General features: G+C 52.5%; 35 protein-coding genes (1 of these 35 running past the window's edge). 9 read left to right on the top strand and 26 right to left on the bottom strand.

Going from position 1 to position 43808, the window contains the following annotated elements:
* Positions 1 to 13 precede the first annotated feature (13 nt).
* A complete protein-coding gene (locus tag CCY32_RS10930) occupies positions 14 to 859 on the top strand; it encodes a LysR family transcriptional regulator (RefSeq protein ID WP_088330661.1) in 846 nt (281 codons plus the stop codon).
* Between the two features lie 418 nt (positions 860 to 1277).
* Positions 1278 to 3995 carry a TonB-dependent receptor gene (locus CCY32_RS10925; RefSeq protein ID WP_088330660.1) on the top strand — a complete coding sequence of 906 codons (2718 nt, stop codon included), beginning with the start codon at positions 1278 to 1280 and terminating at the stop codon, positions 3993 to 3995.
* Between the two features lie 91 nt (positions 3996 to 4086).
* On the opposite strand, the gene CCY32_RS10920 is transcribed toward CCY32_RS10925, so the two are convergent.
* From CCY32_RS10920 to CCY32_RS10890, 7 genes are all read right to left on the bottom strand, one after another.
* Positions 4087 to 7371, bottom strand: a complete 3285-nt coding sequence (locus CCY32_RS10920; protein ID WP_088330659.1) for a sensor histidine kinase — start codon at positions 7369 to 7371, stop codon at positions 4087 to 4089.
* A gap of 131 nt (positions 7372 to 7502) precedes the next feature.
* The gene (locus CCY32_RS10915) at positions 7503 to 9146 is read right to left on the bottom strand and encodes an amidohydrolase (RefSeq protein WP_088330658.1); all 1644 of its coding nucleotides are present in this window, start codon (positions 9144 to 9146) and stop codon (positions 7503 to 7505) included.
* A gap of 76 nt (positions 9147 to 9222) precedes the next feature.
* Positions 9223 to 10869, bottom strand: coding sequence for a methyl-accepting chemotaxis protein (locus CCY32_RS17455; protein WP_141096222.1), 1647 nt, complete (start codon positions 10867 to 10869; stop codon positions 9223 to 9225).
* Between the two features lie 82 nt (positions 10870 to 10951).
* Complete coding sequence (locus CCY32_RS10905) at positions 10952 to 11941, bottom strand: serine/threonine dehydratase (RefSeq protein ID WP_088330657.1); 990 nt, start codon at positions 11939 to 11941, stop codon at positions 10952 to 10954.
* A gap of 253 nt (positions 11942 to 12194) precedes the next feature.
* The gene (locus tag CCY32_RS10900) at positions 12195 to 13043 is read right to left on the bottom strand and encodes an MBL fold metallo-hydrolase (RefSeq protein ID WP_246840592.1); all 849 of its coding nucleotides are present in this window, start codon (positions 13041 to 13043) and stop codon (positions 12195 to 12197) included.
* 100 nt (positions 13044 to 13143) lie between these two features.
* Positions 13144 to 13899, bottom strand: coding sequence for a LytTR family DNA-binding domain-containing protein (locus CCY32_RS10895; RefSeq protein WP_088330655.1), 756 nt, complete (start codon positions 13897 to 13899; stop codon positions 13144 to 13146).
* Positions 13892 to 14992: a histidine kinase gene (locus CCY32_RS10890; RefSeq protein ID WP_088330654.1), complete on the bottom strand. Its 1101-nt coding sequence runs from the start codon at positions 14990 to 14992 to the stop codon at positions 13892 to 13894. The genes CCY32_RS10895 and CCY32_RS10890 overlap by 8 nt, the downstream gene beginning before the upstream one ends.
* Before the next feature lie 311 nt (positions 14993 to 15303).
* Between CCY32_RS10890 and CCY32_RS10885 the strand changes: the two genes are divergently transcribed.
* Together CCY32_RS10885 and CCY32_RS10880 are read left to right on the top strand one after the other, a co-directional pair.
* Positions 15304 to 18192, top strand: coding sequence for a TonB-dependent receptor (locus CCY32_RS10885; protein ID WP_088330653.1), 2889 nt, complete (start codon positions 15304 to 15306; stop codon positions 18190 to 18192).
* A 166-nt stretch (positions 18193 to 18358) separates the two neighbouring features.
* On the top strand, positions 18359 to 19342 hold the full coding sequence (locus tag CCY32_RS10880; RefSeq protein WP_088330652.1) for a class I SAM-dependent methyltransferase: 984 nt from the start codon (positions 18359 to 18361) through the stop codon (positions 19340 to 19342).
* A 12-nt stretch (positions 19343 to 19354) separates the two neighbouring features.
* Here the strand turns inward: CCY32_RS10880 and CCY32_RS10875 are convergent, their stop codons facing one another.
* From CCY32_RS10875 to rppH, 10 genes are all read right to left on the bottom strand, one after another.
* A complete protein-coding gene (locus tag CCY32_RS10875; RefSeq protein ID WP_088330651.1) occupies positions 19355 to 19570 on the bottom strand; it encodes a DUF1653 domain-containing protein in 216 nt (71 codons plus the stop codon).
* Between the two features lie 140 nt (positions 19571 to 19710).
* On the bottom strand, positions 19711 to 21267 hold the full coding sequence (locus CCY32_RS10870; protein ID WP_088330650.1) for a leucyl aminopeptidase family protein: 1557 nt from the start codon (positions 21265 to 21267) through the stop codon (positions 19711 to 19713).
* A gap of 77 nt (positions 21268 to 21344) precedes the next feature.
* Entirely contained in the window at positions 21345 to 22421 is a 1077-nt protein-coding gene (dinB, locus tag CCY32_RS10865; protein ID WP_088330677.1) for a DNA polymerase IV, read from the bottom strand.
* Between the two features lie 86 nt (positions 22422 to 22507).
* The gene (locus tag CCY32_RS10860) at positions 22508 to 23473 is read right to left on the bottom strand and encodes a sensor domain-containing diguanylate cyclase (RefSeq protein ID WP_088330649.1); all 966 of its coding nucleotides are present in this window, start codon (positions 23471 to 23473) and stop codon (positions 22508 to 22510) included.
* On the bottom strand, positions 23466 to 24482 hold the full coding sequence (locus tag CCY32_RS10855; RefSeq protein ID WP_088330648.1) for a response regulator: 1017 nt from the start codon (positions 24480 to 24482) through the stop codon (positions 23466 to 23468). The genes CCY32_RS10860 and CCY32_RS10855 overlap by 8 nt, the downstream gene beginning before the upstream one ends.
* A gap of 2 nt (positions 24483 to 24484) precedes the next feature.
* Positions 24485 to 25318 carry a thymidylate synthase gene (locus CCY32_RS10850; RefSeq protein ID WP_088330647.1) on the bottom strand — a complete coding sequence of 278 codons (834 nt, stop codon included), beginning with the start codon at positions 25316 to 25318 and terminating at the stop codon, positions 24485 to 24487.
* 2 nt (positions 25319 to 25320) lie between these two features.
* Positions 25321 to 26130 carry a prolipoprotein diacylglyceryl transferase gene (lgt, locus tag CCY32_RS10845; protein WP_088330646.1) on the bottom strand — a complete coding sequence of 270 codons (810 nt, stop codon included), beginning with the start codon at positions 26128 to 26130 and terminating at the stop codon, positions 25321 to 25323.
* 67 nt (positions 26131 to 26197) lie between these two features.
* A complete protein-coding gene (locus tag CCY32_RS10840) occupies positions 26198 to 26998 on the bottom strand; it encodes a sulfite exporter TauE/SafE family protein (protein WP_088330645.1) in 801 nt (266 codons plus the stop codon).
* A 41-nt stretch (positions 26999 to 27039) separates the two neighbouring features.
* A complete protein-coding gene (gene ptsP, locus CCY32_RS10835; RefSeq protein ID WP_088330644.1) occupies positions 27040 to 29319 on the bottom strand; it encodes a phosphoenolpyruvate--protein phosphotransferase in 2280 nt (759 codons plus the stop codon).
* Positions 29320 to 29328: 9 nt separating this feature from the next.
* Positions 29329 to 29850: an RNA pyrophosphohydrolase gene (gene rppH, locus CCY32_RS10830; RefSeq protein WP_088330643.1), complete on the bottom strand. Its 522-nt coding sequence runs from the start codon at positions 29848 to 29850 to the stop codon at positions 29329 to 29331.
* Between the two features lie 137 nt (positions 29851 to 29987).
* Between rppH and CCY32_RS10825 the strand changes: the two genes are divergently transcribed.
* From CCY32_RS10825 to CCY32_RS10815, 3 genes are read left to right on the top strand one after another with little or no spacing between them, the layout of a single operon-like run.
* Positions 29988 to 30626 carry a lysoplasmalogenase gene (locus CCY32_RS10825; RefSeq protein ID WP_088330642.1) on the top strand — a complete coding sequence of 213 codons (639 nt, stop codon included), beginning with the start codon at positions 29988 to 29990 and terminating at the stop codon, positions 30624 to 30626.
* A 1-nt stretch (position 30627) separates the two neighbouring features.
* Entirely contained in the window at positions 30628 to 31308 is a 681-nt protein-coding gene (mutH, locus tag CCY32_RS10820; RefSeq protein WP_088330641.1) for a DNA mismatch repair endonuclease MutH, read from the top strand.
* On the top strand, positions 31298 to 31522 hold the full coding sequence (locus CCY32_RS10815) for a DUF2798 domain-containing protein (RefSeq protein ID WP_210401730.1): 225 nt from the start codon (positions 31298 to 31300) through the stop codon (positions 31520 to 31522). The genes mutH and CCY32_RS10815 overlap by 11 nt, the downstream gene beginning before the upstream one ends.
* A gap of 100 nt (positions 31523 to 31622) precedes the next feature.
* On the opposite strand, the gene CCY32_RS10810 is transcribed toward CCY32_RS10815, so the two are convergent.
* Entirely contained in the window at positions 31623 to 34733 is a 3111-nt protein-coding gene (locus tag CCY32_RS10810) for an efflux RND transporter permease subunit (RefSeq protein ID WP_088330639.1), read from the bottom strand.
* 2 nt (positions 34734 to 34735) lie between these two features.
* Positions 34736 to 35788, bottom strand: coding sequence for an efflux RND transporter periplasmic adaptor subunit (locus CCY32_RS10805; RefSeq protein ID WP_088330638.1), 1053 nt, complete (start codon positions 35786 to 35788; stop codon positions 34736 to 34738).
* 150 nt (positions 35789 to 35938) lie between these two features.
* Here CCY32_RS10805 and CCY32_RS10800 point away from each other — a divergent pair, with 150 nt between their 5' ends.
* A complete protein-coding gene (locus CCY32_RS10800) occupies positions 35939 to 36436 on the top strand; it encodes an NUDIX hydrolase (protein ID WP_141096221.1) in 498 nt (165 codons plus the stop codon).
* A gap of 387 nt (positions 36437 to 36823) precedes the next feature.
* Here CCY32_RS10800 and CCY32_RS10795 read toward each other — a convergent pair whose 3' ends face one another.
* The 7 genes from CCY32_RS10795 to nudF form a co-directional block, all read right to left on the bottom strand.
* Positions 36824 to 37678, bottom strand: coding sequence for a mechanosensitive ion channel family protein (locus CCY32_RS10795; RefSeq protein ID WP_246840591.1), 855 nt, complete (start codon positions 37676 to 37678; stop codon positions 36824 to 36826).
* Between the two features lie 107 nt (positions 37679 to 37785).
* Complete coding sequence (locus CCY32_RS10790) at positions 37786 to 39060, bottom strand: hypothetical protein (protein WP_088330636.1); 1275 nt, start codon at positions 39058 to 39060, stop codon at positions 37786 to 37788.
* Positions 39061 to 39074: 14 nt separating this feature from the next.
* Complete coding sequence (gene parE, locus CCY32_RS10785) at positions 39075 to 40967, bottom strand: DNA topoisomerase IV subunit B (protein ID WP_088330635.1); 1893 nt, start codon at positions 40965 to 40967, stop codon at positions 39075 to 39077.
* Positions 40968 to 41134: 167 nt separating this feature from the next.
* Positions 41135 to 41719, bottom strand: coding sequence for a YqiA/YcfP family alpha/beta fold hydrolase (locus CCY32_RS10780; protein ID WP_088330634.1), 585 nt, complete (start codon positions 41717 to 41719; stop codon positions 41135 to 41137).
* Positions 41707 to 42450, bottom strand: coding sequence for a metallophosphoesterase (locus CCY32_RS10775; protein ID WP_088330633.1), 744 nt, complete (start codon positions 42448 to 42450; stop codon positions 41707 to 41709). The genes CCY32_RS10780 and CCY32_RS10775 overlap by 13 nt, the downstream gene beginning before the upstream one ends.
* 34 nt (positions 42451 to 42484) lie before the next feature.
* The gene (locus CCY32_RS10770; RefSeq protein ID WP_088330632.1) at positions 42485 to 42934 is read right to left on the bottom strand and encodes a DUF1249 domain-containing protein; all 450 of its coding nucleotides are present in this window, start codon (positions 42932 to 42934) and stop codon (positions 42485 to 42487) included.
* On the bottom strand, positions 42931 to 43557 hold the full coding sequence (gene nudF, locus CCY32_RS10765) for an ADP-ribose diphosphatase (RefSeq protein WP_088330631.1): 627 nt from the start codon (positions 43555 to 43557) through the stop codon (positions 42931 to 42933). The genes CCY32_RS10770 and nudF overlap by 4 nt, the downstream gene beginning before the upstream one ends.
* A gap of 221 nt (positions 43558 to 43778) precedes the next feature.
* Here nudF and tolC point away from each other — a divergent pair, with 221 nt between their 5' ends.
* Positions 43779 to 43808 carry the 5' portion of an outer membrane channel protein TolC gene (tolC, locus tag CCY32_RS10760; RefSeq protein ID WP_088330630.1) on the top strand. The gene runs 1320 nt beyond the window's last position, so 30 of the gene's 1350 nt are visible here — the first part of the coding sequence; the start codon lies at positions 43779 to 43781; the stop codon falls past the right edge of the window.

Genomic DNA, 43808 nt, shown 5'->3' with positions numbered 1-43808 from the left:
TGAGTATCAAAGCATGAAACAACTTTCTCTGGATAACCTGCGCGCCCTGGTGGCCGTGGTGGACATGGGCGGTTATGCCAAGGCAGGGGAATACCTGGGCCGCTCGCAACCGGCCATCAGCCTGCAAATTAAACGGCTGGAAGAACAAATAGGACGACGCCTGTTTCATCGTCAGGGTCAGAAAAAACAGATCAACGCCGACGGTCTGTTGTTGTATCGCCGTGCCAGGCAAATGCTCAATCTCAACGATGATATTCTGCGCGAGTTTGAACAATCACAGCTTACCGGTCAATTGCGTCTTGGGTTGCCCAGTGAATTTGCCACCCGCGTATTACCGAGCATTATTGGCGATTTCTCCAAAGCCTATCCCGATGTCACGCTGGAAGTGAGCTGTGATTTGAGTAAGTCATTGCTGCGTAAAGATCAGCGTAAGGAATACGATCTGATTCTGGCCCTGGATGATGAACCCGGCGATCCCCGCCCGGAAACCCTGCTTCAGGATGAGCTGATATGGGTGGCGCGGGCCGGTTATCAGCTCAACGCCGACAACATTGCACTGGTAGCTGCGCCACAAGGTTGTATTTATCGCCAGCGCGCCCGCCATAGTTTGCAACAGGCTGGCCTGCGCTGGCGGGTCAGCTATACCAATGCCGATATCGGCGGCATTACCGCCGCCCTGAAAGAAGGGCTGGGTATTACGGTACTGGCCAAAAGCACCCTGCCCGATGAACTGATTGAATTGCGCCACCCTGCCCTGCCGAATCTGGGTAAGGTGGGGATTAACCTGTTTATTCAGTCTGAACAACATCCCCAGGCCAGCAGCAAGCTGGCGGAATTTATCCGCGCCAGACTCGCCTGACCGCAGCAGGATTTAGCCGCTCTAATCAGAGGCGCCCGGATATCAAATCAGGCGCCTGGAGCGGTATGGGTTCAGCATTATCTTCTGCCATACCCAAACCCACCACATTATTCCTTAAATAACCCCATTTATGAATACTTCAACCGAAAATGAACGGAGGTGCGGGAAGACTAAAGATCGCTATCTTCATCGAGAAACCAGAATTACAGCCTGCCAAAGCGCCCTCCACACCAAGATAAAAACCCTTTAAAGCAATGCGTTATACTCGAGAGATAGCATAATTTATATTTCGTTAACAAATTCTAAAATGAAATATATTAATAAATTATTTATTCTAAATTCATATTGTTGCAATATTGTATTCTATTTTGTAAATTACTATCGAATAATTTGACATGCGTTAACACAGGAGCCTCGCATGATAGCTAAGCAGAAAACGAAGATTACCCGAGCGGTTCAACTGGCACTGTTGATGGGCTACGGCATACACGCCGCGGCGCTGGGTCAGGAAACAGAGAAGGATACTGAGCAGAAAGAGAAAGCCGATGTTGAAGTCGTTCAGATCAAAGGTTATCGCGCCTCAGTGCAAAAAAGCCTTAACATCAAACGTTTCTCTGACACCATTGTGGACGCCGTTTCTGCTGAAGATATTGGCAAGTTCCCGGACCAGACGGTCGCCGATGCCCTGCAACGCATCGCCGGTGTGCAGGTTCAGCGCTCTGAAGGGGAAAGTGACAGGGTCAGCATCCGTGGCACTGCCCCACACCTCAACCTGACGCTGCTCAACGGTCAGAATGTGGCCTCTGCCACCGCATCAGCCTCTATCGTGACGGCCTCTCGCGGCTTCAATTATTCCTTATTGCCCACTGAGCTGATTGACACGCTTGAAGTGCACAAGTCAGCCAAGGCCAAAGTGCAGGAAGGCTCACTGGGTGGTACGGTGATCGTAAAGACCCGCCGCCCCTTTGATGACGACGCCCATTCCTCGGCGTTCTCACTGCGCAGCGCCTATCAGGAAACAACCGGCGACCACAGCCCGATTCTGTCTGGTTTTTACAGCTGGAAAAACGCCAGTGAAGACTTCGGCTTTAATATTGGCGGCGTGCTCAAAGAGACCACGACCCAGCGGGATGGCCTGCGTGCAGGCGGGTTTAATTATCTCGACAGTGTTGACGGCATGACCTATTACAGCCCCAGAAGCATCGATGCTTCACGCTTTGAAGCGGACAAAGAGCTGACCACATTTAGCAGTAGCATCCAATATGCCTTCGATGACAATAAGATGCTGACCTTTAACAACCTCTACTCCGAAGCCGACAAAGAAAACCGTTCATTCGCCAACGGCGTTTGGGTGGGCGAAAACAGCTTTGGCGATCTGTCTGGTGACATCGAAAACGGTATTCTAACCCGTGGTACGCTGGTCTCTAATGACGCCGACCTCAATCCCGATGCCCGCTGGCACCATTATGGTAACTACCTGGAGTCACGTTACACCTCGACCCGCGAAGAAGGCGCCTATAAAACCCGCGTCCATGATCTTAAATTCGAATGGAATGCTAACGCCTTTACCTTTACCGCTCAGGCCGGGGTCACCAAAGCCGAGGGGGCGATTTCTATCCGCGCACTGGATTTTGAGGCACAAACCAATGCCACCTTCGATCTCAGTGGTAAACACATAGACTTCACACTGGACTCGCAAACCACGCCAGAGGACTATGTCGGTGTCTACATTGCCGATAAAAACTACGTCAACGATCAGGAAGAAGTCTATGCACAGGCTGATCTGAACTATGTGCTGGATGGCGACTTCATCACCTCAATTGATATTGGTCTGCGCTACAGTGACCATGAGAAAACCTCGTTAGTGCAGCTCAATGAGCACTACCCCTGGTTCTCCTACAACGAAGAATACAGCGGCTCCGCCTATCTTGAGAGCCTCTACCCCGGCTTTGGTGTGCAGTCAATTAATCTGGGCGGCTGGTCAAATGGCACCGTAGACGACTTTATGGGCGGGGGCACGCAGCCCTACCTGTATAACTTTGACTTTGGCAACCTCGATGCCGCGTTCGAAGAGGTAGGATTACTAAGAAGCTACTGGCACCCTGCCTATGCACTGGATCTCCAGGAAGAGGTGAGCAGTGCGTATATACAGGCCAACTTCAACCGCGGTAAGTGGAAAGGCAATGTCGGTGTCCGTATTGCCAAAACCGACCAGACCAGTGTCGGCTTTGACATTCTCAAGCCGGACGGCTGGTTCCCCGGCGACAGACTCGCCGATGCCCAGTCGCCGGTCACGGTTGAGCGCGACTACACCGATGTACTGCCAAGCCTGAATGTCACCTACGACTTTGCCGACGACATCATTTTACGTTTTGCCGCGGCCAGTGTTATTTCGCGCCCGGATTATGATCTGCTCGCTCAGCGCAAAATCTATTCTCGCACCGGTGGCGTACAGGGCAATCCGTGGCTCAACCCCACCGAAGCGGATCAGTACGACATCTCCGCAGAGTATTATTTCACCGATGCGTCTATTTTATCTGTGGCCTATTTCTTCAAAGACATTAAATCTTATGTCACCGAAGAGATGGTAGAGACCAACGTCCTGCTGCCCGAAGATGACAGCGTAAACGTTCTGGATGAGGAAGACGTTGGCTATTACATTACTCAAATGGACCTGCGTACGCCGGTCAATGGCGGCGGCGGCACCAATCAGGGCATTGAAGTAAATCTTCAGCATGATTTTGGTAACGGCTATGGCGCCCTGGCTAACTACACCTATCAGGATGCCGATATGGATGAAGAAGGTGAAGTACTGCCCAATAACTCTCAGGACACCTTTAATGTCAGCGGCTTCTACGAAGCTAACGGCTTACTGGCACGTCTGTCTTATACCTATCGCAGCGAATACTTTGCCGGTCTGGCAAGGGATATCGATCGATACACTGACAGCTATGGTCAGTGGGATGCGAACTTCAGCTATGACATTAACGACAACTTCACGGTAATGCTGCAGGTTCTCAATCTGACTGACGAAAACCAGAAAGCCTTCGTGAAAACCGAATCCGGTGAAAAGGCACTGTTGTCTGAGTACAACTATGGCAGACGGGCTTTCTTTGGCGTTGCCGCCAAATTCTGATGGCCTAAGCAATGAAAAACGCCGCCGGCTCTATGCCCGCGGCGTTTTTTGTGTCAGTAACTGGCCGGTAACCCTGAGCGTTATTTACTTCTTATTTGAGCGGCGCCACCCCGGGAATACGGATAACACAGCGAATACCCTGCCCCGGCTTACTGTGCAGGTTGATAACACCACCCAGAAGCTGTGTGACAAAGTTATATACCAGGTGCAGGCCCAGCCCTGATCCCCCGTGTCCCCGCCTGGTGGTAAAGAAAGGATCAAACGCCTTTTTCAGTACCTCATTGTCCATGCCTTTACCGTTATCGGTATACACCAGCACCACGTCATTCTCTTCCTGAGTGGCCTCGATACGCATCTCACCGTTTTCTCCCTCACGGAAGCCGTGTACCACAGAATTGTTGATCAGGTTGCTCAGCACCTGAAACAGGGCACCAGGGTAGGTATCCAGTTCAATGCCCGAGGGGCAGTCTAGGTGAAGCTGATGATGCTGTTTGTAGACCGGGTGCATGGAATGCTGCAGATCCTCAAGAAAGTCTTTCAGATCAAAGGTTCGCCGCTGCTCACTGGTCTGATCCACCGCCACCTGTTTAAAACTGGAAACCAGCACCCGAGCCCTTTCCAGACTGGTCAGGATCAGCCTGTTGGACTCCTTGACCTGTTCAGCATACTGACTGAGATCTTTGCGACTGAGTTGGTTGGCATCCAGTTTATGCATGAGCTTGTGGGTAAATTCATTCAGCCCTGAGGCCGCCGTTAAGGCGATGCCCATGGGCGTATTGATCTCATGGGCGACACCGGCCACCAGCCCACCCAATGACGCCATTTTTTCTTGTTCAATCATGTCTTTTTGGGTCTGCTGCAGTTCCTTCGTACGCTCATCCACCAATGCCTCCAGTGCCCGGGCCCGTGCGGTGATCATACGCGTCCGCAGCCCGATAATCGCAAACACGGCCAGCAACACGGCCAGTCCCACCAACGCCATAAACCAGGGTGTTTGCCAGTAGGCGGGTTTAATCCGCACCGGAATACTCAGTTGCTTGTCACTCCATTGACCATTGCGATTGGTGCCCTCCACCAGCAGCGTATAATGGCCGGGCCAGAGGTTGCTGTAACTGGCCTGGCGGCGGGTGGCATCAGTTTCTATCCAGTTTTTATCAAAACCCTGCAACTTATAGCGGTACAGATTGCGTTCGGGCGCCGACAGATCCAGTGCCGCAAACTCGATACTGAAACTCTGCTTTTGCGATGTCAGGGTAAGACCCGATTGTTCAAGATCACCGGCGTTCGCGGCGCGGCCATTTATTCTCAGATCGGAGGCCACCAGGGGAGGCTGGTATTGCCATGGGCTAAAGGCTGCAGGGTCGATGAACAGCAGCCCCTTGCTGCCCCCATACATGAGGATGCCATCATGAGTCTGGCCATGGGCGCGGAACCAGCTTGTGCCAATATCAATGCCATCTGCCCGGTGAAGGGGCTGCATTTTGCCGGTATCCGGATGATAGATAAATGACGGCGTCCAGATACGTCCCTGATGATCTTCCTGCAAATTGGCACCCATGGGCCGGTCACCAAAGCCAGCCCGACGACTGACATTGGTCAGAGTAACCTGTGCGCCCTGCCAGTTGTGCACCTGATACAGCCCCGCAGGCGTATCTATCCATAAACGTTGCTGACTGTCCTTTAGCATGCCAACAATGCTCACCGTGCGCAGATCGCGGCCCTGTTCTGTTTGCCCCTCAATGGTCCTGAGACCTGTATCTGATGGCGTCAGGCTGTATAACCCTGTGGCCCCCGTGGCAACCAGCAGACGGCCAGACTCATCCTCGTAGAGGGCATTAATGCCATCGAGCATCGGCTCACCATTGGCCATGGTAAGGGTGTGTATTCGATCCGTCTGGCTATCCCAGTAGCGCAGACCACGATTCGTGCCAATCCACACGTCGCCGCGGGATGATATGTGCAGCGCCCGCACGTTGGCGTTATCAAAGCCGGATGCTTCATCGTAACGCTGAAACTGGCCGGTATGGTTGTCATAGCGATACAGCAGACCGGGATTAACCCCCAGCCAGACATCTTCATTCGGGGTTTCTGCCATCGTGGCTATCCAGCCTGCCTGCAATTTTCCCGAAACATCCGGCTGAGGGTAATGTCCGTCCACGACCCCCTTGTGACGCTCATATATATCAACGCCTTCACCGCGGGTGCCGATCCAGATTTGACCGTTTCGCCGCTCCAGCACACTGCTGACGTTAGGCGCGCTCAGCGCATTGTCATCCTGCATACTGAAACGCAGGGTGCCCAGCCCATGGAGCTTTCCTAACGAATGCTGCAGACCACTGCCATAACCACCTGCCCACATCTGGCCCGCACGATCCTTGAGTAAGGTGCGAATGTCGTTGTTGGACAAACTGAAGCTATTGGAAGGATCATGGTAGATGCGTGACAGCCATGCACCACTATGGGCATCGACCCGGTCGATACCACCAAAGCGCGCCAGCCAAAGTTCATCCTCATTGGGCTGCGCAATTTCGTAGACCGGGCCGCTCATCAGTTTTTTGGGTATGCCGCTAAGAGCCGGGGTCAGCTGTTGTGTCTGCACATCCAGGATCCACACCCCGTCATTGTCGGTGCCGATCCACAAACGCCCATCCTGTGACTCAAACAGACTACGGACCAGCTGATTGGATAAAGGCTCGGATGAAGAGGAATGTATAGCCACAAAACGATCCTCAGCCCAGTCATATCGGTTTAGTCCGCCGCGGCTGCCCACCCACAGATTACCCTTGCTGTCGCTGAAAATGGCACGGATGCTGTTATGTGATAAGCCATGGTCTTTTTGGTAGTGCTTTTCAATCTCGCGGTCCGGATTGACCCTGAACACCCCGCCAGGCGTAGCCAGCCAGATGTCACCCCGGGGCCCGATGTGAACCACGGAAACGCTCGACAAGGGTGAATTCTCCAATAAGGTCTGATGGTCAAACAGTTGCTCAAAGCGCTCCTGCCGGGGGTCGTAAAATGATACGCCGCCAGGCTCACCGGACACCCACAGTTGCCCATTATCGAGGGTATGAATCGACTGCACGAAATTGCCCGCTAAGCTGTAGGGGTCCTGATCATCGTGAGAAAACAGCTTAAAGCGGTAACCATCATAACGGACCAGTCCCGCTGCGGTGCCGATCCATAAGTAGCCGGTGCTGTCCTGCGCCAGAGCCGTGACCACATTGTCGGGAATTTGCTGTGGATTACCGACATTTTCAAACTGGATGTTAACGGGAGGAAATGCCGCACGGGACGCGGCACTGAATAACCACAACAGGGGTAACGCGGCTTTGCATAATCCGGTGAACTGCCTTACCAACCCCACTGAAACAGGCATTGAACGTCAACTTCTCAAATAAGACACACCTGTTCAGAGTATAGGCTGTTTAATATTCCGTCAATTTAGTAATGAACTGATTAACTTCGCGATTTGTCCATAAACGTCAGGTCATACGCTATGCTGTCATCTCAGTGGACCCGTTCGCCCGCCACCCAGGTCTGCACGGCGCTGGCTTGCCAAATTTCATTCTCCGGAATAGTGAAAATATCCCGATCCACCAGAATAAAGTCCGCCCATTTTCCCGTTTGCAGATTACCCAGTTCGTCTTCCTGATGGGCGGCATACGCTGCATCCAGTGTAAATGCACGCAATGCCTGAGCTTTGCTCATGCGCTGGTCAGGCAGCCACCCATCCAGAGGCTCTCCCTTGTGATTCTGCCGGGTAATGGCAGCATGTAATCCGTGAAAGGGATTGGCCAGCTCTACCGGAAAGTCAGAGCCTGCCGCTAACACGGTTCCCTGAGCTAAGAAGCGTTGCCAGGCATACGCGCCTTTGAGCCGCTGCGCACCGATTCTGTCTTCAGCCATATTCATATCACTGGTGGCATGCACCGGTTGCATAGAGGCGATGATACCGAGATCTTTAAAACGGGGGATGTCGGCCAGACTGACCACCTGCGCGTGCTCAATACGATGTCGCAGGGTCTCTCCGCCCACCTTGTCATAGGCGCGCGCGAAGTTATCCAGAGCCAGACGGTTGGCTTTATCGCCAATGGCATGAAAATTTAACTGAAAGCCATGACCGAGCACCCGCTCAAACAGGTCGGGCAGTTGTGCCTTTGGAGTCACCATCAGCCCGTGATGATCGGGCTGGTCATGATATGGCTCCAGTAGCGCCGCACCGCGACTGCCCAGCGCGCCATCGCCAAAACCTTTTACCGAGCGGATCACCAGCATGTCCTGTTCATCATAATAGGGCCCTTGCCTGAGCATCTCCTCCAGCGCCGGGTCGGATGCCGCAAGCATGGCATAAATGCGCAGCGACAAGGCGTTATCTTCGGCTTTTGCGCGATAAAAGGCCGCCTGTTGCTGTGAGATACCGGCATCATGCACACTGGTGATCCCCAGCGACAGCAGATGCTGTGACGCGGTGGTCAGTGCAAGGTCGAGACTCTGCTCGGTTTGTTTGGGTAAGTGCTGACTCACCAGTTGCATGGCGTTATCAATCAGCACCCCGGTGGGATTCCCCTGCGCATCACGCAGAATCTGCCCGCCATCGGGATCTGGGGTTGTTTTGTCAATCCCCGCCATTTCCAGGGCTTTACTGTTTACCCAGGCGGCATGCACATCAACCCGGGTCAGGTAGACCGGCTTGTCACGGATACTGGCATCCAGTATTGCTGCCTGAGGATAGGCTTTTCCTGGCCACAGTACCTGATTCCAACCATGCCCGGTGATCCATTGCTGATGCGGATGGGCTGATGCAAACGCGGCGACTTGCTCGGCGGCCTGCTGCGGGCTGTTACTGTCACGTACATCTACCCGCAGCAGAGCCTCTCCCAGTTCCAGTATATGACCATGAGCATCAATCAGACCGGGCAACAATGTGCGGCCCTGGCCATCGAGTTGTGTTGCCTGGGGATAGCGCGCCACCAGCGACTGATCACCGGTGGCCACTACTTTGCCCTGCTCAAATACCAATACTGAAAAGGCTTGCACCCCTTGTTCGGGTAGAACATGGTACCCCTTCACATTGTGAATTACCGTAGGTGCCGCCAGTCCCGGAAAACCGATCATCGCCAGCAGTATCAGTAAAAAGCCTTTATATCCCATAGAGCAGATTCCTGGTTCTTGTGCTTCTTTGGTTAGATGCGCTGCGCGCCACCAGGCGCACCTTGATTTTTGTCCCTTAGCTAAGGAACGTCGAGAGCTCGTCAACATGTGACTTGGTCTCAATGATAAGCTCACCAATTTCAGAGGCGGCTTTGTTGGAACTTTGTGCCAGTGTGCGGACTTCATCGGCTACCACTGCAAAACCGCGACCGGCTTCACCGGCCCGGGCCGCTTCGATGGCCGCGTTCAGCGCCAGCAAATTGGTCTGATCAGACACCGCATTGATACTGGTGACAATACTCTGAATACGGTCGAGCACCTGTGACATGGCGCTGTGGGTATCTTCTATAACCCGGTTACGCTGCGAAACATTGTTGCCGAACATCACCAGCTTTTCCGGTTTACCGTTAAGATCGTTGACCGGCTTAACGATACATTCCAGGGTTACCAGTTGATTGGCGGCATTTTCCAGTTTCAGGGTGACGCTGGCAGAGGCACCATTTTTCACCTCTGTGGCTTCTTTATCACTCAGATGGCCATAGATATTACCCACAATACCGGCAAATTCCTCAGCGCTGATCTTACCCATTTGCTCCAGTGTGTAGTCATTGCACAGGATCAGCCGGCCCTGCAGATCAAATTCCATCACCGCAGACTGGCTGCTGATGGCTTCTTTCTGGCTGAGCTGCTCAAGCACCTGTTTCTTGATGTCACGAATATCAGAGCTGACGCCGACAAATCCGGTGTGATGTCCCTGCTCATCAAAAGTGGGGTTAACTGCCAGTACAATCCAGTAGGGCTCGCCACTTTTATCGTAGTTAAGCAATTCCTCGTAGAAAGGCTCTTTTTGTTTCAGCTTACGGGAAATACGCGCCACGGTTTCTTTATTGGTTTGCTTACCCTGTAGTATCGCACCGGGTTTCTTGCCTTTGACTTCAGCCAGGGTGTAACCGGTCAGGGCCTCAAAGCCCGGGTTGACGTATTCCACCAGCCCTTCCGGGTTCGTAATCAGTACCGAGGTGCTGGTATTGGCTACCACCCGCCCGAGCATTTTCACTTCATGCAGCTGATTAGTAAAAGCGGAGATATCCTGCACCCGGATCGCCTTATAGACCTGGCCTTCCAGATCAATCCACTGCACATGAACCTGCACGGTCGCGCCGATATCAGCGTCGGGCTTAAAGGTTTGCGTGTCTTTCACTTTGCTGATCCGATCCACCAGTGAGGAACCTGCCAGCTTGTCGCCGGTTTTTATTTTGTTCAGATTCAACAGCCGACGCGCAGTGTCATTGATTAACACCACCTTGTCAGATTCATTGACCACAATCAGGGCCTCATCTGTGCCGTTAAACACCTGCTCTTTTAAGCGGGTCAGCGTATCAGGCTCGGCCACAGGATCGATTTGCACCAGTCGATAACGCTTGTCAGCCTGTTGAAGATTGGAAAAACGCACCTCCAACAATGTGCCGGATGACGATGTATATAAGCTGCTGCGGGCGTGAGCACTGCGTCTTCCCTGTGCGTCACCGGCACTGGCTGCACTGAGCAACCGGTCCAGTTGCTGGCCTTTGAGACTCGCCACTGCCTGACCGAGTAACTCGGCACAACTGGCATTGGCATGCTGTATTTTGTCCTGAGCGTCCAGCACCAGCGCTGCATCACTCAGACTGTTAACCAGATTGCAGAGCATGGACCAATTTTTTCGTTCTGTGTTAAACCACATAGATCACCTGATAATGATAAAAAAGTTGGCCAGACTACGTCAGCTGACCCTGATTAGATCGATCCATGATCTGGCTACGTTATTACAGTACCGGAGGCTGGTCCAGATAATCCGTTGACCAGATTTGCTGCATTTTTGCCGCATCAATATTGCCACCAGAGATGATCACCAGCGCTTTACTTGGCTGGGGTCGCTCTTGTAGCCATCCGACCACTGCCGCCATGGTCATGGCGCAGGTGGGCTCAACATGAATCTTGAGCAGGTGCTGCAACCATTGAGTCCAGTATGCAATCTGCACTTCGTCCACCTCATAAAAACCATCCAGTTGTTGCAATAGCGGGAAAGTCAGGTCTCCCACCGACGGAGTCGCTGCACCATCTGCCAGTGTTTGTGCGGGCCCCTCCAGACTGACAATTTCACCGGTCCGTAATGAGTTGGCGGCGTCATTGGCCGCCAGCGGTTCTGCACCTATGACTTCGGCCTCGGGGCATAATGCTTTAGTGGCCAGTAGCGTACCACTGAGTAAACCGCCGCCACCGCAAGGCGCAAACACACCATCAACCTGCTTCAGATCCTGTAATGCTTCCAGTGCGGCGGTGCCCTGCCCGGCTATGATTTGGGCGTGATTAAAGGGTGGGATCCACAGCGTACCGGGTTCCTCGGCTGCCATTTTTACCGCCTCATCGGCCTCTGGCCGGGTGGTAAAAAGCTTTAGCTGAGCGCCATAATATTCGGTCGCTGCCGCCTTCACCCGCGAGACATTCTGAGTACTGAAAATGGTCGCCGGAATATCAAACAAGGCCGCCGCATAAGCAATAGCCTGCGCGTGATTACCCGAACTATTGGCGACGATGCGCTCGGGGAGTTGATCCTGCTCTTTCAGCCACGCCAGTACGTTCGTCGCCCCACGCAGTTTAAACGCCCCGGTGCGTTGCAAACACTCGAGTTTAAAAAACACCTGATGTCCCAGCCAGGCATCTAAAAGACTCGAATTTACAATAGGTGTGCGATGCACAAAGGGCTGGATTCGCTCACTGGCAGCGTGCACATCGTCAAAAGTGGGTAGAGACATAGGAATTCCAGCAACAACAATAAACAGCTCTCACTGTAGCATGCTGTTTATTGCCGATCATTCTGCACGCCGTTTGGCGGGGGTGTGGCCCCCGGCATACACACATAAAAAGTGTGGGACAGAACCTGCACATTGATGCAGTTTTCAGTTTACAGTCATCAGCGCTCAGACACGCAAGACACGCCTGTTCATCTATACTCAGCGTTGCGATTTGTCTGATAACTGAGGACGGATTGCTGAAAGCTTAAAAAACTTACTGGCCTTTATACAGAGTGGTGAGCCATTTTTCTTCGGTAATAAAGCCCCACGACCAGTCCTGCCACTTGTCGTCCAGTCCCTGTTCGATCAAGTCCTCCAGGGTCATACCGGCACGCTTCTGTGTCAGCACGTAAGCGGCCGTTTCTTTCATCATATCCAGAGATTTCTGGTAATCCGCCTTGGTGGCCAGTTTGCCATGCCCGGAGATAATCTTCATGTCGTCGTCGAGCATGCTGATCAAGCGCTCAACATTGGCAATATAACCGGACACCGTGCCACCAGCACCTAAGTCAATGTAAGGAAAACGCCCTTCGAAGAACAAGTCACCAGTATGCAGCACTCGGGCCTTTTCAAACCAAACCACCGAGTCACCGTCAGTATGACCTGCAGGTAAATGCATCACGCGGATGGTGTCACCGTTGAAATGAAATTTTACCCCCTCTTCATAGGTGACCACGGGTAATGCATCCTGATGATGATCCTTATCACTGGCCAGGCGAGTACGCACATTGTCATGGGCAAACACGGTGGCATGATGGTGCTGTTTGAACCAGCTATTGCTGCCGGTGTGATCGCCATGATAGTGAGTGTTCACAATATACTTCACATCGGTCTTCGCCACGTCAGCGACACTGGCGGCAATCTTTTCTGCCAGTGGGGCGTACTGGTCATCAATAATCAGCACACCGTCGGGCCCTGCCGAGACCCCGATGTTGCCACCGGCACCGGTTAACATATAAACAGAATCGGCCAGTTGGGTGCGTTCGATCTCGACATCGGCAAAGCGGTTATCGCTGGCCAGTAAGCTAAAAGGTAGGAGGAGCAAAAGACTGAGTCTGCGCATAGTGACTTCCTTCATTCATTATTATTGCCGGTAACTACTATAGCCCGTTGACAAAAATTTAGATCACTATTGCTGGTTTGAACAGCCCGTCTTATTGCAGCTAGCCAAGCAGTTCTTCCAGCTTATGCTTATTGCGCCGGGAAAGGGTTAACTGCTGACCACTTTTCAGGATCACGGTGTAATCCCCTTTTTCATTAGGTCGCAGTTCACAGATACTGCTGCGCCGCACAATCGAAGAGCGATGAATACGCACGAATACACTCGGATCCAACTGCTGCTCCAGGCTGGTCATGGTTTCCCGGTGTAGCACCGTTTTACCGTCAAACAGGTGAACTTCAGCGTAATTGCCGGCACCGAGAATATAATCAATCTGTTCTACCTCAACCAGACGGATCCGGCCGGGATCTTTGATCACCAGACGGCTTTTATAATGCCGATGCTGCTCGTCCATCATATGCCGGATTAACTGGCCAACCTGACGATAATCACCAAATTCATGTTCACGTAACCTCGCCCTCGCTTTTTCCAGCGCTTTATAGAAGCGCTCGTCATCATAGGGCTTTAACAGGTAATCGATGGCGTTTAGCTCAAAGGCGGTTATGGCATATTGATCGTAGGCGGTTACAAACACGATGACACATTCCGGAGCGACCTTCTCCGCCAGCTGAATACCGGTCAATCCCGGCATCTGAATATCCAGAAAAATCAGCTCCGGCTTTTCGGCCTCATACAAACTCAACGCCTCATTCCCGTCACTGGCCTGCAATACCTCACCGATATCTGGCTGATCCTTTAACAGCAGGGCGATGGTTTTGCGCGCAAGCGTTTCATCATCGGCAATCAGTACCTTAATCATCCTCTCCTCCGCTGGGCAGTATCAGGTAGGTTTCAAAATAGCCATTGTCCAGTTCCCGCAGACGCAGCTGGTAATTATCATCATAGAGCTTATTCAGACGATCACGACAATTTTTCAGTCCGATGCCAAAGCCCTGATGCTCATCATGCTGCGGTACTTTGTTGGTCAGTTTGACATGTAATTCGTTGGGCTGGCACCAGACCTTGAGTGACAGCTGATTTTTATCTGACTCCAGCTGCGAGCCATGCTGTACGGCATTTTCCACCAGAGGTTGCAACAACATAAACGGCACATCCATCTGCAAGCAATCCGGGCTCACCTCTACCTGGGTTTCCAGTTTGGTTTCAAAGCGCATTTGCTGAATACTCAGATAGCTTTGAATAAACTCCATTTCCTGCTCCAGACTGATCAGCTGATGGCTCTGATTTTCCAGTACCTTACGTAACATCAGACTAAGCTCGCTGAGTGCCTTCACCGCTTTGTCTTTTTCATCCAGGCGGATCAGACTGGCAATCGTATTCAGGGTATTAAACAAAAAATGTGGATTGAGCTGAGACTTTAACGACTGCAGTTCCATTTGCACCAACTGGCGCAATAAACTCTCGCTGCGGGCCTCCTCCCGTCGGGCCTTGTCGTAATATTGGGTAATGTAGCCGATGGAGACAACCGCAATGTAGACAAGCAAATCAAAGTGCCAGGCACTGCGTTCAAATAACATCCTGGCCGCATCAATGAGTTTGGCAAAGGCGACAGACCCCGTTTCAAACCAGGCTATCATGGGCACCGCTAAGAGCACGAAAACGGCAAGGGCGAATAGCGTCATCAGAGTGAGCTGTAGCAGAGTGCGTGGCCATTTTTGCCAATTAAGCGGGACAATACATGTCGCCGATACCACCAGAGGCGCCACGATTGCCCAGGGCATCCACCACCCCAGATAATAAAACCACATGTCCAGCCACTCCACGTCTCGCTCGGCGCGCAGCATATTCCGATAGCTTAAATCGGCGGAATAGGTATTCATCAACACCCAGAACAGAGTATTACCCAGCCAGAAACGCCAGTCGGGCATGTGCTTTATCAATAATTGGAACATCGGATACGGCTAAAAAGGTCAAAGGTGGATTATTCACCAGAGCAGCAGGTAAAGGCAAATGCTCACCAAATAAAGTGAAATTCGGCGCCCACTTAAAAAACACTTTGTCACTACAAATCAAAGCCTTATGCAATCAAAAGCAGGCCAACTTCAGAAGTTCCATCCGCTTATCACACACTTCCTGCCGCTTATCACCCCATCAAGACCATTAGCGTATTATCGGTATGTCCGGGCGCGCGCAAGGTCTAGCTTAATCCCCGATAACAGCGGTTATCTCACTATAACCATTACAAAGATAACGGGAGAAACACATGACTAAAGGCACAAGAGTCGCCTTAGCGGTGCAAATGGGATTATTTGGCAGCACCCTGATGTTGCCGGTATCCGGTGCGCAGGCACAGGATGAAACGCAAACTCAGGAAGTAGAGAAAATTTCTGTCACCGGTTCACGTATCCAACGGGTAAATATGGTCAGCGCCAGCCCGATTACGGAAATCAGCGCCGCTGACATTGCTATCACGGGTTTAACCCGTGTCGAAGATATCCTTAACGATATGCCTGCGTTATTTGCTGCGCAGACGGGCATGGCAGCCAATGGTGCCACAGGTACTGCTACCCTGAACTTAAGAAATCTTGGCAGCACCCGCACACTGGTGTTGGTAAATGGCCGTCGACTGCCAGCAGGTTCCCCCATTGCCGGCGGCATCGCTCCGGATGTGAACCAGATTCCGGCGGCATTGATTGAACGGATCGAAGTTCTTACCGGCGGGGCGTCCGCCACCTATGGCTCAGATGCCGTGGCCGGGGTGGTGAACTTTATTCTTAAAGATGATTTCGAGGGCTTTACCTTCGATTATCAGCACAGTTTTTATCAACATCAAAATGATAACCAGGCGATACAGGAAAAAGTGGAAGCCCTGAATTTTGAGCTGCCGACCAGCCATGTTCGCGACGGCCATTCCAACGACTTCTCCTTTATGCTGGGTGCCAATACTGCCGATGGTGCCGGCAACGTCACCTTATATGGTACCTTCAGAGACATCAAAGCCCTGCGTCAGTCAGAGCGTGACTTCAGCGCCTGTGCTCTGTTCTTTGATGCCAATAACGAGTTTATTTGTGGCGGTTCGGGCACCATCCCTGAGGGACGGGTTACCGACTTCAATACCTTTGACTATCAGGTGTCAGGCCACGAATTTGTGCCCAGAACGGCACTGTATAACTATGGTCCGCTGAACTACTACCAGCGTCCCGACAAACGTAAAACCCTCGGTGCAATCGGCAACTATGAAATCAACGAACATGCCGATGTGTATGCCGAGCTGAGCTTTATGGATGATCGCAGCGTGGCACAAATTGCACCATCAGGCGCTTTCTTTGTCACCAATACCCTGTTTTGTGGCAACCCACTGATGTCTGAGCAGCAATTTCAGACCGTGTGCGGCTCACAGGGGCTGACCCGCGACGATACCTTGCAGGGTGTCTACATCGGTCGACGCAATGTGGAGGGAGCGCCACGTCGTAACGATTTGCGTCATACCTCACACCGCGGTGTATTGGGCGTCCGGGGCATCATCGACGACAACTGGTCTTATGATCTTTTTGCCAACTACTCCAACGTCAGCATGGTACAAACCTACCAGAATGATTTGTCTACGACTCGCATTATCCGTGCATTGAATGTGGTGGAGGATGCGCAAGGTAATCCGGTATGCCAATCGGTTGTCGATGGTTCTGATCCGAACTGTGTCCCTTGGAATATCTTTGAAGAGGGAGCCGTTACCCAGGCGCAACTGAATTATCTGGTTCTGCCACTGTACTCTCGTGGTGACACCACCACCACCCAGGTCAGCGGTTATGTTACCGGTGATCTGACCGAAGCGGGCATTATGGTGCCCGGCACCTCTACCGGTGTTGGTGTTGTGGCAGGTCTTGAATACCGTCGCGAGTCACTGGTATTTGCTCCGGATCAGGGATTTACCTCGGGTGATGGTGCCGGTCAGGGCGGTCCGACTGGTGGGGTTACTGGTGCGTTCAATGTGAAGGAGTTCTTTGGTGAGCTGGATATTCCGTTGCTGGAGGCGCGCTCTTTTGCTGAAGAATTAACATTGGAGCTGGCCTACCGCTACTCTGACTATTCAACCAATAAGACTACCAATACCTTCAAAGTCGCCCTGGACTGGGGAATTAACGAAGACATCCGTTTCCGTAGCAGTTTTCAGCGCGCAGTGCGGGCCGGTAACGTGAGAGATCTGTTCCGGCCTCAGACGCTGGGCCTGTTTAATATGAACGACGACCCTTGTGGTGCGACCGGCAACATGTCGCTGGAAGACTGTGTGCGCACAGGTCTGGATCCGTCACAATACCAATCGCCAGCGTTGACCAGCCCTGCCGGTCAGTACAATACCATCACCGGCGGTAACCCTAATCTGGATCCGGAAGAGTCGGATACCTTTTCCTTTGGCTTTGCGTTGTCGCCATCGGCCCTGCCCGGCTTTAATATGAATATCGATTACTTTGATATTGAAGTCGAAAAAGCCATTACTAATATTCCGCAAACCACCATTATTCAGAACTGCGGCGCCACCGGCGACCCCACCTTCTGTAATCTGGTTAACCGTGGACCCAATGGCAACTTGTGGGTCGGTCAGGCAAGCGTGACGGCAACGGATATTAATATCGGTTTCCTCGCCACCAGTGGGGTGGATATCGAAGCCACCTATGACTTCAGCCTCGATGATATGGGTACCCTGAAGCTCGGACTGGTGGGTACTTGGCTGGAGAAACTGGACAATGAGCCGGTTCCCGGCGGTACAGTTATCGAGTGCGCTGGCTATTGGGATCGTACATCCTGTCTGCAGCCTTCGCCAGAATGGCGGCATAACCTGCGTGCCACCTGGACCACACCATGGGATGCCAGCATAACCGCAACCTGGCGTTATCTGGGTGAGGCAGAAGAGTATGTGGGTGCCAACGTGCCTTCGGGCCCGACCACATTCAGCAGTCAGAACTATCTGGATCTGGCCGCTACCTGGCAGGCCCATGAGCATGTCTCACTGAGACTGGGTATCAACAATGTGCTCGATAGAGAGCCACCGCTGTTACCCAACGCACCAACAGGTTCGGGCAATGGTAATACCTTCCCCGGTTTCTACGATGCCCTGGGTCGCTATGTCTTTGCGGGGGTGACCCTGACCTACTAATCGGTCTTGTGACGGGTTAAATAAGTAGATAACAAGGTTAAAGCCAGTCAGTATCACTGACTGGCTTTTTTGTGACATCGGGCCACAGAGCCCCGGTGGTTTACCTTGATCTGCCCGCACAGGCTCTATAAGGTGTCGGCTTCTATCAATACACACCGACGAACTGATGACAGACCAACAGAACAAGGCCTGGGACGATTACTGGCAAAAAGCCACGGCGGCGGGATTTCAGCACAAAGAAGCCGAGCACGCTGTTATTGAGCAGTTCTGGCATCAGTTTTTTACCGTGCAATTCAAACAACACCCAGCCAGGGTTATCCTGGAGCTTGCCTGTGGAAAAGGCGCGGTCAGCGGCCTCGCACGCCAGTGTCTGAACACACTTTCAGAGCCAGAGAAGACGGGACAAGATGCAACACCGCACGTTGAACACTACTGTCTGGACTATTCCTTTGCAGCGGCTAAAGCGACAGCATCAACACTCAACCTGCGTGGCGCCATCGTCGCCGATGGTGCCAGACTGCCGCTCAGGGATGCGTCGGTGGATATGTTATTCAGTCAGTTCGGCATGGAGTATGCCGGCCCACATGCTCTGATACAGGCCACCCAGGCCTTGCGCAAAGGTGGCGTCCTGGTGGCAGTGATTCACCACCGCGATGGTCTGATTTACCAGCATTCAGAGCGCAGCGTCAGTGCCCTTTATGAGGTTTTACAAAGCGATATCTTTGAGCTGGCCGCACAGGCCTTTGACGCAGGCTTTGCTCTGATTAAGGGGCAAGGCTCAGAACAGGCCTTTCAGCAGGCTGATCGCGCCATGTCCACGCCGGTGCAACAGATCACCGCATTGCTCAAAACCCGAGGGCCGCAGGTAGCGGATGGGATTGTGATGCAGTTCTACCGCGACTTAGGGGAAATGTTTAATCAGATGCATCACTATGAAGCCAATGACGTCCGTCAGTGGCTTCACAACATGAAGCAGGAGATGCTGACCCATCGCCAGCGCATGCAATCGATGCTCGATGCCGCGTATGATCAACAGGCCATACAATACCTGGTTGAAACCCTCAGCAACACGGGTCTGAATATTGAACAGTGTGACACCATTTCCAGCGCTGAGGGCTTACTGGCCTGGCGTCTTGTTGCACGAGCCTGAGGCAGCTGAGTGTCAGGCTGACTCGAGCAACGCGAATCGGGGCACCCACTCACCTTGCACCTCAACCGATTCAATAAACATGGATAAGGGACGGATCCATAAACCGCCCTCACCATAGAGAGGCCGGTAGACCACATATTCGCTCTCATCTTCACTGTGCCGGGCCACCCCAATCACTTCGTAGTCATAACCTTTATAATGCCGGTAACGGCCGGGTATCACTGCCAAAACATGTCTCCTGATACAAATCACTGCAAACCCGGACGTGCAAATGTGCCACCCCAGGGTGTTAAAGACCGGGAGTGGACAATGCCGTTACATCAGACGGCTCACACACAGCGGGTCAGGTCAAAATCCGATGCGCCGGTTCAGGACATTCCCATGTAGCGGGCTGCCAGCGCCACCACCGGAGCACCCGTTGGACTGTCGTGCTGCCAGTCTCCGGCTTCAACACCACTGCCGGCAATATCCACATGCACATAAGGCAAAGGTTGATCTGTGTTGCGATCATGGTGCAACAAGCCGGAGGCTATGCTCAAAAACGCCATTGGAAACTGATGCCCACGTGCGGTTGTGGCAGACGGACCATTGTTAGACGACAACACATCATCGGCTTTAGTACGTGGGCGCACAAAGTCAAAATCTTCTCGTCGTGAGCGCGAGACTTCACCGGGATCGCCCCAGATATCCCCGATTTTGCTGAGTTTATCTGAGCATTGATGAGCACTGGCGGCCCCATTTTCTACGTACGCGGTATAGGGGCCATAGGTGCGTGCCGCGTGGCCGGTCAGGGTTGCCACCGAAAACAGGGTGGGGTCCAGTGCATCTTTAGCCTCTTCGCGCAGGTGAGAGAGCAAATCGGCCAGCACCAATCGGCCTTCTGCATCGGTGTTACCTATTCGAACCCGCACGCCAGCATGACTGGTAATGATTTCATCTGCCACAAAGGCATCGGAGCCAATACTGTTACGCACCGCACCGATTTCTGCCACCACACGAAGGCCTTTTGGCTGATAACGAGCCAGGCATTGCATAAAGCCAGCAACCGCTGCCGCACCGCCTTTATCCCGGCTCATCCCTGCCATGTGCCCGTCGGTTTTAAGATCGGCGCCGCCCGTATCATAGGTAATGCCCTTACCGGCAAAAAACAAATTCTGCTGAATCTCACCCTCACCGGTATATTCAAGGCGAATCACTCTGGGCTGATGACGCGGCACATGCACAGAACACCGCCCCACCGCATGCAATAACGGATAATCCCGGCGCAGCTGTGCATCGTCGCTGATCACTTCAACCTTGACCTTACTGCCGCTAAACGCCTGTTCACAATAATCAGCAAAACGAGGTGGCGCCATACGCTCCGGCTCTGTGCCGCATAAGTCACGGGCCAGTCGGCGCCCGGCTTCCACCGACTCCAGCCAGCGCATATCCAGTTGACCTTTGGCGTACAGACCGATACTTTGCAGCGGCTCAATCTCGTCTTCGCCCAGTGCTTCACGCGCTTCTAAGGGCTGCCACAATGCCTGGCAGGCGCCCAGATAGGCCACTTCCAGGGCATGGGCATAATCCTCGTTTTGCGGCAGTCCGGATACCAGCATCAAGGGGTTACGGGCACCAGCATCGCGGGCCATGACGATGGCCTTTTTGGCAGCATCACTAATGCGGCGGACATCATCAAAGCCCCTTTCCAGCTCACCTGTGGGGGCGTATACCAGTCGTCCACCGGCAATCCCACTGGCAATCAGCAACATACACTGATTACCTACACGAGCATCAATACGCTCATGGGCATCGATGGTTTCTTTTAAACTCAGGTTATTCAGGTGCTGGTGATCAGGCGCAATCAGGATGACCGCATCCCAGTCGCTACCTGTGGCGATGGCTTTATCAAGATTAGATTCATTTTTTGCCTGGGGAAATGCCATAGAGAGCCTCTTGTTGAAGGCCGCCGGATAACAGATACTCACATCCGCGGCGATGTCGATAGGCCCCTATTCTGCCCCTAAGCACTCCGGCACTCAAGGGAGGGCAGCGCCAGGTTCAATTGCTGGCTGTCAGCTTCTGTTGGCAGCGCCACACTCACGCCCACCAGCCGGATGCCTCTGCCTTGCTGGCGACTCAGGGCCTGATGCAACAAAGGAACAAACGCCTCTTTGTCCAGCCGGTGCTGACGATGCTCGGCGGTGGTCTGTACAAAATCAGCAAACTTAATCTTTATGCCCTGGCTCTGAATCGCCAGATTTTCCTGACAGCTTTGAAGACGTTGGTGCAATTTTCCGTACAGGGTTTCCACCACCTCCCAGCACTGCTCGAAACTATGCACATCCTCCGGCAAGGTCACCTCTGCTCCGACCGATTTGCGCTGACGTGTTGCATTAACCCGGCGCTCATCCTGGCCATGAGCACGCTGCCACAGTGCCAGCCCAAATTTTCCAAAGCGCCTGACCAGCTTATCAAATGGATAAGCTCGCACATCCGCACAGGTAAACAGTCCCATCCCCTGCAATTTCTCCCAGGTGACTTTACCGACACCGGGAATCGCCCTGAGCTCCAGAGCACTGACAAACCCATCCAGTTGCTCAGGTGTCACCGTAAACAGGCCATCGGGTTTGTTCATGTCGCTGGCAATTTTTGCCACAAACTTACACGGCGCTACACCCGCCGAGGCGGTAAGACCGGTCTCCTCAACAATGGCGCGACGAATATCCTCAGCAATGAGTGTTGCGCTGCCATGAAACAAGTCGCTATCGGTCACATCCAGATAGGCCTCGTCCAGAGACAACGGTTCAATCTGATCTGTGTAGCGGGAAAAGATCTCGCGAATGCGCCGGGACTCCTCCACATAGCGCGCCATACGCCCTTTTACCAACTTAAGATGCGGGCAGCGTTTAAGAGCCTGGGCGGTGGACATGGCGGAGTGAATGCCGTATTTACGGGCGGGATAATTGCAAGTGGCGATAACACCGCGTCGCTCTGCGCTGCCACCAATAGCCAGGGGAATGTCGCGCCACTGAGGGTGATCACGCATCTCCACCGCGGCGAAAAAACAGTCCATATCGATGTGGATAAGCTTGGCCATAACAGGCAGGGACACCAAAAACTGTATTAATATACAGTTATTTTGCGCCAAGCACAGGAAATGTCAAGACACTGGACCTAGGCAGCTTAATCCGAGCTGTTCACTTTATTGCGGCCCGACTCTTTGGCCTGATAAAGAGCCTGGTCAGCCTTACTGATCCAAGCCATATGTTCCTGATAGTCTGGTCTCAGCTGTGCGATACCAAGACTGACCGTCACGTTTAGCTCAAGTCCTTCGTGCCGGATGACTGTCGCCTCGGTGATCTTCCTGATGCGCTCTGCCACCTGTCGGGCAGAATTAGCATCGGTGTCAGGCAACACAATGGCAAACTCTTCGCCCCCGTAGCGGCCGGGAATATCCGTCTCACGTACAGAGTCTTTGATGATAGCCGCCAGTGTTTTGATCACTTCGTCACCGGCAGGATGACCGTAATTGTCATTAACTGACTTGAAATGATCGATATCCAGCATTAACAAAGAGGCTTGTCCCTGACTACGCTGGTAACGTTTGAATTCCAGCTGACAGCTTTCTTCCCAGAATCGACGGTTATACAGACCGGTCAGCCCGTCTACACGACTGATTTGCTGTAGCTTGTCATTCGCCAGATTCAGCTGCTGTTTACTGATCACCTCATCGGTAACGTCGTACACCATAATGCACAGGTGCTTAACCTTGCCATCGGGCGCCATTAGCGGGAACAGGGTGATGTTCTGATACATCACCTCACTGGCACTGGTGACGGGCCGGTGGCTGGCAAATTTGAACAGGTAGGGACGCTGCTCCCAGATCAAAAAAGCGGGGCTGTTGAGCTCAAAAACGGGACGGGTCTTCCGCTGGAACCACTGTTTGTCAATTTCAGGGAAAAAGTCGAACAAGGGTTGATTGCGGATCTTACTGGGCAGGATACCGCTGTGATTATGCATAAACTCGTTCCAGGTTTTCACCCGGTAGTCAGTATCCAACACCACGATCCCCACCTCAATGGAGCCGAGCAGATTCAATTGCCAGTGCATCGCCTCCAGTTCGGCCTGCTCTGAGGTTTCTCTAACCATGGCTCACCTCGCTGTGGGCTACCAGCTTATCAAACATCATATCCATGGACGCCTGAGGCAACAGCAGCAACAAATCAAAGTGAATATCATGTTGTTCGATGGAGTAACCAATTTCCACCGCGACAATGCGACTCCAGCGAGAGACGTTGGTTTCCAGCAATTTTTCCAGGTCACAATGACGCCCAAGAATCATCGGATGACTGCGACTAAAACTCAAATCCAGTTGCTGGGAGAGGGCGTTAACACAGGCACCAATAAGGATATTCGACACATCCATCAGCGCTTCCACTTCGAGTCTCTCGGCATCTTCGCGGGAAGGGTATTTGAGCAGTTTCACCATGCTGGCAAAATCCGTGTCGTTAAAGATCACCAATGCTTCGCCATTGATGCCGGTACTGACAAACCCCTGCGACACAGCAGAAACGTGGGCCTTTTGCTGGATCTCAGCAATGGCCATACGTAATTCATTGGTTTCTATCTCATTGACATTAGGAATGGGCAGGTTGATAAACACATCGAGCAATTGCGCCAGCTTTTCACCGGCCTGCCCCATGGCCACATTCGCCATCTCCCGATAGACATCCAGTCGATCAATTTTCTCGCCCTGCGCGGCCTCGCGCAGCTCACCGCCCCCACTTTTACCACTATACAGCCCGTACTGACGTAACAGCTCAATTAACTTGTCACTGTCAATGGGTTTGGCGATGAAATCCAACGCCCCCATGGCCAGCATACGTTCCCGGGCCTGAGGCTGTACATCGCCAGACACCACAATCACCAGGGTGGGCAGATCCCGTGAACGGATCTGCTCCATGGTCTCGTAGCCGTCCATGACCGGCATGTTGAGATCCAGAAACATTACATCCGCCAGACCTTGCTGAATAAACTCCAGGGCCTGCTTGCCGTGCTCAGCAAAATGGATTTCCACATCCCAGCCTTTGGGAATCGAACGCGCCATCTGCCTTCTGGCAAACCCAGAATCATCGCAGATCAGCACGTTCATCGTCATCGCTAAATCGCCACCGGCGCTTTGATATGAGGATGGGCCTGGTAGTTAACCAGTTCGAAGTCATCAATAGTGAAGTCAAAAATGTCTTTCACCTGAGGATTCAGTTTCATCTGCGGGGAGGCGAAGGGCGTGCGTTGTAATTGCGTTTTTGCCTGCTCCAGATGATTGACATACAGATGCGCATCACCAAAGGTGTGCACGAAGTCACCAGGCTGCAAATCGCAGACCTGTGCCACCATCAGCGTCAACAGAGCATAACTGGCAATATTAAATGGCACACCCAAAAAGATGTCGCCGCTGCGCTGATACAGCTGGCAAGACAATTTGCCGTCCAGTACATAGAACTGAAACAGGGTATGACAGGGAGGCAATGCCTGACGCCCCATGGCGGCATTTTCCTTCGGAGAATACTGCGTATCCGGCAACACGGAAGGGTTCCAAGCACTCACGATCAGGCGCCGAGAATCGGGATTGGTCTTTATCTGTTCAACCACTTGCGCTATTTGGTCCACTACTTCACCATCACCGCTTTGCCAGCTGCGCCATTGCTTACCATATACAGGGCCCAGCTCACCGTCATCGGTCGCCCACTCGTCCCAGATACTGACCTTGTTTTCCTTGAGGTAGGCGATATTCGTCTCTCCCTTTAGAAACCATAGCAGCTCATGGATGATAGAGCGAAGATGACATTTTTTCGTGGTCACCAACGGAAAGCCCTCAGACAGGTCAAAACGCATCTGATAACCAAACACACTGAGGGTGCCGGTTCCGGTTCTGTCCTCTTTTTTAACACCATTTTCCAGCACATGGCGCATCAATTTAAGGTATTGCTGCATGGTTATTTCTTACTCTTGCTTGGTTGCCCTGCCTGCGGCTTGCGATAGGCCATGATCATCATCACTAACCCTATCAGAATCATTGGCAAGGACAACAGTTGTCCTTGTGACATCAGACCATTGTATAGCCCGATATGCGCATCAGGTTCACGATAAAATTCGACAATAAAGCGGAAGCTGCCATAGCCTATGAGGAACAAACCTGACACGGCCCCCAGCGGTCGACGTTGGGCAGAGAACCACCACAACAATACAAACAGCACCACACCTTCGAGGAAAAACTCATAAAGCTGGGAGGGATGGCGGGGCAAAGGTCCGGCTCCGGGAAACAGCACCGCCCAGGGCACGTCAGTGGTACGTCCCCACAATTCGGCATTGATAAAGTTTCCGATACGACCAGCGCCGAGCCCTACTGGCACCAGCGGTGCAATGAAATCGCCCACTTCCAGCAGACGGTTACCCTGCTTTCTGGCGAACCACCATAAACCGACGATGACACCCAGTAACCCGCCATGGAAGGACATTCCCCCGGTCCAGATTTTAAACAGATACAGGGGATCCTCGACAAAGTGTTCAAACTGATAGAAAAACACATACCCCAGACGGCCGCCAATAATGACCCCAAGGAAGCCCAGAAACATCAAATCACTAAGCTGTTCTTTACTCCATGAGGTGTGAGACAAACGCCGGTTTGCCAGCCACCAGGCGGCAACAAACCCCACCAGATACATGACCCCATACCAGTGCACCGATACCGGTCCGATGCTAAAGATAACCGGATCAATGGCCGGGAACTGCAAATACTCTGTCATTCAATCATCCACCTAGTCGATATTCAAAGTGCCGCCAAGAGCCTGTATCGGCCTTGTTTGAAGGATCTCAGCTAAAAAACATGCGCAAGCTTACTAGAATCAGAAAGCCAGCGAAAATTTTCTTTAAGGTCTGCGTCGGCAAACGGTGACTGAGCCGGGCCCCCCAGTTAGCACTGAGCATTGAGGCACTGACGATCGCCAGTAACGCCGGCACAAACACATATCCCAGACTTCCCTTAGGCAAGTCGGGGTTATTCCAGCCAGCAAGCATAAAACTGGCTGTTCCGAAGAGCGCGATGATCATGCCACAGGCGGCAGCACAGCCAATAGCAACCTTCATCGAGACTCGGAACCACACCAGTGCCGGCACCAGCAAGGCGCCGCCGCCAATACCCAGCAACGCAGAAATACTGCCTGTCACCGCCCCGATACCCAGCAGTCGCGGGCGATTGAGTGTCGATTGAGACGTGCGGTTTTTGCCAAATGCCATACGCAGTGCCAGCACCATCACCAGCGTAGCAAAGGTATTTTTCAGCATCTGTGCCGGCATAAAAGCGGCTAACTGTGCCCCGCCGATGGCGCCCAGAGCAATACCGATAGAACATAAGGCAAAGATACGCATGTCCACGTTGCCCAGTCGCCAGTGAGTCAACGATGACGAAAATCCGGTAAAGATAATGGTGGACAATGACGTGGCCACTGCCATGGGCATAACAATGTCTATGCTCATGGCCATTTTTGCCTGTAATAAATACATCAGTGCAGGAACAATGATCAGTCCTCCACCAATTCCTAAAAGGCCCGCCATCAAACCGGCGATTAAGCCGAGAAATACACAGCTGATAACCAGAAACAACAAAGGTTCCAATTGCTTTACTCTTGTTCGTCGTTAGATTTGGCGCGGTATCGTTACTTACCGGCCCTGACCAGACCACCCAGACCCAGTGCTTCCAGATGGCGGTTTACCCGCTCCCGAACCTGACTGGGATGTTCCATTTCCAGTACTTCGTCGAGCAACACTTTGGCATCTTCCAGAGACACCTTGCGAATCACCCATTTGATTTTACTGAGGTTGAAGCCACTCATACTCAGTTTGCGATAGCCCATGGCCAACAACAGAATGGCTCCTCCGGGCTCGCCGGCCATCTCTCCGCACAGGGTTACCGGCGTTTTTAATTCGGCGGAGGCTTCAACAATCTGTTTAAGCGCCTTGAGCACGGCCGGATGATAGCTGTCATATAAATCGGCAACCCTCGGGTTATTGCGATCCACCGCCAGCAAATACTGCGTCAGATCATTACTGCCAATGGAGAAAAAATCGACCTTGCTGGCCAATTGTGGAAGCTGATAAATCACCGCCGGAACTTCCAGCATGACCCCCACCTCAGGCATTTTTAAGGCTTGTCCTTCAGCCTGGGCCTCCTCGGCCACTTCGTAATACGCCTGCCGAATAAGTCGCCGCGCTTCACTTACCTCATTAATGGTGGTGATCATGGGCAACATAATTTTAAGGTTGTCCAGCCCAAGACTGGCCCGCAGCATGGCCCGTAACTGCACCAGAAAAATCTCGGGGTGGTCCAGTGTCAGGCGGATACCACGCCATCCCAAAAAGGGGTTCTCCTCAGCGACGGGGAAATAGGGTAAGGGTTTGTCGCCACCGACATCCAGCGTACGCATGGTAATGGTTTTACCCGGCGTCGCTGCCAGCATAGCTCGGTACATCTGACACTGTTCATGCTCAGAGGGGAAGCGTTCACGCATCATAAAGGGGATCTCTGTGCGGTACAGCCCGACACCGTCGCCCACCTCACCGTATATAGACTCTAATTCCGCCGATAGCCCGGCATTGATGTACAGTTTAATTCGACAGCCATCACGGGTTTCCGCGGGTTTATCAGCCTCTTCGCGCACTGCATCATAAAGTTCATTTTCTTCATCCACCAGGTTCTGGAATTCCTGACGGATATTCATACTGGGTGACACGATCACTTCACCCGAATAGCCATCCAGAAGAATGTCCTTACCACTGAGCAGCGACACTGGTACATCTGACAGGCCCATAACAGCCGGAACACCCATTGCCCTGGCCAGTATCGCGGCATGAGAGTTGTTCGACCCCCTGACCGAAATAATGGCCTGAAGTTTTTCGCGGGGGAACTCGGCAAGCATTGAGGCGGTGACTTCCTCGGCAACCAGAACCGCCTGATCCGGCACCAGAGTCTGTAATTTGGTGGTGCTTAGCAAATGCCCCAGTACCCTGTTACCAAGGTCTTCCACATCAACGGCACGTTCCTGCATGTAGGGGTCATCCATGCCACGGAACTTATTGACGTAATGCTCAACCACCATCTTCAGGGATGAGGCTGCATCCCAGCCACTCTTAATTTTCGCTTCCACCTCATGACCAAGGCTGTTGGCGTCGAGCAGGCTGTGATACAGCTGAAAAATCGCCAGCACATCCTCTGGCACCGCATCCGCCATGCTCTCGGATAGCCTGCTGACTTCCTTGCGGGTTCTGATCACCGCATGACGATAGCGCTCAATCTGCTTTTGCGGCTTGTCAGAGCGTCGCAACATATGACTGCGCAGGCTGTGTTTGATGTTAGGAACATGGCCGACACCAATGGCCAGACCGGCTGAGCCCGGAATGCCTTTAAGCGACTTTTGCCAGCGAGACTTATCTGCACCATCAGTGAGACTCAGTGCGCCGCGCGCCTCGGCATGGGCAATTTCCAGCGCCATCTGCGCTGCCAGGGTAACCAGAAAGGCTTCTTCGTCTTCGCTGAAACGCCGTTTCTTTTGTTGTTGGATGGTCATCACACCGAGGACTTTGCGTTGGTGAATAATGGGTGTCCCCATAAACGCATGATAGGTTTCTTCTTTAACCTCGGGATAGTGTTTAAAGCGTGGGTGAGACTGAGCGTCTTCGATATTAATCGGCTCTTCACGCTGGCCGATAAGACCAATCAGCCCCTCGGAAAAACCAATAGACACCTTGCCAATGGCTTCTTTGGAGAGGCCTTCAGTGGCCATCAGCAAGAAATGCTGGTGTTCATAGCTGGCCAGGTAAATAGAACAGCAATCCACCTGCATGGCGCTCTTTACCCGACTCGCCAGACAGGTCAGCGCCTCATCCAGATCCTGGATCTGATTGACTTCCTGAACGATGCGCTTGAGTTGGGTGAGCATGGTGTAGTCCTAATTCCTGCGTCGACGTTTTGGTCGCTGTCCCGCGGGCCTGGTTTGCACCGGCATGGCAATGGAGACAAATTCCTTCATCACGCGGCGATATACATCGCGTTTGAAAGACACCACGTTACGTACAGGATACCAGTAGCTTACCCAGCGCCAGCCATCAAATTCAGGGTGACCGGACTGTAAGACATCTACGTCTTCTTCTTTACAGGTAAGCCTGAGCAGAAACCATTTTTGTTTCTGCCCGATACACACAGGATCCGTCCCCTGGCGTATCAGCCTCTTCGGCAATTTGTATCTGACCCAGTTTTTGGTTACCCCGAGTATTTCCACATCCTGTGGCTTGAGCCCCACTTCCTCATGAAGCTCCCGATACATTGCCTGCTCTGCAGTTTCACCTTGATCTATTCCGCCTTGTGGAAACTGCCATGAATGCTGGCCATAGCGCCTTGCCCAAAATACTTGCCCTATCCTGTTGCAAATCACTATGCCGACATTCGCGCGGAATCCTTCGGCATCAATCACTTAGACTCCCGAGCATTAGTTCTTTTATAGTAATGCATTCTTCCATAAACTAGGCCTCTTTCAAAGCGAATTCAGCCACTAATTGCACGGTAGCAGGCAGTATAAGGCGCTGGCCACCTTATCGATGGAGCAGGTAAATGAAAAGCAGACACTGGAATCTCATCTTCGCTGGCAGTGCCCTTTTCTATCTGTTTAGCTTGCACCTTCGCAGCTATCCCCTTGATTTTCTGTTTAAAGCCATACCGGTGATGTGGCTGATGCTACTGGTAGTCCGCAACGCCGATAGCAATAAATATCTGCTGCTTAGCGCACTTGCCTGTTCGGCGGCCGGCGATATGTTACTGGCGTTACCCTTCGCTCAGAGCTTTATCCTCGGACTGATCGCGTTTTTGCTGGTGCAGTTGCTCTACAGCGTTAATTTCTGGCGTTTTGGTCACTGGCAAGCCTGGAAAGTGGCCCCCCTGCTCATTGCGCTTGGTACTGCTGCGCTGTTCTTCTGGCAATTACAGCCTGTACTTGGGGACATGCTGTGGCCTGTCGTGCTGTACATGTTGGCGCTGTGCACTATGGTCAGTTCCGCGATTATCGCCAGTAAGGGGCGTCCCTGGCTGCTCGTCGGCGCCTTCAGTTTTCTGATTTCCGACGCCTTACTGGCCTGGGGTTACTTTGTCGAAGCGGCTCCCTGGCAGGCGTTTGCAGTGATGTTGAGCTATTATCTGGCGCAGTTCTGCCTGGTCAATGGGGCGCTGAGGATCACGGCACAGGAGTCTGATTGACATGCATCCACCGGCATCTGCACCAAAAAGTATCGATATATTGCTGCAACGGGCACGGAACCTGGCAGGACTGACGCTGGGAGAGCTGGCCGACATGGCTGGTGTGCAGACCCCAGACAACCTGCAACGCCACAAGGGCTGGAGTGGGCAATTACTGGAAACCTGGCTGGGTGCAGAGGCCGGCTCAAAGCCTCAACAGGACTTTCCTGAACTTGGCGTGGAGCTGAAAACCCTGCCCATCAACGAGTGCGGCGCGCCGCTGGAAACCACCTATGTCTGCTATGCCCATCTGACCAACATCGCCGGTATTGACTGGTTAAGTTCGAATGTGCGCAACAAGCTGCGATGTGTGTGCTGGCTCCCCATATTGGCCAGCCGACATATTCCGCCGGTAGACCGTCAGGTGGGCAATGCTTTTATCTGGCAGCCTGATGAGTCACAGGACAGAGCGCTGCGCCAGGACTGGGAGGAGATCATGGAGCGTATTGCATTGGGTAAGATTGAGTCGATTACCGCCCGTCATGGCGAAGTCCTGCAATTACGTCCCAAGGCCGCCGATGGCAGTGCGCTCACTGATGCGATCGGCGAGCAGGGACAGCGCATCCGTACCCGTCCGCGCGGCTTTTATCTGAAGAAACCCTTTACTCAACAGATTCTGAATCAGGCGTTTAATGATGTTTAAACCCAAACACTCCGGCTGGCTGTTCGCCTTTATAATGAGTGGTTTCATGGCCTTTTGCATGTCTGGCATTCTCACCATAATTAATCTGGGTCTGGTGGAAAACTTTATCTGGTTATGGCTGCGAGCCTACGTGCTGGCACACCTTTGCGCCTTTCCGCTGGTAATGTTGTTCGCACCTTTCAGCCGCCGCATTGTAGAGTGGCTGGTCAAATAGTTATCAGTTTTCAGATAATTATCCTGCTTGACGCTCAGTGATGATGTCACTTTTCAACAGAGACTGAAAACGGATATCTGCCAACTGACAACCTGAACGATTAGTCCATCTCACCTTTTCGATACGGCAGCTCTTCATCCATTTTTTCCAACTTGTGGGTCATCTGCATCGGTGAACCGGTATGCCTGGCCAGCCAATAGTAGGCCGTGGGCACCACAAAAAGGGTCATAAAGGTGGCGACAATGACCCCGGCAAAGATCACCATTCCAATGACCATACGGCTTTCCGATCCCGGGCCAGTCGCCAGTACCAGAGGCAGAGAACTGAATACCGTGGTAAAGCCCGTCATCACAATAGGACGCAAGCGTTGTTTGGCCGCCCGCTTCAGTGCCTCCTCAAACTCCATCCCCACATCTCTGAGCTGATTGGCAAATTCGACGATCAGGATGCCGTTTTTCGCCGCGAGTCCAATCAGCATGATCAAACCAATCTGGCTATAGATATTGATAGACTGGCCACTGAGATACAGGCCAATAAAAGCGCCTAACAAGGCCAGCGGTACGGTCAGCATGATCACAAACGGGTGCACCCAGCTTTCGAATTGCGCGGCCAGCACCAGATAGGTTACCGCCAGCGCCAGCGCAAAAATGAAAATCACCGAATTGCCTGATTCCTGCAACAGTTGTGATTCACCCTTGTAGTCGACGGCAATAGCATCTGAAACCTGTTCATCAACAATCTGATTCAGATAATCCAGTGCTTCGCCCAGGGTATAGCCATCCGCCAGATTCGCGCTGATGGTAATGGCGCGCATACGGTTATAACGGTTTAACGTAGAGGACGTGGCCTGCTCTTCAAAGGTGAGAAGATTATCCAGCGGAATCAGCTGCCCGGAGCGCTGAGAACGTACATACAGATTATCAATGCTCTGGGGACTGCGATAATCGGCTTTACGTCCTTCCATGATCACATAATATTCCTGTCCGCGATCCAGATACGTGGATACCCGGCGCTGTCCCAGCATGGTTTCCAGTGTGCGTCCGATATCGCCCACCGACACACCCAGGTCGGCGGCGCGCTCTTTATCAATGTTTACCAGAATCTGCGGCCAGGTTTCCTTATAATCGCTATCGAGCCGGACCAATCCGGGATTCTCAGCAGCCTTTTCCATGACAATGTCACGGGCACGCACCAGCTCTTCGTAGGTATTTCCTTTGAGTACAAACTGCACAGGACGTCCAAGACCACCGCCGCCCAAACTGCTGCGCATAATAGCAAAGGCACGTACATCCGGAATGGTGGTCAGCTTGCCACTGATTTCATTCATCAGCTCGAAGGTGGAACGTTTGCGCTCATCCCAGGGTACGGCACCGACAATGGCAATCCCTGCGGAGCCCCCCCAGCCTGGTGTTCTTACCAGCACCCGGTCTACCTCGTCCTGACCAATATAAGGCAGCAGAATATCTTCTATTTTCTTCAGATTGCGGCTATTACTCTCAAAACTGGCGCCTTCCGCTGACTGCATAATGATGAAGAAGTTACCCCTGTCTTCTTTGGGTACAAACTCGGTGGGCACCTCTTTGGACAGACCATATAACGCCACCACGCTGGCCACAATCAGTAATGCGGTTACCCAGGGCTGATGCAGGTTCTTATCAAGAGACTGATAATAGCTGTTTTCGAGCCGGGTAAAGCCCCGGTCCATGGCTTTGCCAAAACGACTGCTACGCTCGCGTTTCTCCAGAATGCGCGAACACAGCATGGGAGATAACGTCAGTGCGGTGAAGCTGGAAAAAGCCACTGCCGCGGCAATAGCCACAGCAAACTCGGTGAACAAGCGGCCAATATTGCCCTCAAGAAATATCAGTGGCAGGAAGACGGCAATCAGTACCAGCGTGGTGGCAATAACGGCAAAGCCGACTTCCCGTGCGCCGCGATAAGCAGCCAGTAAAGGTGGCTCACCCATTTCAATGCGCCAGTAGATATTTTCCAGCACCACAATGGTGTCATCCACCACCAGACCAATCGCCAACACCAGCGCCAGTAAGGTCAGCAGGTTCATGGAAAAGTCCAGCATGTACAGCACCATAAAGGCCGACACCAGAGCAACGGGCACGGTCACCGCAGGGATCAGGGTGGCTTTGACGTTGCCCAGAAAGAGGTAGATGACTACCACCACCATCACCATGGCGATAGCCAGCGTGTTGTAGACCTCATTGATGGACTCTTCAATAAACACCGATGAGTCATAACTGGGAACAATGAAAATATTGGGCGGCAAGTTGCGTTCTACATCCTTGATGGCTTCCCGTGCCGCGCGGGCGACATCCAGCGTATTTGCCTTGGACTGCTTGACGATGCCCAGTCCAATCATATTCACACCGTCACCACGGAACTCGGTTTTGTCGTCTTCTGCGGCCAGCTCGACCTCAGCCACCTCGCCAAGCCGCACCAGGTATCCATCTTCTCCGGCCTTTATGGCTAACCGTGAAAAGTCATCAGGATCGAGGAAAGAGCGTGCCACACGCACCTCGAAATCACGATCTGCAGACTCGATTTCACCGGCTGGCAGTTCGACATTCTCTGAACGAATGACCTGCTCGATGTCGTTGACGGTCACATTGCGAGCCGCCATGGCATTACGATCCAGCCAGACTTTCATGGCATAGGTGCGCCCGCCGCCAATTCTGACCCGGGCTACGCCGTCCGCCACCGCCAGACGATCCACCACATAACGATCCGCATAGTCGGTCAGCTCCATCACCGACATGTTGTCGCTGCGCAGGTTATACCAGACCACCACATCTTCATCCGAGTCAGATTTAAATACTTCAGGGGGTTCGGCCTGCGCCGGCAAATTATTAAGTGCCCGGCTGACTCTCTCACGCACGTCATTGGCTGCTGCGTCAATGTCCCGATAGAGCTGGAATTCGATGCTGATGGAAGAGCGACCGTTTCGACTGCTGGAATTGATGTTTTTGATACCCTCAATGCCACTGATACGATCTTCCAGCAGCTGGGTAATACGGGTTTCGATAATGGACGCAGAGGCCCCCGGATAATTGGTGTTAATGGACACCACCGGAGTTTCCACATCCGGATACTCGCGCAGCGATAACTTGCTGATGGCCACAATGCCAAAGACAATCAACAGCAAGTTGACCACAGTGGCAAAAACCGGACGCTTAACAGACAGATCCGATAACAACATAATTAGCGCTCCAGCACGTTAACCGGCGTGCCGTCGCCAAGTTTCAATGAGCCTTCTACGACCACCTTTTCGCCTTCCTGCAACCCGGAGATGACCTGCACCAGCCCCGGCTTACGCCGGCCAATTTTCACTTCCCGACGCTGCGCTTTGTTGTCCTCGCCGACTACGAAAACAAACTGTTTGTCCTGAATCGGGATCAAGGCACTTTCTGATAACACCAGGGTATTGAGCACCTGTTTTTGCAGTTGAATTTGCAACAACATCCCCGGACGTAACCGAAGTTCGGGATTATCCACCAGCGCGCGCACCTGAACAGAGCGCGTGACCGGATCGAGACGGGAGTCCATACTGATGATTTCGCCGCGAAATACCTCGCCGGGATAGGCAACCGTCGTCGCATCCACCTGCAGACCGTTGCTGACATCCGGCAAATGGCGCTCAGCAACACTGAAGTCTACTTTTACCTGACTCAAATCGTCTAAGGTGGTAATCACATCGCCGGGGCGCACCAGTGCCCCCTGACTGACCCGACGAATGCCCAGCTTGCCCGAAAACGGGGCACGAATTTCAAGCTCTGCCAATTGCGACCTGGCCACTTCAAGTTGCGCTTTCAGAGCATTAACACGGGCTTCCTGCTCATCCAGCAATTGTGCCGACGTGGCATTTTCCCGCGCCAGGTTAGTAATGCGTTGTAGCTGCCTTTTGGCTTCCTGCAGATTGATTTGCAGCTCGCTGACCCGGGCGCGCTCTTCTCGGTCATTGAGTTGTACCAACAACTGGCCTTTTTCCACCATGTCGCCATCATCAAAGCCAATAGTAGCCACCACTTCGCTTTGCTGCGCCGTAATCTGCACCGCCTCATTAGCATTAGCGGTACCCAGTGCTTCCACGATCACCGCAAAATCCTGTTGGGTAACCTCTTCAACCTTCACCGGTACCGCACGCATCTGCCGCGAGGGCTGAGCTTGCTGTGGTTGAAGGTACAGATACAGGGTCACCGCGACCACGAGGAGCAATAAAATAAGAACCGGTGAAAGACTAAATTTTTTTGCCATCTGGCCATATGCCTTTTGTTATTGGTGTTGATATTCGTAATGATTGAGGCGACGACATGAATGCGCACAGTTTCGCTATGTGCACGTGCTAGCCTGCTATCGGCTGTTGTACTACTATAGGCGCCAAATTCCCCTAGTGTACGAAACATAGTGCAATCAAGATTACTTTTGGGTATCTCTGTGCTGCTTGCTTCCTGCAGTGTTGAACCGCCGGCCACGCCCATGTGTCGGGTTGACGCCGCGCAGCGGGAGAGTACCGCCGGTGCCGCTGCCTGCCTAATTAAAATCGACAAATGGCTGATAACAACGGCTAACCGACATTCAGAGAAGTTCGATCTGCCCGGCGGCAACGCCGCGGACTCGGAAACAGCTCAGTGCAGTGCACACAGAAATACTTGGGAGCAAACCGGTTTTAACGTCGAAGTGGGGGCTTACCTTGGGCAAACCGAGACAGGGCTGCGCGTCTATGATTGCCGATTACCGCCTGCTTTTACCGCAGAGCTTAAATCTTATCCGGTACCTGACTGGGTGAACGCCGAGATCAGCGCCATCAGACTCCATAACCCCTATGAGCTCGAGCATCATGACTGGCAACGGGGCGATGAACTGGTCAACGTCAGAGACTGGTTTAATCAGGTCGCAAACTAAGACGGGGGGTGTTGCAGGTTACACTGAAACAAACAGCAGGTTTGCATTCAGCTCGCCACGGCGGGTCTAACACTGAAGGCCTGGCAATGGGATAAATAGGTTATCTCAGAGAGATTTAAGCCTGATTTCAGTGTTAAACCCACACTTTTGATAATCTGTTAATGATAAAAACAGGACGTCAGTACTTTTTTCACTGCACTATTGTGTAACCAATTGTTTCAAATGGAATAATATTCTTATTCTGCTTGCAGACCAGTCCGCCTCAAGCGTACACGAATTGAACAACTTAAAAATCATCTCTGTCTTTCTGGCTTCACAAAGCCATTTTTTTCTGTTTAATCATCAGGTTAAACAAGGTAATGGCTTGAGCCTCCTGAAAAGTGGCATTTAAGCCTCATCACCGTGTTTATTGCCGTCCCGGGTGGCAAACCATAACGTCATAAACTCTTCCGTAATTTTTTGCTCAATATCAATGGCTTGCTCAGTGGGACAAAAGATAGTGATACGGGTTTCGGTATCCCCGAGATTATTGGTGGTGATACGGATAGCCGGATCGGGGCCGGAAATGTTCACATCCAGACGTTTCTCAATCAGGTTATTGTACCGCAGCGCCACATCGTGAAAGTGTTCGCAGTAGTCTCTGGCCTTGTTAAGCAGCGTCTGTTTGAACTCAAACACGTTAACACTTTGGTCACGGGTGAGGGTAAATGAATGGGTCGAGTAGCGCTTCAGGAAGTTGAGATTTTTTACCGGTTTGGTGATCAACAGGTTGTTTGGCACATTCAATGTCTTGCCGGAATACTCGTAGGTTTCCATATGAACCTCGAGTAACGTCAGGCTCAACCAGTCTGACTCGATCACTTCACCATAATGTTCCCCTACCTGAATCCAGTCTCCCACCCGGAACATACGGGCACTGGTCACATAAATAAACCCGGTGAAACACTGTATGTACTCACGCATTGCCAGCACAATGGCGACCATAAACGCGGCAATAGAAAAGGCCAGGGTTTGCACTTCTGCAGACCACAGCACCAGAATCAGCACCACCAGCAACATATTGGCCACATTCTTGATGGCATTGACCGCAGGGCGCTTATCTTCATCCCGTTTCTTCGCCCGCCTGCGCACCAGCCTGACGATCAGCCGCTTGATACCGAGCATCACAAACAGCAGCAACAAGGTGGTAACCAGCTTGTGGGTCAGCATAAAGGTGAAGATTTTATCCAGCCAGTATTCCAATGGTATTCCTTGTGATTTACAGCGTCTGAAAGAAAACGGGGCATATCATCCTGACTGAACCAGGGTTTTGCAATACCTGATGTGTATTTTCCCAGGTGTATTGGGTGTCAGGGCTGATACAACGGTAGTGCCTGCAACCTCTGCTCAATGATCGCCACCTGTTGCCGGTAGGCAGGACTGTCTACCACACCGAAACGTCGGGAGAAGGTCTCTTTATCCATGCCCTCAGGAAGATCCAGAACCTGAGGAAAATACACCTTCGCATCGTCCGCCTCAGCCAGGCGTTGCTGGACTATTACTGCGTTGTCGGGATCAAGCGCGGCCTCGGCAAGACGTATACTAGCCATATCTGCCGCCAGGTCCACAAAACTGTAACCGCTGCCTCCCTCACCTCTGTCCATCAGTTCTTTAAACTCGCCTATGGCAATACTGACCCCCTGATCGGAAAGCAGCTTGATGGCCGCCGAGTAGATGAAGTGCAGATGCAGATCCGTGCGTCCCGCAAGGACAATATTTTCGGTGTGCCCGCGACGAGGCAGAGCCTCAAGCCCTACCAGGCGGGCAAAGTGCCGGTTGCCGGAAAAAATTGCCAGGGCCAGCAGCGCGCTTTCATTCTCTTGCGCTGCGATTCCGTCCTTGCTGCGCCTGAGTACCTCGGCAAACAGCGGTTGCAAATAGTAATGCAAGGATACGGTGCGTTCTGCAACGGCAGGCTGACTTTGCAAATAATTCAGGTAATAGCTGACTCTGGCACGTTTTTGTTGTTCATCCTCTGAGAGTTCGCTGGGGGGCAACTCGCGCATTTGCTGTAGCAGGTCTGAAAAAGCGGCCACGCGCACCGCCACAGCCTGGCGGCTAATCTCAACCTCCTGTACTCTGTTCATAAACTCACTGGCAATGGGGGCCTGTAGCTTCCAGTCCACGATTTTCGCCAGCAACCACAACATGCCGTTGCCGGGTAGCTGCAGCTTACCCAGCTGTAAACGCCCTACCACCAGACCCGACCCGGCGTTCACGTCCATATGCAGATTCAGGTAGAATCCACTGAATGGAAGCTCGTAGCTGACCGCCAGCATGGCCACCGTATTACTCAGGTTAACCTGACTACGCAGCCCCGGCCTCGCGCGTTGTAACACCCCAGCCAGACTGTCTAGCTGTTGTGCGCTGACCGTCAGCACCTGAGGATGCTCGCTGAGCAAATAGGCATTACGAAGCTGAGGCAGGAGTTCCACGACCGAGTCGGCTTCTTCAATCTGTGCAGCGCTGCCAGCCTTGACCAGAGGTCGCGTCTCAAGGGTCAGTGCCAGAATCAGCAGGATTGCGCATAGCAGCACCAGCAGTACTGCAAAACCCAGTCGCGACAATCCTTTAACAAACTTCATAGTATTCCTGTGGCTCAGATATCGGCCAGATTACCTTTACTTTCAAGCCAGTTCTTGCGATCCGATGCCCGTTTTTTGGCCAGCAACATGTCCATTAATTCCATGGTGCTGATGTCATCATCCACCGTCAGCTGAACCAGGCGACGGGTATTGGGATCCATGGTGGTTTCCCGCAATTGTATAGGGTTCATTTCACCCAGCCCCTTAAAGCGCTGCACGTTCACTTTTCCACGCTTCTTCTCGGCTTCGATACGATCGAGAATCCCCTGTTTTTCACCCTCATCCAGGGCGTAATAGACCTCTTTGCCCACATCGATCCTGAACAGCGGTGGCATGGCGACATACACGTGTCCCTGATTGACCAGCGTGCGGAAATGACGCACGAACAGGGCGCACAGCAAGGTGGCGATATGCAGTCCGTCAGAATCGGCATCCGCCAGAATGCAGATTTTGTGGTAACGCAGACCAGACAGGTCCTCTGAGTCAGGATCGATTCCGAGCGCCACAGAAATGTCGTGAATTTCGTTTGAGCCCAGCACCTGAGAGGATTCCACTTCCCAGGTATTGAGTATCTTGCCTCTTAGCGGCATGACTGCCTGAAATTCTCTGTCACGGGCCTGTTTAGCCGAGCCTCCGGCCGAGTCCCCTTCCACCAGGAACAGCTCAGAACGATTGTTGTCCTGCGTGGTACAGTCTGTCAGTTTTCCTGGTAAAGCCGGACCCTGCGTTACTTTTTTACGTTCAATTTTTTTGTTCTGACGCAGGCGTTTCTGGGCATGACTGATACACAGTTGCGCCAGTTGTTCCGCCACTTCGGTATGCTGGTTCAACCATAAACTGAACGCATCCTTCACCACCCCGGAAACAAAGGCTGAGGCCTGACGTGAGGACAGACGCTCTTTGGTCTGGCCGGCAAACTGCGGATCCTGCATCTTGGTGGAGAGAATATAACTGCAACGATCCCAGATATCTTCCGGGGTCAGTTTCACCCCTCTTGGCAGCAGATTGCGGAATTCACAGAATTCACGCATGGATTCCAACAGTCCCTGTCTGAGGCCATTCACATGAGTGCCACCTTGTGTGGTGGGGATCAGATTGACATAACTTTCCGTGATCAGCTCTCCCCCCTCTGGCAGCCAGATCACCGCCCAGTCAGCGGCTTCATGGTTACCGGAAAACGCACCAACAAAAGGCGCATCTTCTGGCATGCAGGGGTATGACTTGACCGACTGATACAAATAGTCTTTGAGACCGTCTTCGAAGAACCACTCATGGGACTCTTTGCTGACTTTATCTTCAAAACGAATACGCAGGCCAGGACACAATACGGCTTTGGCCCTCAGCACATGCAATAACTTGGTGACAGAGAATTTAGGCGAGTCAAAGTATTCCGGATCAGGCCAGAATCGGACCCGGGTGCCGGTATTGCGCTTGCCGCAACTGTCCACCACCTCAAGTTCCTGACTCTTGTCGCCGTTTTCGAAGGCCATCAGATAGACCTGGGCATCACGGCGGATAGTCACTTCAACCCGTTTAGACAGGGCATTTACCACTGACAGCCCGACCCCGTGCAACCCACCGGAGTACTGATAGTTTTTGTTGGAGAACTTACCCCCGGCATGCAGTTTGGTCATGATCAGCTCAACCCCGCTGATACCATGTTCAGGATGAATATCCACCGGCATGCCTCGCCCGTCATCAATCACTTCCAGTGACTGATCTTCATGCAAGGTCACGCGGATATCCGTGGCATGGCCAGCCAGCGCCTCATCCACACTGTTATCGATCACTTCCTGGCTGAGATGGTTAGGTCGGGTGGTATCGGTATACATTCCTGGGCGGCGTTTTACCGGCTCCAGACCACTCAGGACTTCAATGGCTTGTGCGTTATAACTTTGATTGGACATGCTGATTCATCTTGTTAAGAGCGTTATTATTGTTGTGTCGCTACCCAAAGGCACCAGATAATCTAAGAACATACACCGCCTGGCTGACAAGCGCCTCGATGGAGGCAGGGTAACGCAGGTGTGGTGATGCCCTTTTAAGCAACCTGAACCTGATTGATGTTACCAACTCACTGTGATTTTTCCCATACAAAGGCGCTAATATCCGCCAGATAACGTTCAAAGCCATCAAAAGCATGACTGCCGCCTTTCTCAATCGTCATCGGACAATGCTGATACAGCGCTTGCGCCAGCCGGTAATCCAGTGTTTCATCGCCACGCTGGAGCAATACCCAGAGCTTGTGGGGGGATGCAATATCGGTAATATCCAGCGCCTTCAATTCTTGCACATGCTCAGGGGTCAATACGAAACGCTCATCAGTATAAGGATTGTGATGCTCACCCAACATCCCCTGTAACAAAAGATGAGGATGCACCGCCGGATTAATCAGTACGGCTTTTCCGCCAAAGCGCTGAGACAGATGGGTGGCCAGGAATCCCCCCATGGAGCTGCCAACAAATGCCAGTTCATGCCCCTGATAACGACGAGCCAGATCACAGGCCTGTTGTAGCGCCATCGCGGGAAAGTTTGCCAACTGAGGCACATGCAGTGTGATGTCAGGGTGATACTCTGTCATATAGGCGCGCATCTGATTGGCTTTTACCGATAAGGGAGAACTTAAAAAACCGTGTAAATAGATCATTACCCGTTGCATCGAATCACCTCTGTGTACCATTTTCCCTGCGCCGTCAGTTTCATCAATCGCAGCCCGGGGGGCTGCTCATCCACACCAAAATCAGGACCATGTTGCCATTGCCAGCAGGTAGAGGGACAAGCCAGGATCTGAGTCTGCTCCACTTGCCAGTGCAAATCCGCATGAACGTGACCATGCACCACCAGTCGGATTTGCGGCAAGGACTGCAGCAGGGTCAAAAATGCCTCACGGTTACACCACTGATGTTTATCCATCCAGCTGTGACACAGCATAGGATGATGGTGTACCGCCACCAGATGGTGCGCCTGAGGCGACGCCATGACGCTGTCACGCAACTGCTTCAGTTGGTTTTCATCTACCCAGCCCAGTGTTCCTTTGTAATGACTGTTGAGCCCGTGTATCTGCCAGTTGTGCATCTTTAGCGGCGTCTGCAACCACTGCATTTCTTTGGCGAAATATTGCTGCAGGTGTATCGGTTCATCGTGATTACCCGGAATAACATGTAGCGCAGCGTCGATATCCGCCTGCTGCCATAACTCTCGGAAGTGACTATAACTGGCTGACGACAAATCGGCGCTCAAATCGCCGGTCACCAGCACCTGCTCCGGTGCCAGCGCACGGACGCAACTGAGCACCTTTTTCAGACTTCGGTAGGGATTGATACCACCGTACCCACATCGGTGCGGGTCGGCAAAAAGATGGCAATCAGATATCTGTACGACTGGCGTCATAGGTTCAGCGGGCAGCAACTCGGTCTCACTTCATTCAGGGGCTAACCGTTGATGACGATGCATTGCGCAGACAAAAGCCCAGCCATTCGGCCAGAAAATGGTTTACCAACTCTTTTTCATTTTTCTGATGCATCAGCTGATTGGGGTACTGGTAACTGGGCCGAAAGCGACTCATATGCTGAAAGCCAAGGACTTCCGCCAAGCGGGCATCATGATAGAGACGAATCTGCATCACAGGTTGCAGGTAAGCCGGCAATCCCGGACTGCTCTGACGCATCTCCAGGGTTGTGGTGTAGGGCTCACATTGCTGAATCACAATGGCGTAACTGAGGTTATTTCCGGCAGCAAACCGATAAGCCAGATTCTGTTCATCCACGTCCGGCAACAACCGCTGCAAGCGCCCATAGTTAGCCGCACAAACCGCTTGCAGGTTTGCCAGGCTGGGCACATATTTCCTCGCTTGTCGCTGTTCAGTCACGGTCATTTACACCATTGTTGTAAAACTTTGTCTTTGTTCAGAGCAAACCATTGTAACGAAATTACGGCGGCGGCGTTATCGATCTGGCCTGCTTCAAGCATTTCCAGCGCCTGAGCCGATTTCATTGTGACTACCCGGATATCCTCATGTTCCTCATCCAGACCGAAAATACCTCCTGCGTTATGGCTGTCACATTCCGCCATATACAGATACAAGCGCTCGGAGGTACCGCCGGGACTGGATAAATAACTCATCATCAGGTGCAGGCGACCCAATTTCAGGCCCGCCTCTTCTTCTGCCTCGCGGCGACAAACCTGCTCCGGAGCCTCACCCGGTTCGATGTTGCCCGCCACACATTCATACAACCAAGGAGAGGGACTGGTGGGCATGGCACCAATACGAAACTGTTCAATTAATACCACCTCGTCGCGAACTGGATCATAGGGCAGGACCGACACCGCACATCCTCGCTCGAATACCTCACGAACCATGGTATCACTCCAGCCCCCCGCAAACAGGCGATGCCGCAGGCGATACTTGTGCAACCGGAAAAAGCCATTATAAACTTCCTGTCGCTCCTCGATCTGTACATCTTTTTCACTAAAGCTGCTGATGGATTTGGTCGTCAATTTTCGGCCTCTGCTCTGTTATGCGCTGTGATCCAAGCCTAACATGGGGCAGTATCAGAGCCGACATGACAACTCACATATTCTGTTACACTTGGTCACGCGCTGTTACCTCAAAAGGGTTAAAGTGGACGTCTGATTCACTTAAACTTTGATACACTGAGAAAAAATAAACGCCCTCGTTTACTTTACACTGGCGATTCAAATAAAGGTTAGGAACATACATGAAAAAATCACTGCTGGCCCTGCTTGTG

Source organism: Lacimicrobium sp. SS2-24, from assembly GCF_002201535.1.
Classification (GTDB): Bacteria; Pseudomonadota; Gammaproteobacteria; order Enterobacterales; family Alteromonadaceae; genus Lacimicrobium.
This window is presented reverse-complemented; position numbering and strand designations above follow the sequence as displayed.

What these genes read in the sequence shown, in the direction of transcription:
- CCY32_RS10930 (WP_088330661.1), top strand. Translation starts at nt 14, where the DNA reads ATGAAACAACTTTCTCTGGATAACCTGCGCGCCCTGGTGGCCGTGGTG.
- CCY32_RS10925 (WP_088330660.1), top strand. Translation starts at nt 1,278, where the DNA reads ATGATAGCTAAGCAGAAAACGAAGATTACCCGAGCGGTTCAACTGGCA.
- CCY32_RS10920 (WP_088330659.1), bottom strand. Translation starts at nt 7,371, where the DNA reads ATGCCTGTTTCAGTGGGGTTGGTAAGGCAGTTCACCGGATTATGCAAA.
- CCY32_RS10915 (WP_088330658.1), bottom strand. Translation starts at nt 9,146, where the DNA reads ATGGGATATAAAGGCTTTTTACTGATACTGCTGGCGATGATCGGTTTT.
- CCY32_RS17455 (WP_141096222.1), bottom strand. Translation starts at nt 10,869, where the DNA reads ATGTGGTTTAACACAGAACGAAAAAATTGGTCCATGCTCTGCAATCTG.
- CCY32_RS10905 (WP_088330657.1), bottom strand. Translation starts at nt 11,941, where the DNA reads ATGTCTCTACCCACTTTTGACGATGTGCACGCTGCCAGTGAGCGAATC.
- CCY32_RS10900 (WP_246840592.1), bottom strand. Translation starts at nt 13,043, where the DNA reads ATGCGCAGACTCAGTCTTTTGCTCCTCCTACCTTTTAGCTTACTGGCC.
- CCY32_RS10895 (WP_088330655.1), bottom strand. Translation starts at nt 13,899, where the DNA reads ATGATTAAGGTACTGATTGCCGATGATGAAACGCTTGCGCGCAAAACC.
- CCY32_RS10890 (WP_088330654.1), bottom strand. Translation starts at nt 14,992, where the DNA reads ATGTTCCAATTATTGATAAAGCACATGCCCGACTGGCGTTTCTGGCTG.
- CCY32_RS10885 (WP_088330653.1), top strand. Translation starts at nt 15,304, where the DNA reads ATGACTAAAGGCACAAGAGTCGCCTTAGCGGTGCAAATGGGATTATTT.
- CCY32_RS10880 (WP_088330652.1), top strand. Translation starts at nt 18,359, where the DNA reads ATGACAGACCAACAGAACAAGGCCTGGGACGATTACTGGCAAAAAGCC.
- CCY32_RS10870 (WP_088330650.1), bottom strand. Translation starts at nt 21,267, where the DNA reads ATGGCATTTCCCCAGGCAAAAAATGAATCTAATCTTGATAAAGCCATC.
- dinB (WP_088330677.1), bottom strand. Translation starts at nt 22,421, where the DNA reads ATGGCCAAGCTTATCCACATCGATATGGACTGTTTTTTCGCCGCGGTG.
- CCY32_RS10860 (WP_088330649.1), bottom strand. Translation starts at nt 23,473, where the DNA reads ATGGTTAGAGAAACCTCAGAGCAGGCCGAACTGGAGGCGATGCACTGG.
- CCY32_RS10855 (WP_088330648.1), bottom strand. Translation starts at nt 24,482, where the DNA reads ATGACGATGAACGTGCTGATCTGCGATGATTCTGGGTTTGCCAGAAGG.
- CCY32_RS10850 (WP_088330647.1), bottom strand. Translation starts at nt 25,318, where the DNA reads ATGCAGCAATACCTTAAATTGATGCGCCATGTGCTGGAAAATGGTGTT.
- lgt (WP_088330646.1), bottom strand. Translation starts at nt 26,130, where the DNA reads ATGACAGAGTATTTGCAGTTCCCGGCCATTGATCCGGTTATCTTTAGC.
- ptsP (WP_088330644.1), bottom strand. Translation starts at nt 29,319, where the DNA reads ATGCTCACCCAACTCAAGCGCATCGTTCAGGAAGTCAATCAGATCCAG.
- CCY32_RS10825 (WP_088330642.1), top strand. Translation starts at nt 29,988, where the DNA reads ATGAAAAGCAGACACTGGAATCTCATCTTCGCTGGCAGTGCCCTTTTC.
- mutH (WP_088330641.1), top strand. Translation starts at nt 30,628, where the DNA reads ATGCATCCACCGGCATCTGCACCAAAAAGTATCGATATATTGCTGCAA.
- CCY32_RS10815 (WP_210401730.1), top strand. Translation starts at nt 31,298, where the DNA reads ATGATGTTTAAACCCAAACACTCCGGCTGGCTGTTCGCCTTTATAATG.
- CCY32_RS10810 (WP_088330639.1), bottom strand. Translation starts at nt 34,733, where the DNA reads ATGTTGTTATCGGATCTGTCTGTTAAGCGTCCGGTTTTTGCCACTGTG.
- CCY32_RS10805 (WP_088330638.1), bottom strand. Translation starts at nt 35,788, where the DNA reads ATGGCAAAAAAATTTAGTCTTTCACCGGTTCTTATTTTATTGCTCCTC.
- CCY32_RS10790 (WP_088330636.1), bottom strand. Translation starts at nt 39,060, where the DNA reads ATGAAGTTTGTTAAAGGATTGTCGCGACTGGGTTTTGCAGTACTGCTG.
- parE (WP_088330635.1), bottom strand. Translation starts at nt 40,967, where the DNA reads ATGTCCAATCAAAGTTATAACGCACAAGCCATTGAAGTCCTGAGTGGT.
- CCY32_RS10780 (WP_088330634.1), bottom strand. Translation starts at nt 41,719, where the DNA reads ATGCAACGGGTAATGATCTATTTACACGGTTTTTTAAGTTCTCCCTTA.
- CCY32_RS10775 (WP_088330633.1), bottom strand. Translation starts at nt 42,450, where the DNA reads ATGACGCCAGTCGTACAGATATCTGATTGCCATCTTTTTGCCGACCCG.
- CCY32_RS10770 (WP_088330632.1), bottom strand. Translation starts at nt 42,934, where the DNA reads ATGACCGTGACTGAACAGCGACAAGCGAGGAAATATGTGCCCAGCCTG.